Here is a 57,671-nt window from a genome sequence, read left to right as displayed (position 1 = left end):
ATTTACTTCATGACTTACTATCCGGTTTGCAATCAATTTTAAAGGAACATTTGCTGGGCGTTTACGTGTATGGTTCATTTGTTTGGGGTGATTTTGATGAAACAACCAGCGACATTGATGTTTTTGTGGCATTAAACCAGGAAATTACACCGGAAGAATTTGTAGCCCTAAATGGGTTACATGCCAATCTTGTTCAGCATTTTCCAGCTTGGAATGACCGAATTGAAGTAGCTTATGCATCTTATAGAATGTTACAACATTTTAAGACAGAGCAAGGTCAAATTGCTGTCATTAGCCCAGGAGAACCGTTTCACATCAAAAAAGCAGGAACAGATTGGCTTATTAATTACTATTTATTGCAAACAGATAGCCTCATTCTATACGGTCCATCAGCAAAGTCGATTATTGCTCCTGTATCAAACAGTGAGTTTATAGAGCATGTCAAAAAACAGGCCATTGAGTGGAAAGATTGGGTTATTCATACCAGAAATTCTTTAGGGTACCAATATTATGCCGTATTAACTCTATGCAGGGCTTTATATGTGCTCCACCATCAGCAACAATGCTCTAAGTTTAAAGCTGGAGCTTGGGCTAAAAGTCAATGCCCAAAATGGGAAGTTTTAATTCAACGAGCATTAACTAAAGCTGAACTAAATCATGCAAGCGATATCTTGACCGAAAAAACTTATAAAGAAGTCACCGCATTTGTGCATGAAATGATTCAGCGTATTCAAGAGAGAGAATAAATGATGGGAGTCAACCAAGAACAACGGCTTATCGAAGTCGTTCCTTATGATTTCAACTGGCCTATGCAATTTGAACAGGAAGCAGAGCAAATTAAAAAAGCATTAGGCAGTAATTGCATTGAAATTCATCATATCGGTTCTACATCAGTACCTGGTTTGGCTGCAAAACCAGTAATCGATATGATTCCAGTTGTTTTAGATATTAGCAAAGTAGACAGTGCTAATGCTGATATGCAGGCACTTGGCTATGAAGCAAAAGGAGAATACGGTATTCCTTTTCGCCGCTATTTCCAAAAGGGATATAATCTAAGAACACATCATGCTCATATTTTTGAGCGTGGAAACTCCGAAATCGAGCGGCATTTAAAATTTAGAGACTGGATGAGAGAATATGCAGAAGATAGAGAAGCGTACGCTCGTTTAAAACAAGCGTTGGCCCATCAACATCCCTATGACATTACTGCTTATTGCTTGGGTAAAGAAGACTTTATTGCAGCAATTGATAAAAAAGCGGGGTTTAATGGATTAAGAGTGGTGAGGGCATTAACACCTCGAGAATGGGATAAAGTGCGTCATTTTAGACAATTCTATTTTTTTGATAAAGCAGGACTTTCTGACCCTTACACGTGGACTTTTGAGCATGATGCTCATGTTCATTTTGTTTTATCTCAAGGAAGCGACATCATTGGTTATGCCCATCTGCAATTATGGCCTCACAAGAGAGCAGCTTTGCGTATCATTGTGATTGATGAGGAAAAAAGAAACCATCACTACGGTAGCCAATTCTTGACGTTATGTGAAAAGTGGCTCAAAAACCAAGGCTATCAAAGCTTGCATGTGGAGTCCTCACCGGATGCGCTAAGATTTTATAGAAATAATGGTTATATCGACACGCCATTTGATGATCCAGATGGCTATGAAGGGGATGCGAGAGATACTGCAGTAGGGAAAATACTATGATTTAAATCGGAAAAATAACGGGGGATTTCGCCCAAACCTTATTTCAGTATTTACTTGTTGGCTGTAAAACATAATTATCATCGTTAAGATGTAGGAAAGCAATTAAAGGAAAAAACATGTTAAAAAAAGTAGCGTTTACTATGTATCCTGCCGAAAATTTAGACCGTGCGATTGATTTTTATAAAGAAAATCTGGGTCTATCACCTAGCAAAATATCTGCAAATGGCCATTGGATAGAATACGACCTGCCACAAGGCGGATGCTTTACGATTACTACTCTTGCAGAAGATGTCAAACCAAGTGCGGTGTCCGGAGGAAGTATTGCTTTTGAAGTTGAAGATTTGGATTCCTTAACGCAACAATTAAAAAAGAATAGGGTAACATTCAAATCGGATACTTTTTCATCACCCGTATGTAGAATGGCAATTATCATCGATTCTGAAGGAAATGCTATTACGTTGCATGAACTCAATCAATAAATCTGTATACAAGGGATACTATGCTTGCTAAGTGTTCTGTTTTTATTGTTATAAGTCTTGGGAGGTAATCCCACTGGTGTACTTGATTTGCATTAAACTCTTACCTCTTGAGTTTTTACGTCTGTGAATCATCATTATAAAAATGATAGTAGTGAGTATAAAAACTAAAATAGATGGTGACGCTGCAATATTCGTCTTTTTGACAAGCAACAGAGAAATCAGAGGAGCCAATCCTGCTGATAAACTTGCTGCTATGGAGTAGAGTATTGATAAAACAGTACAGCGCAACTTAAGAGGGAACATTTCCGCTAGCATGACGGGAACAGTCGCATAATAGGCTCCTGCCGGAATAGCTATTAAGGCTTGACTTAAAACGAATTGATAAAAAACACTTTGAGATAACGAGTTGAAAAATGGTTGAGACAAAATCAGAAAACCCACGCTGGCAACAACGACAATTGTTTCTCTTTTCACTATATCAGAAAGCTTTCCAATAATAGGAAATATGCTAAGCAGCATTAGTAACGATATAATGTTGGAAGTAAGAATTTCATGGTCTTGGAAACTACCATATAAATGAGCCTGCATAGGCCCATAAATATAAATTTGGAAAGTAGTTGTAACGCCCAGGGAACTTAGGGCAAACACATAAAAAGATTGCATTTTATGGTTTTTAATATAATTGGCAGACTCTGTAAGCAGGGAATAAAATTTAGGTTTAGGTCTATCCGCATAGTACATGATGTATTCCATACTCTCAGGAATACATAACCGAATGTATAAACCAATGGATGACCCTAAGAGCGCAAGAACAAAAGGTATACGCCAAATTAGCCAATCGAGTTCAGGGCAATGCGTGGTGAAGTAAGTTACCATTAGTGCTATCAGTGAGGCTACCAACAATCCGGACATCGCACCAAAAGAAGCCCAACTCCCTGAGTAACCTTTTCTCGATGTTTCAGCATTTTCAATAAGATAAGCGGAAGAGTTTAGATATTCTGCACCACAGGAGAAGCTCTGAATAATCCTCAATACTAATAAGGCAATAACCGAAAATGTACCTATGGAGCTATGTGTAGGAATAAATCCAATTAGGGTTGTTGATACCCCCATCGAGAGGATTGAGGCTGCCAGGATAATTTTTCTACCATAGATATCAGATAGTAATCCCATGATCATAGCCCCAATGGGTCTTGCGAGATATCCGGCAAAAAATGTTAGAAAGACTAGAAACAAACCTTTAGTTGCATCACCAATCAGGTATTTAGCAATGTAGACAGAAAGTAGACCGCAAATGGCCATATCAAAAGATTCAATTAGATTGCCTAATGTTCCTGCCAGTATGATTCTAGTTTGATGCTTCATACAATTATCCTTTACTTAACAGCGCCGAGCGGGTAGTTAGCGATTCTTTGTCTTTTATCCGGTCTAAAAATAAAAATCCATTTAGGTGATCAATTTCATGCTGCAGGATTCGAGCCTCTAAACCTACAGCTTTTTTAGTAATGGGATTGCCCTCAACATCAAAACCTGAATATTCGATTTCCATAGCACGAGGTACTTCACCCATCAAATCACCACAATTTAAACAACCTTCATAGCCTGTTTGGATTTCCTCTGACAATACTTTAAGCGATGGATTGATTAGCACTGTATCAGAAATAGGGTATTCCGGCTTTCTGCTCTTAGTATAATTTGTACCAAAAACGATAACGCGCTTACTGACACCAATTTGAGGTGCAGCAACCCCTACAGCAGCTTTTTCTGCCATGATATTAATCAGTGTTTGCGCCAGGTCTTTAAGCCATGTACTTTTAAAATCTGATTCATCGATTGCTTCTGCAGTTTGCCTTAAAATGGGATTTTCTTTATCCAGTAGTGTGTTCATAGGTTACCTGATTGTTAATAATGAGTGTAAGTGTGGGCTTGGTCTTCGCGAGTTTGTCTGGAAAGACTAAGTTATCTTCCATTTGCTTTAATGCAAACTTACCCATGGCGATCAGTTTTTCACAATGAAGTGAACTTTTATTCTGGATATAGGGATTTATCCGTTTTAATCCAAATGAAAAGATAGCTTTATAAGAATCATATTGAGTAGGCATTGAAATGCCTGTGATGAACCCAGGTTCAATTTGCTTATACTTTTTAATTTCTTCTGCATAGTCCAAATGATTGAACTCGCTCCATAACTTTGGCTCATCTTGGGTAACGAAGCTTGGTTGATAGCAGCCATCAAATAACCAAAGCTGTTTCTCAATTAAATTTTGCTCTATGGAAGGTTTTGAAGAAAAGAAAAAGATCTGACCTGATCGGTTAATGAGAGCAATAGAAATATAGTCTGTTTCAAGTTGCCCAAGCACATTAGAGAATACTTGGCGCATTGTGAAGAAATGCTCAAAGAGAAACTCTTTGGCTTTAGGGTGAAGTTTTACTTCAACAGCTGTTACATCCATATCTACAAACTTCTTAAACTGCATGGCTTTTCTGTTTTCTTTTTTCTTCGTAGGAGGAAATAGACCCGATAGCCAAGTCAATGATTTTTAGTAAATTATTTTCCGATGTGTCAATTGCACGTACTTCTTTGATTAATCCTAACACAAAATCGGCATAATCGTCATTACTCCCATGAGAGACAGGATATAAATGATGGCTTTGTTTCAAGATGTAATGAAGCAGCGCTTCATCGATTTCGCTTTTCTTAGGCTCAGAATACTCTTCTTCACCAAAGAGCAACCAGCCTGGATTTATTTGAAGATGTTGTGCCAGTTGTTTTACTTTCTCATAATCCGGCAGAGCATCCCCCCTTATATAACGACGACAAATTTGTTCAGATGCGCCAGTGAACTCTGCTAAGGTTTTAATACAGATCCCATTAGGTGACCGAGAAGCAGTATGTCCTTTATCTTTAAGGGTATGGATTAATCGATTTGCGAACGATTGATAGGGTCCTTTACTCATATATTATCCTTGCAGCCATAACATCGTTAAAAAATTATCATATAAAACGATATCATTCAATATCATATTGTATATTAATTTAATTTTCCTTAAATTACATATTGATAATTAAATTAATATTGTATTAATATAAGTTTCGCCAAATGATATTGAATGTTAGTTTGTGCGAATTGGACCCCTGACAATGTTTTACAGGAGTATGTAGTATGTTTCATGATCAAAAGATCACCATTTATAAAGGTATTATTCAATACTTGCTAGACACTACCAATTATTCCCTGCAACGAATTGCGAATTTATCCAACAGTTCAGTTGCTCATCTGCAATCGATATATGAACACGAACGTTTACCTAAAGAAAGGAAGGTCGAATTGGATCTCCTGAAGCTCTTTATTATCGTAATCGATATGGAGTTCAAAGGTGAATGGAAGGCGCGTTTGCAGCTTAAATGATAAGGGATTGGGAGAAGAATAATGCAAGCAGTTAATGAAGTATTTACACAACAGATTTTATTTATCAATGATCTTGAAGTTATTATCGGCAAGGACCGATTGACGTTACGTCGCTGGTGGAGTGAAGGAAAATTTCCCAAGCCAGTGAAATTGCATGGCAGAACTTTGGCTTGGCATAAGGACGTTATTGATAGCTGGATTAATCAATATATCAGATAATTCTGTTTCATTGTCTGAAGTGGCCAATGGCTGCTTCAAACAAGTCGTATAAGCAACAAGATGCTATAAGCTGGGAAGGTTTCTACGCATTAAATCTCTTGCAAGAAGATAAATATATTACCTATTATTCATTTTAATAGTGAGGTTTACCTTGCCTAACCTTGCCTGGCCTTGCCTGGCCTTTGCCTGGCCTTGCCTGGCCTTTGCCTGGCCTTTGCCTGGCCTTTTTAATATAGCTAATTATTTTTAGTAATAAACCAAATAGAGGAAAGAGCTTCTCTTCTATCATTAATCATCCCCTTTTGTTTCAATCTGTGTAACTCATGTCTAAGCGTGCGCGGTGACAGTGGTTTATTTAAGTGTTCGTTTATTTGAGTTGAGCTCATAGGGGCTTTTTGTAACATAGAGATGATTTCTTCTTGAAGTGATGATAATGCTTCTTTGGAAATTGTAGAAACCGAATGCATTGAGTCTTTAAAAGAAAAAATAACAGAAAGTCCATCAAACTCTTCTCGAAATTCTGGCTCAGGAGTTCGATTATGTTTACAGTGCTCCGCCATACGTAAAGTTCCTGTTCCCCAGCTTTCAATCCAGCCGCGTTTGTAAAGTACTTGAGCGATTGTTTTGTTCCGTGGCACAGAGTTGTGGAAGGTTTTCAAATTCTCAATTTTTAATTGATGCGGTAGTTTTCCTGGGTTCCATATTTCTAAGCGATCGTCATAGATAGCTAATGAGGTAGTTGATGATCTATCTATATAGTCTCTATGGCAAAATGCATTAATTAATGCTTCACGAAGAGCAAGGCCGGGTACTGCAGGTTGATCAATGCGCTCCAATTTTCCAGGCTCAAAAAAACCAGCAATTGGGAGATGACGAGAGGCGAAATGATGAGCTGCAGTGATTAATTGAAAAATATTGCCATGAAGCCATTGGTTATCAATGAAATCACCTAGCTTATCTAGCCCTCTAAATCGCGCCATTTTTATTTCGCATTGAGGGAGAGTTTTTGAAGGATATTTAGCATAAAGTGCGATAGCTGCATTAGTTAGCAAACCATGATCTATCAGATCAAAATTAATTAAAATTTGTTCTGAACTATAGTTTAGTGCTTCAACACTAATGCGATGTTTATTTACCCCTTCTTCTATTGTGCGTTTGATTTCTTCATGATCAAGGTCATCAATTGTGAAGTCTTTTGCAAGAAATTCTTCCCAGCTATGGTTTAACTGTCCTCTATTGACAATAAGTTGCTCATAACGATGTTGAGACATTTGTTCAGTGGTTGATTGGTTTCTTTCAAAAGGCCTTCCGCCATAAACATAAGGCATATGAGTGCCGGTGGAGGTTCTTATAATAATTATTTGTTTGTTCTCATCTATATTTAAGTAGTGTATTTCAGGAGATGTTTTTGGCTCTATCTTAGATAGTTCTCGGGCTAACTCTTGCTTGGTTTTATCGGTGATTTGTTGCCCCACAATTTGTCCATTATCAGTGACGCCAATTAGAACAATACCTCCTGCTCCATTCAGGAATGCGCAAAGTGTTTCAAATGCAGGTTTGATTTGTGTTGTTGATTTTTTAAATTCTAAATGTTCTGATTCGCCTTGGCTGATGAGCTGTCTTATTTCGTCAATATTCATTGAATGACATCCTTTGCAAAATTCTGCATATGATAACTTTCCATTTCAGTAGAAACTATGTTTTGAATGTATTCACCCCACATTTCTAATGCTTCTTTACGTTGAGGAAGCATTTCATTTTTGTTATATGTTGCCATGATCTTAGGCATTTTATGCCCTAAGCATTTTTCAATAACAACCGGATCAACATGAAGAGTTTCACCTAGTTGTGTAGCGAATGTTCGGCGTAGATCGTGTGGAGTCCATTGTGGAATACCTATGCGTTCTTGGAGACGGATAACAGCTTTAGGTAATGCTTTATCTGAAAGAGGGCAATCTTCATTGTTTCCAGCAAGAACATATATAGAATTATTTTGTTTTTTAAGCTCAAACAAAAGCTGTTTGACTGGCTGGCTTAAATGTATTTTCATAGGTATTCGTGATTTGGAATGCTCTGCGGGAATAGTCCATAGTGATTGAATAAAATTAAATTCTGCCCATTGAGCAAGTCGTAACTCACCTGTTCTCACTCCAGTTAATAAAATAATTTTTATTGCATTTTTTATTTGCAATGAAAGCGAATGTAGATCGCTGTCTAAGAAAAGCCATAGTTTTTTAATTTCAGCTATCGTTAGGTGGCGTTCTCTAGGTTTTTCCATGCCGCCAATGTCTTTAGCTAGGATACTATCTGCAGGATTCTGTTGAATGCTTCCGCGGCGGACTCCATAGCCAAAGGCTTGTTTCAATGCTGCTAATACTTTGTTTGCATGAACAGGGGAGCCACGATTCACAATTGTATCCAATGCTTGAGTAATATCTTTTGTTTTTAACTTTTCAAGTTTTTTTTCACCTAAAAGAGGGATAATGTCTGCATCAATGATTTGTTTAATTTGCTTTGGTTGAGCCCGCTGCTTTTCGATATAACCAGTATACCAATCAAGTATCAGTTTTTTTACTGTACTATGATCTTGTTCGTTTTGTTCTTTTATTATTTCTTTAGGGTTGAGGCCTGCACGGCGTTTGTCTCTGAATTCCAAAAATTGCTTTCTTGCATCAGATAAACTCATTTCAGGGTAATGGCCCAGAATAATATAATCTTTTTTATTATCTATTTTATACCGGTAGATCCATGTTTTTGTTCCAGTGGGGTAGATCATGATACCGAATCCACCACCCTCAAATTTTTCTTCTCGCTTGTCCTTGGGTTTTAGTCGTTTAATAAACGTGTCCGTAAATTGATTCATCGATTCCACCTGATAATTGACTCAATGGGTACTTTGATGGGTACTTTTTTATGAGCTTACATGAATTCGGTTGATATTAAATGATATATAGGATAACTATTAAATCCTTATGTATCAATGCTTGTATCGATTTTTTGATGCTCTTTGATATTTTTTGATATTGATACGCACTAGCATGGGGTGCTAGTGGTCGAAGGTTCAAATCCTTCCGTCCCGACCATCAATTCCCCTTTGGAATCAGTAAGTTACATCTTCTTAGTTAAACTTATTTAAAATCAAAAATTCTGCTAGGTGTACTTCTGGGTGTACTTGTAAAGCTTATTTTTAAAAATCAAAAATTATTTTTCTACTGCTAGAATCTATAAATAGGTTATTTAACAAGGAATGTTAATGCCAGCTAAAAGAAATGTAGTATTTATTGATACGAATATATATCTTAAGTTTTATTCATTTTCGACTTCAGATTTAAAGACATTAGAAACCCTATCAACATATTTAGATAAAAAGCACTTGGAGATTGTAATAACTCAACAATTGAAAGATGAGTTTTATAGAAATAGAGAAAGTACTATTCAAAAATCGATTGATGACTTTATGAAAATAAATTTTAATCAGAAAATTCCCACTTTATTTTTAAATGAAATTAGTGCTTATAAAGAGCTTTTAAAAGCTAAGAAAGAATATGAAAATAAATACAATAATTTGCTCAGAAATATCAAAGATAGTGCTATAAACGAAAGCCTGAAGGCTGATGAAATTATTAGCAATATATTTGAGAGTTCTCATTTTATAAAAAATACTAATAAGATTTATGGCGCAGCGCTTGCGAGAATGAGAGCAAAGAATCCTCCAGGTAAACCCAATGAATTGGGTGATGCCATTCATTGGGAATCGTTTTTAGCTGATTTAAAAAAAGGGAATGATTTAATCATAATCTCAGATGATGGTGATTTTAGAGATGAGCTGGATAAATTAAGGGCAAAGCCTTTCCTAATTAAAGAATGGAAGAGTAAAAAAAACTCTAATTTAATTTATTTTCAGGATTTAAATATATTTTTTAAAAAATACTTACCTCATTTTGAACTTCAAGATCAGATTAAAGAAAAAATTCGAGAGTTACTTGATTGCCTAAATAATAGTGAATCTTTCCGTCAGACCCATATTATTATTGATGAACTAAGTCAGTATATTGATGATATTGATGAGAATGATATTAAATCTATTATTGAATGTTGTTTTAATAATAATCAAGTTTTATGGATAATTGATGACCCAGATATCAGAGATTTTATTTTAAAATTACAGCAGAATACTAATCTGGATGAGGTAACACATGAGAGAATTTCCAGATTAATCTCTGATGATAATGAATATTAGGAGATGCTCTATTGCGTTTTTATCCAAGATAAGTTTTAGTAATATTCAAACGCGAATGCCCGAGTTCACGGCTGATAATTTCCCTGGAGTTTCCAGGCAAAAAGCGAAACGGGCGGTCACGATAGGATTTTGTTGAGACGTTTGCGGGCGAATGTCTTGGATAGTCTCTTTTACAATCGCAATCGATAAAGGGAATAAACCAAAATCTGGGGTGTGTTGTTGGCCTAACCAGTACACTGTCTCGCCGATTTGCCATTCCATAGACACTCCTTGTCTTTAAAAGGAATTTTGCGGTACAGATAATGGTGGCTTAAACGCGAAAGAAAATCCAGTGCATGGATGTTTGAAAATTGTAGGGCCTCAAAAATCATTCTGTCATGGAGGTATCAGTCGAGAGGGCTTCAATGCAATCGTCCCCCTTATACAGTGCGGAATTCACTTTAGGCGTCACGGGATGGCAGACGAGCTCAACGGATTGGGCTGTTGGAGTAAGAGACTCACTTCCTCAGTGGAAAACGGGGCAGGGGAGAGCCATTTTGCTTGTCGGGTCTCGTCTAAAAACCAGGGCATGCGGTCATGAAGTTTCGCAACCAGCTCATTAGGAGAAGTGGTCAGTAAGCAGCAGGAAGGAATAATCAGGTCTGGCTCAGGCTCAAAGCGCTCCCAAATGGCAGCGACCGCTAAAAGGGCATTGTCTTTCTGATGAATGTAATAGGGTTGTTTGACGGTTTTATTGTCTTTAGGGTGATGCTGCCATTCAAAAAAACCATTCATAATTAAAAGGCAGCGCCGGTATTTAATCGCTTGTTTAAAGGCCGGCTTTTCGGCGGCTTGTTCAGCGCGTGCATTAATGAGCAGCATTGATTTTTTGCTTTTCGCATACCAGGGCACAATGCCCCAGCGCATTTGCACGGCCTTTAAGCCTTCTTCAGTGGGAATAAGGCAAAGGGCGGCCTCGGTTGGCGCGACATTGCGACTTTTAGGCAAAGGCTCCACAGTGGTGACTGCAAATTGCTGTTTTAGTTTTTCGATATCGGTGTCGACAGAAAATCGGCCGCACATGGTAATTCCTCCAAAGACTCTTTAATCCTAGTCAACGGCGTTTTCCTTGTCCATTGTCAGTATAAGCAATAGGTAAATCAGACCAGCGCGTGGTGTAACAAGGCGACATCAATTGCCGCTTCATCGACCAGGATTTTTGGAAGCCTTCAGCGGCTAAACGTAGGGTTCTTGCGCCATATTTTTGATTGATGCTATCCATTAAATGCATCAAGGTAGTCGAGTGCTGCAAATCACTTGGTTGGTTGAATAAATCGGCCTGGTAAAAGCGGTTGCTGGTTAAATCATTTAAGAGGACGCCTGATTTATGATAGAAAATACCTGGTTGATAAATTTTCTTTAAACAGTATTTCGCCCATTTGGTGATAACCCGCACATCATCGGTGGGGTTGACCAGGCGAAAGCCAATAGAGTTCGCATACTGCTTGGTATCTTCACGAAAAGGATTGGAGCGAATAAACACCGAAAGGTATTGGGTGGTTAACCCTTGTTTTCGCATCTTGGCCGATGCCGTGGCGCAGTGATGGCTAATGCCTTCTTGAATGACCTGATAGTCGGATTGCAGGCCGCCAAAGGAGCAGGAGGACATAATTGATTGCTTAGGTTCTGGCGATTCCAATTCCAAACACGATAGGCCATTCAATTCCAGCACGGTTCGCTGCATGACCACGCTAAATTTGTTGCGCATCAAATTGGCGTCAGATTCTGCTAAATCAAGTGCTGTTTGAATGCCTAGGCCATTGAGTTTTTTTGACCATTGGCGCCCAATCCCCCAAACATCCGACACTTCAAGCTGCTTGAGCCAGCGCGCCTCATGGCCCGTGATGTCAAAGACCGGGGTTTGCAGTTTTTTCTTGGCGATGAAATTAGCGGCTTTGGCCAGTGTTTTGGTTTTGCCGATTCCAATGGATGTTGGGATGTGCACGCCTTTTAGAATGGTCTTTTGTAATTTTTCGCAAAAGGAAAAGCGCATGCGTTCGGGCAAGGTGCTTAAATCCAGGAAGGCTTCATCGATGGAATAAATTTCAGTCTCCGGCCAGTGTTCTTCAATGAGGCGCATAACCCGATGGGAGATATCGCCATACAGCGTGTAGTTTGACGAAAACACGTTTACCTTGTGCTTTTTGCACAAGGCTTTGACCTCGAAAAAGGGTGCGCCCATTTTAATCCCTAAGGATTTGGACTCATTGGAGCGGGCAATGACACAGCCGTCATTGTTGCTGAGCACTACAATCGGCGTCGTGAGTAGGTCTGGCCTGAACAATCGTTCACAGCTTGCATAAAAATTGTTACAATCGATGAGTGCATACATGGCAAATCCTCAAGCAATGAGTCGTGATAGCCCTGTCCTTTTGAGTTGTTCTTCTCGTGTTGAATGGGTTGGTTTGAAAAGCGTACTTAATTCAAATATACTCGTCTCTTTCATAGAATGTCAAATAATTGACAGACCACATGAGCGGAGTTGCAATGAAAGGCGGCAAACTAGAGGGGGCGGGGCGACCCAAAGGCAGTAATCAATACGGTGAATCCACTCAAGCGATGCGCATTCCCTTATCGCGTATCGAAGAGGTCAAACATTTCATTAGTGCCTCAAGTCCCTTAACGCTGCCTTTATACAGCTGTAAAGTCAAAGCAGGATTTCCATCCCCTGCGGATGATTACATTGAAGCGCATTTGAATCTAAATGAGTTTTTAATTAAACATCCCTCCTCGACTTTCTTATTAACCGCCTCCGGCGACTCCATGAAGGATGCCGGTATACATAACGGCGATTTGCTGATTGTTGACAGTAGCCTTGAGGCGACACACGGAAAAATTGTCATTGCCGCCATTGATGGAGAGCTCACTGTGAAGCGCTTATCAAGGACCGGAGGGCAAGTGCAACTTTTGCCTGAAAACCCAGCCTTTTCAGCCATCGATATTACTGAAAATCAGGATTTAGTCATTTGGGGCGTGGTTACGCATGTGATTCATCAGGCGGTATAGGCCTAATAGTTCAGAGCTCTGCATCCTTGCAGAAGGTAGCGTCCTGGTACCGCTAAAAAGTCCGTTTAAAACGTCCAATGTCTTTGCTCATCTGTCTTAAAGATAGACAAAGTGAAATAGAAAAGCAGTAGGTTATTGGCGCAGTGGAGGGCGAGAAATTTCTTAAAACACTGAGCGTATTCGGGCTTAGTGATTTACTCAGTGCCTTTTTCAAGGCGAAAGTATAGCGATGGGGTTATGGATCCCATTGCAGCCCGCCATCAATCGACTTGCTTGTAATATGCATTTTAAATCAACCCTGATATAAAGACGATTTGTGGAATTTACCGAATATAAGGGCATCATCATTATTATTTGCATTGGGTTGCCAAGCAGCTATCTGCCGAAAAGCCACCAGAGCCACCAGAGCCAGTCTCTTTCAGTGTTAGAGTTTCCACCAGAGCCAGAGTTTCCGCCAGCCCCAGAATCGCCGCCAGTGCCAGAGTTTGTTCCTTGAGTAGCATTACCCCCTCGACAAGTCGAGGGACGGTATTTATCGGGAAGTGTTCCGGCACGACAATCCCAGATCATTTCCCCTCCGGACTGTACTGTTGGAGTCAGTATGATCGTACCATTGCCAGCTAAGGGAGTGTAAGCGATTGTTATCTGACCATTTTGAATATTAATGGAAGAAACAGAAGGAGTAGCCGCTGGAGGTGAATAGCCTGCTGCGTTATTATCAGCCGGAAGCACCCCATTTTTAACTTGAGTGGTTTCCGATACGGTCTGTTTTGCAGCACTGGCTAAACTCAAACCTTCCGTCACGCGTGCTCTTATCGTGTAATCTTGATAAGCTGGAATTGCAATGGTTGCTAGAATTCCGATGACTACGACAACAATTAATAATTCGATAATTGTGAATCCTAATGCTTTCATAGCATAGCAGCCTTTAAATTCCCATTATTTAGTATAGCTTCTATATTAGACTTAAATCCACTTTTCCAAGGCCGACTGTGACCGACAATGTTCATCGGATTCCAGGCTGAAAATGCCGCAAGAGATGAGGCAATTAGCTCGGACCTGCGTAATTAAGGTCAGTTTTATTTTTTTGTCAATGTTAAAACAATTAATAAGGGATTAAAGCTAGGGCGCATTCATTACAACTTCAAACACTGAAAGTGACTCATGGGATTACTCTCGCTAAAACTTAAAGACAAGCGTGAAAATATAAAAAATGCTCAAAAGAAAGTACTTAAGCTGTACACTCTCCATTTATAAAATATAGGCAAACTGAGTTCCGGTATTTGCTTAACCTGTGTGGTGGTTGTCGCTGAATAATCTGCTGTAAATTTTCACTGATGCCAGTTCCACAAATACCAGAGGCTATTCTGTTATCAATTAGGATACCCTATGGTCCCATCCATTATTTTGGGATTGTTTATACTTAGTAATTAAATCCTTCAACGTATCTTCTAAAGTCCATTTGTGCTGAAAAGACGTTAGCGTGAATAAGGTATTGAGGTTAGGGCAGCGTTGCTCAATATCCACATAGTCGACCCCATAAGCCTCATCATAAGGGATGTGAACAATTTCAGAGTTACTTTTTGAGTAACTTTTTGTTAATTCCGCCAGATTATTGATAGAGATTTCTCTATTATTTCCAATATTGATACTCTTACCAATACTCTCAGGGGTATTGATAAGTAAATCAAGAGCCGCTACCACATCCCTTACGTCACAAAAAGAACGGGTCTGATGGCCATCCCCAAAAACAGTGAGTGGTTCATTCTCACAGGCTTGTCTTATAAAACGTGGAACAACCATCCCGTATTGCCCTGTCTGCCGAGGGCCAATCGTATTAAATATTCGGGGTAAAATGACCGGTATATTTTTCTGATAAAAATAGGCGTACCCGATTATTTCCTCAGTTAGTTTACTTATGGAATAAGTCATATGGGAGTTTGTAAGAGGTTTTAAGTTTAGGGAGCTACTTTCGCATAAACCTTTAGAATCTCCATACACAGCAGATGAGGAAACAATGACCGTAATAGGTTTTTTTTGAGCCTTATCGATTGCCTGTAGCAAATGGTTGCAGGCAATAATATTATTATTTATTACAGCGATTGGATTATGTAAGACTTTAAACATTCCAACCGATGCGGCTAGATGGAAAATCACATCTGCCCAACTCACTGTATCTTGCAAGTTTGGCCAAGTCAATAAATCGGTTTTCTCAAATGTAAATGAATGATGCTGTTTGAATTCATTGATATTTTCAATTTTTCCAGTGTCTAAATTGTCAACGCATACAACCTTATGCCCTTTTCCAAGATAGTATTGGGCAAGATGAGAGCCAATAAAACCGCAGCCACCAGTGATTAGTATGTTCATTTAGTAATCCTTTTGTTTTAATTATCCTGCTTATGCCAATAGTGCTCTGGATTATAGGCAATTAAGCTGTTGAGAGCGAACTTGATTTTTTCCGCTTTTCTTCGCTTCATACAATGTTTTATCGGCTACTGAAATGATTTGCTCTACGTCTTCCTCTGGGCAGCTTGGGGACACACTCACGATACCAATACTCAGTGTAGTTGCATTCGACACTTCAGATTGAACTTTATTTTGTAATTTCTGGCATACTAGAATAGCGTCCTCCAGTGAGGTGTTCGACAGAATAGTAGCAAATTCGTCACCGCCAATTCGAAAAGAAGTATCATTTGCTCTTTGAGCAGATTTTTTGATGGCTGCAGCTAAATTCTTTAAAAACAAATCACCTGAAGGGTGCCCAAAGTTATCGTTAAGTCGTTTAAAGTCATCAACGTCGATTAACACCAAGTTAATTGGATGATGATTGCGTTTGGCTCTAGCAAACTCTTCACTTAGTCTTTGGTCAAAATATCGCCGATTATAAAGACCCGTCAGTGAATCGGTGATAGACAACCGTTTGATTTCAATGAGTGCCTTCTCTTTTTCTTGGGTTAAGCGAATGGTGCTTTGTAAAATTCTAGACTGGGATTTTGCTGTAATGAGTAACATGAGAACAAATAAAGAGAACATCGTCGCTAAAATACTGTGATTAAATTCTCCTAACCAATAGTTGTAAACGATGAGAGGTAAAAACATCGGTAATAAATACGCACAGTAGGCGGGAAGGTAAACGGATAATGATGCGAGCGCGCCTGCAGCCATTCCCCCGAGAACCAAGGTAATGATATTTTGATTCACTTTTAAAAAGTAAGGATAAAATAATAGATAAGAGCTACCCCATAATGCACCCATTAGGAATGTCAAGGCAATAAATAGGTGTAATGTCTGTTTTTTCTTTTTAATATAACGCTTTGATTTAATGCAATACTTACTATACAGCAAGCGTGCTATGCTTAAAAAGATGACAGCAAGTAACCAAGTCATCACCCAATAAAGTGGTGCTTGTCGGTAGAGTAGATAGAAGGATATCAATACCGATAATAAGCCGTTGAAAGGAATTGACCTAAGGGAGCTTTCCAGTAATAACAAAAAGCACTCGTCTTGTAGTTGAGAGCGGTTTGGTTTCATGTTCTCTGCAATAACCTTTTTAATTAATGTTACCGATAGATTATTTTCTATTAGCGTTAACTCCCATTATCAATTATAGCCTGTATACCACGTCGTTTCTTCGGCGGTGTTCTGGGTAAAGCATGGACGAACAGAGCCATTCACATCATTGTTCTTGTTCCAAAGGTTGACTCAAACAAGCTATCACATGATGTTGTAATAAAAATACACAAGTCGTTGCTGCCCATTGCAAAACTATATTGTTGTGATAGGTCTTTGTTAAACCGGGGGCAGAATTTTTTTTTAAGCTCTCAAAAAGTGCATGAAGCTCAGTGTAGTGACTGAGGGAATCACTAAATAAACACTCCTCAACATGGAAAAAATCTCTATACGCTTGATTATTTAAAATCATAGTCCCTTCTGTATCACAGAGAAAGGCAAATTACGGTAGTCTAGCCGTTTAATTGAATGGGATAGTATGTGAAATGATAATAAATGACAACTACAAATTTGAAATGGGAACTAATGTTGTCCGAAAATGAGGTCTACGTACACACTAGGCCCTAGGGGTCACCCTTTCTGATTCTAGCAATCAACGTCCTGATTTTGCTGATTATTGTTTTACTGATGGGGAAAGGTCATTTGCACACGCAGGAAAAAATTATAGCTTTACAGTCACTCGAAAAAGTGGAGAGGCTGAGTTTAAAACGAATCGGATTTGTCCCAGCACTATCGCATACTCTACGCTTAGCTTCCCCCAAACGGATACTAATGAAGCAAAAGACGTTGATGTTGTTTTAATTCCCATATCGGATGGCGGCTCGCTTAACCTGGCAAATAGTTGGCATAGCTACCCCGTTCTGAATGGTGAGGCCCTTAAAAAGGCGATTTGGGAAATCTACGAAGATAGTTTAATTCACAACACCGTAATTCACTGTAGCGCAGGCCGAGGGCGAACGGGATATTTTTTGATGAGCCTTATGCTTTTAATGAATTATGAAAAGGTGTTTGCCAGTGAGAATGTCGTCGATATCACCAGCGAAGTGATGAAAATATACAAAATGCTTCGAGAAATAAGCCCCCTTTACATGCTGCGCGACAACCAACTCGGCAATGCAGTTTGTACCAGCTACCTCGCTCATCAATATGGTATGGCGCTTCGTGCGAAAGCAGCAAGTGAAGCAATTACTCAAAGCGAGACCACCGAAGTACAGCCCCTAAGACGAAGTGCTTCGTTTGGCGATATGAAACAAAACGTTGCCATCCTCACCAAAATGGGAAGTGTATACACCGCTGTAGTTCCTGTTGTTGAGGAAAATAGCAGCCCTGCCTTAGAATTAAAATAAAGCCGTTGTAAACATTTCGCATGATGATCTCCCGCAAGGGGTTTGCGGGAGATCATCAATAGGTGGACTCAGCATCGTCCTAAGGGATATCAAAATAACGGTCGGTGCTTTTTTCTAATCCTGAAGTTTAGGGCATTGTCAATGACAGAATCTGATGGGTAATGTGCTAAACTTTTCGAAGTAAGGAGCGTCGCGCTCTTCAATTTACAAGCAAACAATGAATGAGATTCCTGAAGAACAACCCCTGCCGCTAAGCCAATAGTGGAGAGAATTGATTGAGTCTCTTTATTTAGTTAGAATCCCCCGTCATAACGTGTTACCGGGATAAAGAGATGGGAGCCTTCGAAATTGTTGCTGTCATTTACCTCTTGGGGATCTTAATCAATCTACGCATACACTGATTGTCCTGAAAGGTTTTCGACAATGGAAAGAAGACATCCAATTTGCTCTCTTTGCTAAAAGGCCAGGATTTAAAAGCTATCTGATTCGAAAAATTATTCTCTGGCCTTTGTACTTTATAACCGAAAAAAGTCCTCTTAGGCGTCTATCTGAATCCTTTTTTAGCCATTATGGCGATCCCGGCTACACGTATTTCGGTACTCTTGGCTTAGAAAATTTCTTAAATGACCTTTTAAAAGGAAAAAATCGTTATAAGCATTGTGATATCAAGCATTTATTCTGGCCCATTGATGGGGAAAGTTCTATTCGTACTGATTTCAGGAAAGATAAGAATGAAGAACTATTTATTAATATTTATTATATGCAGTGGAAGGGGAACTATCGATTAATAAGGCACCTTACGCCCTATCGTCCAGCAAAGCAATTAAGCCGTTTTGAGCTTGATCGTTGTTATCTCGTTAGCCAAGAGCAGTTTCAAAAAGAACTCTTCGAGGTCAACGCTCTGAAGGCTCAGGCATTGTTTGATGAATTGTTTTCAAAGACACAATAACGTAAATATTTTTATCCTTCTAAGATGGTTTTGTTGTGTCATGCTCTCATCAGAATACAACGCTGGTTCGCTCACGAATAAGATCGCACTCGAACTCAGCGATACCGAACTTTGAATAGATTTCAATAAAATTACGTTTAAGTTAGTACGCTTCAAGGAAATACTTGGCATCCTGACCAAAATAGTAGATTGTTTTTTTATTTAAAAATACACTGACATAGACAACACCTGCTTTAGCAAGCTCTCTGTGGAACTCAATAATCGACAGTTTTTTTTCTTCGAGATCCTCAATTGCACTTTTAACCTTGGCTACATCTAATGTCTCTCCAATAATGTATGGGGCACTATCTGATTTTTCAATTTCGGATACAGGTAGTCGATACAACATTGTCTCTTTAGAATAAAAATAGAGACTATTTTCTAAGACATCATAAGTTTGCCTAATGATTCCTAACGACATTAATGTATTCGTAAACTCTGTGAAATCACCTGGTGATTGGGCTCTGTCCAGACAAAGGGTCTTTATTTTTTTCTGTATCTCAGATGGGTTATTTTCCATTGCCAAACTCCTAGCAAACATTGTGGTGGTTACAATCATTAAAATGATGGCTGGCCATATCTTAATGCGCTTTATAAAAACAAGCATACTACCTCATTCTATTGGTTAAATTTTCCTCAAACCATGTTATGAGATCCTTTTGAAACTAAACCTGGCTGAGGCATGGGGAAATATAACACAATGTTTTTGAGGATTTTCTTATCTGAAATTTAAATTTTTGCGGCAGAACACCCGTTCTGAAACGCTAGGCCTATTCATAGGTTTAGAAGGCTGCGATCGATTTAGCAATAACCGGTCCCTGGTCCATTGAATCTCTAATTATTGAAACCCTGTTCGAGGCACTTTTGGGGAATAGCATTAAACCTATGACATGGTCCACTACTCCGAATCTCGTCAGCGTGATATTTTCTTCCTCGCCACCGTGAGTATGCTTATACTATGCTCAGCTATAAAATCATTTCCCTCCATATCCCATTGTTTTATGACGTCAAGCCCATTTCGTTCAAGAATGGTCTGTAATTCGAAGGCGGTATACATTTGAAGACTGAAGCGGTGGTTGCAACTTACCGGTTCATCGGAGCCGTTGGAAATTAGGTAGTGGTCATGCGAGGTAAGAAGTCCTTTTTCCCTATCCACCTCAGAATACTGTTTATGGCGGATATGTACTTCATTAACAAAGTGCTCTGTATCCATTACATACTCTCTTAACCTTTCGGCCGTGATGGCTTCCAGGTTGAAAATATCAAAAACATAAATGCCTTCCTCGTTAAGATTAGACTTTATATTGCGTAGAGCCTTTTCAAAATTTACTTTCGTTAGATGACCGATTGCATTGAAAATGGTAATCACTGCATCAAACTGTCCTGCGGCAAGCGTTCGCATATCACCGTCAATAAAAGGGATATCTTTATTGATTGCTTTGGCTTTCTCTCGTGCAAACTCAAGTAATTTGGGGCTGAAGTCACTGCCCACCACGTGATAGCCTCTTTCGGCTAGATAAAATACTTGCGAGCCAGTTCCGCAAGTCATATCAAGGACCGTTTTAACTCCCTGGTCTCTTAAAAGTTTCTCTATCAACGCATTTTTATAGTCTGTTTGCTCACTGACATTATGTGCATCGAAGTACTCAGGCATTTGCTGATATTCCAATGGTAATCCAAGCTCGTATTCGTTGTTCATTTTCCTTCATCTCCGGCAAATTGTTCGCTTTCCTCTCTTGATGAGTCTTGGGGATTCGATACCAGGTTAAACTCCATTGTCAATCGAACGTACAAACGATTGAATGATGGTGGCAAATTCCTTGGGTTTATCATAATGAAGCCCGTGCCCCGCCCCTTTTATTCTCTTAATCTTCATACTTTGATAATCAATGGACAGTGCTCTAATTGTTTCTGGAGAAATCAAACTGCGTTCCCCAATGACAAGCAACATAGGAATGTCAATCTCCTTAAGTAATTGCCTGAAACAAGGGATGGGAGGTCGCAACACTTGAAATGCATTGATGCGTGTTTGATACCGGGCTCTCGCCAGGCGAGTCAGCATAGTGAGCGAGCGATTAGGATGTTTCGTCTGTAAGTACGACAAATAGTCCCGCCATGGCGTCTTTAGCCATTGTCGATGCTGTTCTACAATATCGCTAGCATACACTTGATGCTGTAATTTGCTCTCTAAAAAAGCAGGCTCAGCTAGAACAAGCCCTCGAAGCCTCGTTTTTTTCTGAGACGCCAGCAAAGCGGCTGTCATGCCTCCCATTGAATGACCAATTACCACTGCAGGAGCGAGTCTTAATGCGTTAATTAGACCCTCTACATCTTGGGCATGATTCTCATATCGATATTCATCAGCAGGCGAAGAGGATTGCCCATGCCCTCTCGCGTCAGGCATGAGAACATCGCCGTCCAACATCAGATACGACGCTACGTCTGCCCAGCAGTTTCCGTTCGCAATTAATCCATGGAGAAGAATTAGGGGAATTGTCCAGCCGCCTGTTCTCGTATAATGCATACTAATACCATTAGTATTACAAAAGCCCCTGTTCCAATTGTACTCTGTGATTCTCTTAAGATTTATATTCAAAATAATTTATTAATCAACTTGCTTTAGCAATCAGGCCTATATACCCTTTAAAATAAAACTAATAACCCTTATTTTCTATGAAAGCAATTCAAATTAATATTCCCGCTGATATTCACTTTTCCCAACTGGCCTGTAAACGCCTACCCACGGGTAATTTACTCTTCAATTGGGAACCCATTGAAGCCCTTTGTAAAGCGAACAATATGGATATTGGCTTTTTTAAGGAAACAAATGAAGAAAATGTCGTTGGTTTGATTTGGGATTGGTATTTCCAATGCCGTAATGACGGCGTAATCGATTCAACCATGGAAGAAATGATCAATGAAGTAGCTACAGAAGAACAGAGAGGGCAAGCGTTTTCTTTTCCCACGGCCACATCTTAATCTAAGAAATAAATTATAGAGCTACCCGGCTTACCCTCTTCAATTCCCTGTTATATGCTGTTCAATTGAACAACCAGCAGCATAGGACTACTTCGCATTAGGCTTCATCGCAATCGAATTGGCCACCCCGTTGTAATCGCTAATCCCTCTTATTTGAGAAATGTCTTACAAATCACTGCGCGGATTACCTACTGCTTTTTGTCTTTTCTTTGACTATTCTATTGTACAAGAGTAAAGACAATGGACGTCATAAACGGAATTTGTCCCGGCATCAGGAAGATGCCCTCCACAAGGATGTGGATTACTACTCTTAAACGTCACCCTAATAAATGCTTAGTTTAACCCCTATAGAACCACTACTTCATCCTGGCGCTCGGCCTGTTCTTTGGCCGCGCGTTCCTGAGCTTCGCGCTCGACCTGTTCTTTGGCCGCGCGTTCCTCAGCTTGGCGCTCGGCCTGTTGTTTAGCCGCACGTTCCTGAGCTTCGCGCTCAGCCTGCGGCGCTTGCGTTGTTTTTTGAATAGGTCCTGCTTCTTCGCTGATTATTTTATAAAGATCAGTTAAAAAGCTTAAGATCTGGGGTTCGTTTATTGTCTTCTGCTTATATTTAGCGAGCTGCTCAAACAGGGTTTCAATCCATTTTTCTTCAGCAAAATAGCCAGGAACCAATTGTTCTTTTTCAAATGTCTGGTGAATAGCTTCCAATTGCTGTAAGGCGGTTTTGGCATTAAATCCTGCTTTCTGAAAACCCTCCAGATAATCTACGAATGTCTGTGACATCTGATCAATTTTTTGTTTGATCTGCAAAAGATCCTGAATGTTGTCTTTGTTGTGTTTGGGCAGATTATCCAGTAGATGATCCAGAAGGGTTCCATCAGTGAAGTAATAACTCACAAGTTTTCCGTCCTGAAAATCCTTTTTAATAGCGGTTAATTCTTTGAGAGCTTCACCTGGAGCATAGTCATTGCTGGAAATGGTTTCCAGAAAATGGTTATACCGAATTTGCAATTTATCAATAGTATTTTTAAATTCGTCCAGACCCACCATAAAGCGAGACACCTTGCTTCTCGTGGCTGAGGGGATGCTGCTCTCCGCTTTAACCATTTCACCTTCAACGGTATTTAGCAACGTGTTGACCTGCTTATGTTCGCTTTTCAGAATCCATGCGAGCGCTGAATCAGTTTTCTTATCCAGAAGTTGAACCAATTCCATGCGAATATCTCTGCCGGCAGTTTTAAAGCCGGTGAGTAGATCCTCACGATGCTTTTCTAATTCGGATATCAGCTCTTTATCAATCGGAGGGGATGAATGTTCAGGAGAGGTATAGGTACAGCTTTGCAGCAGGCCAACCAACGTTCCCCATTCCTCTTTATTCTGTCTGGCTTTCTCCAAAGCTAGCCGAATAACGCTATTGGCTTCATAGAAAGAAAATAAATTGGAAATCACTTTGGTCTGACCCGTTTTGGCATATTTTTTAAAAAGTGCCATCACTTCATCATTTAATGAGTTTGATCGATCATTCATTAAGGCTTCAGGCTTCTCAGGTTTAATCTGTTGCATTAACGGCAGCAATTTATCTTCATTGTCTTCATCCAGGGCACGAAGAATCAGCTTGTTTTCAAGAAGGCTATTGGCTGAAGCTCTTCTTTCATTACGAGCCGGTGCAACATCAGTAAAGTGACGAAGATTTTTCTGACTGGTTCGCAGATTGATAATGACATCCTCAATCTTGCGATGAGACTCTTCAAATGGGGCATAGTTCTCATTTTTAATCAGCGAATACAGACGTCCCAGCTTTTTATCGTATAAAGTGTCGAAAACCTTTCGCCAGTGGTATTTTTTCATCGCCTCATTAATTGGCGTATTATCGTTTGTATCCACGGGAGGATGCCTTGTTACCGGCGGATCAGGTAATTTTCTCTGCTCTGGTTTTATTGATTCATCTGCAGTATTGACTGGAAGTTGTTTTGCGATTGGGTTTAGTGATTTCCTCTGTTGCAGTGGAGGTGTTGATTTTCCTTGAAATTGCGCCTGGGCCATCATTTTTTGTTGGTCGGATGACAGTCTGTTCAGTACTGAGGGAGTGCGTTTATTAGCCCCGGAAGTGGCATCTCTTTCTTTCGCTTCAATGCTTTCTCTTTCCTGCCTTCGTTGTCTCACCAATTGTGGATTAAAAGGTCTGATTTTTTCTGTTCTATAAGGCGCATTGAATAAATCATCCAGTCGCTCAAAAAGAGATTCTTTTTCTCTTGCCTTGGGTTGGTAGGTTTCAAGAATAGAGTTCACGACAGTAAGACATCGATTGCTGCAGGCCTGGTCAAATAAGCCATCGATGTTTTTGACATTCTCACCAAAAGCGGAAAATTTAAAAGTATCTGGGCTATCTTTAAGACGTTTGAAATCAATTTCAGGAAACTTTTTATTAAATTCACCTAGCAGCTCAGAATTGCCTTTTTCATAAAGCTTTTCCAGATGTTTTATTAACTGATTTGAATCAAAGAAGCGGCTTTGAAAATGCTTATCCTCGAATACCTTGTGGAGCAACTGAATATCGTTTGTTTTAACCAAAGTATCTAAAACATCAGAGGCGATAATGTCTTTAAGCAACGCGCCATTTTCCAGTAATAAAATAAGCCCTTTGCTATTATGAGCGGCCAATGCTTTATAAACAGGTGTGGCATGGGTTGAATATCCACTATTCGCAAATTTCGACAAAGCGACAACAAGCTTTTCATCATGTCGTTCAACAGCTCTATTAAGCAGTTGCAGGCGATAGGAGTCATCTTTTAGTTTGTTTTGACGGATAATTTTGTTTAATAAAGTGAACTGGCCTTGTTCTTCCAGCTGTTTGTAGAGATCAACATTTTCAAGAAGGCTGGAGTGCTCCATAAACAGATGATTTAAACACTCATCATCACCTAATCGATTAACCTCAAGAAATAAATTATAGAAATAGTTTGGACTTGCTGTGAAGCACTGCGAAAGTGAACTTGCGAACTCGAATTCTTTATTCAAAATTGCCCATCGATAAGCATATTTTTCTGCAGGATATTTTTTATGTTTCACGACTTCAGTCAATCGAATCAGCTCATCTCCACTGGCTGACTGCATTGCCTTCATCTCTGGATTCAGAGCCGGGATAAGATGGCTTTGATCGAGAAGTCTGGAGTCTCTGAATAAAACAGCGACTTCTTTTAACACATGGGGAGTATCATGAAAGCTGGCATGATGAATTACCTGGGCTGCATGGCTTGCCAGGGTCTCCTCGTGACCTACAATTAACGTCTTTAATCGATCAAGGAGAAAGTTATACATTTTGTCTTGTCGATTTGGATAATCCGCAATCAGTTTTTCCAGAGTATCAATCTTGAGTGCGGCACCTGATTGCCGCAATTTTTCGGCAATCTCTACATTCCCTGACTCCACTGCCCAGGATAAAGCTTCATTTTTTGTAAACTGAGGGATCTTTCTGGTCGGCCAATTATCGAGAATTATCTCGTTATTGTTGGGGAAACGGGCTAATACTTTAAATGGAGTATAGGGCTTGCCAGCATCAAAAAGCGAAATGGGCAGTTTCTCACCTTTCTTAAACTTGCCATCCACTGCTTTTTTAAGAAAATGGACCCAGGGATCATTCCCGGATAAAGCGCCCACACAAGTTGCAAAAATAGCGGGTTCTTTTCTATTTAAGGCAGTAGCGAACAAGCTTTGAGGAATGGGAATATTTGCATCGGCCAGTAGTTTTAGATTGTCTGGGGTAATTTTTGATATTATTTTCTCATCAAAAATAGAGTCTTTGCTCGCCGATCCTAGTCTGCTTACTTGCTGTAGTAAAACCTTTAATGACTTGCTGCTATTATTTTCTGCGGCGACTTTTAATAAGTCCGCAATCATTTTTTCATTGATCAGATCAGGGAAATGAAGAAATAAATTTTCAAGTATTCCTGATTTATCTTTTCCAATATTCTTTTTTAAGGCTTCAATAATCGGATCTATATCGTAGGAGCTGGCATCAATTGAATGAGCCTTTAAAAACTGGGCAAGCACCTCTATATTTTTTTTATCTTTACCTTTAACCGCGTATTCGAGAAGGCTTGTTGCTTTAACAGTGGGATTGCTGCTGTGTACAAATTTTTGCTTAAATGCGTTCGGATCATTGGACTTGGTGGTGAAATAATTATCAAGCATTTGCTTAAACAGATCGGCAGAACCATATAATGGCATGTACCTGATAACTCTTTCTGCTTCAATGACGCTTAAACGTTTAAAGATATTCAAGGCCAGCTCAGAGCGGCTATGACCTTCTGCGCAGGTAGCGTGTTCGGCTTTTAGCGGCATGTGTTGAACTAAGTGCTGGATAGTGTCAGTGTCATTAGCTCTGATAGCGCAGGTCATGGAATCATAACCGTATCCTTTGGGATGGTTAATACTGCGTGTCAGGGAGGAAGAAGTAGCAAAATGCGCTCTTTGAATATCAGCCTTGGAGGGATAGACGGCTGCTCTTTTTTCATTGGGGTGAGCAAAGACTCTGACTGATATTCCCAGGTAATCACGATAAAGATTCGAGGGATTTACATCACCAAAACATTTCTCAATCTCTTCTATTGCCTTAGCTGCTGTGTCAAAGCTCTTGGTATTATTAATTTTTTTATTGGCATCTTCATCGTAATTAGGATCGTATACGACATAGCGATTATTTGAGAAAGAAATAGCAATCGCATGGTTATTTGACGCGACATAACAGGCACGGCCTTCGTTTTTGATGGAGCCCAGTATTTCTCCCCATTTGACTCGGGTATCCACTAAACCAATATTGTATTCATTGTTTACCGGCTTACCATCAAATTTGAGGATTGCGTTTAAGTCTCCCTGATAGGTTCCTTTATGATAAATCTGGCTGTTAAAAGCGATTTCAACATCTTTAATAAAATTATCAAAGTCGGGATCATCACCCATATTGTAATTTTTAGGAGGATTAGCCAGCTTGCGCTCCATCTCAAAAAATTCAGGCTCTCTGCCTTCAAGACAATACTTAACATAAATACTTGCCAGTCCTCCACAAACACCGCCCGTATTTAATTCAAGTTGAAACCCTTTTTTCTTTAATAATTCATTCACTGAATCGATGATTTTAGTTTGCGCAGGCATTTTTAACTTCTCCTGAAAATCGTAACAAATGGGAATATAAAAGGAATTGGAAGAGGGCTGCAGGATTTCGACAAAGCACAGAGAATGAAAAGCGCATTTTTATGCCTGCAAAACAAATAGAAAATGTACTAATAAATATAGCTCTAAATTATTAAACTGCCCATTAGCAATTAGGAACAGCATGAGCGCTCATTATATTAAGGAAATATTAAGACAAGATTAAGAAGAGCAGCTTACGCAAATCTTTTTTGACCATCCAGGAGGAAAATCGGCGTAGCGGGTATTATCCGGTTGTTCTTCATAGGGAAGTTTTAGAAGTTTAAACAAACGATCGATTTCAGAAAAATTGTGATGAGTGTAGGCCTCATCAATCGCTTGCTGGGCCAGATAATTTCGCAGAATGTATTTGGGATTTTTCAGCATCATTTTTTCTTTTCGCTCATTTTCAGAGGCAGTTTCCCTCGACAATCTTTGTTCGTACTGCTCTAACCATTCATTCACTTTTGTGATGAAGGAAAATAATGGTTTGCTTCCTGATCTGTCGGCAAGCCAGCGAAAAAAAATGGTATAGTCAATTGACTGCTCATGAAGGATTGAGAGCAGTTGATTGACGAGTAATCTGTCATTTTCGTCTTCTCGAAAAAGCCCCAGTTTGGCACGCATTTGAGCCAGATAATTTCGCTGGAAATGAGTTTCAAAAAGTGAAAGATAATCTTGCAATAAATGGACTGGGATTAATGGGGTCAGCGCTTGAGCTAATGCCTGCAAATTCCAGTAGGCAATAGCAGGTTGTTTATTATAGGCATAACGTCCCGACTCATCAGAACTATTGCAAATATGATTAAAATCAAAACTATCCAGAAAACCGAAAGGGCCATAGTCAATGGTTAATCCGATAATCGACATGTTATCTGTATTCATTACCCCATGACAAAAGCCAACCGCTTGCCACAGGGCCATTAATTCTGCGGTTTTTAATACGGCCTGGCGGAATAACTCCTCATAACCGGATTGATCGTACGGGCATTCCGGATAATGTCGTGCTAATACATAATCGGCTAACTGTTTAAGCGCATCCAGTTGGTTGGTATAGTAAAAATACTCAAAATGACCAAAGCGAATGAGTGATTCTGATACGCGAGTGAGAATGGCACCTGGTTCTTCAGTATAGCGATATACCGGCTCGTTGGTCGCAGTAATACAGAGTGCGCGGCTAGTGGGAATCCCCAGAGCATGCATTGCTTCCGAACAAAGATACTCCCGAATGGTGGATTGCAATACCGCTCGGCCATCGCCCATACGTGAATAGGGCGTTTTTCCAGATCCTTTTAGTTGCAAATCCCAGCGTCGGTGTTGCCTATCCAGTATTTCGCCCAAAAGGTGGGCTCGGCCATCACCGAGCTGAGATACATAATAACCGAACTGGTGGCCAGAGTAGACGCTGGCGATTGACTCGCTGCCTGGAAGCATTTTATTGCCGGAAAAATAAAGAGGGAGCTCCTCGACTGCAATAGTACCCAGACCCAGCTGATTCGCCAGTGAATTATTAAAATGTACCAGTTCAGGGCGTGCTACCGGTGTTGGTTGCAATCGGCTATAAAATAGGGGAGCCAGTCTGGTAAAGCTATTGTCAAAGCGAATAGGCATTAATTTACAATCAGATTCTTATCGTGAAAATTATAGATTTAAAGGCTGAGGAAATAAAGGGGATTTTCGGAGAGAGAGGGATTCGAACCCTCGATACGTTGCCGTATACACACTTTCCAGGCGTGCGCCTTCAACCACTCGGCCACCTCTCCAAGCGCGCAAGGATAGCGGTTTCTTAATAAAAGATCAAGCCTCAAAGAAATTGTGATAATTTCTGATCGCCCATCTCTGACCTGACAGATCAAGGCTTTTTCTTTGTCGCCTTTGACGGTTTAGATCCCTTTGTTTTCACGGTATTAGTACTTGTCGGGTTTATGGCTTTTCCCTCGACAAAGTCTGGATTTGTATAATCGGGAATATTGTTAATAGATAGCCCGCCTGATATATTTTTAAGGTTTTCATCTGATATTTTTCTGTCTTTTTTATTGGAAATCGCTGATTTAGTTGCCATATTCTAATAACCCCAGTGGCATAAAGTATCTTTAATATAGTATTTGTTTAAAAATTTATCAAATGATGGAGTCCCTTATTGGCTAGTTTATGCATTAACCTTATTCTCAATCTATAACGTAACTCCCATGTCAGCCCGAGCTCAGCGAGGGATCTTTTAAATGACGTTGGCAGTTACTCCATAACTTGTTTTTAGGTCTAAACTTATATCATTGGATGATAAAGGGAAATTTCATATGATTCGCTTATTCTCAATTCTGACTGGGCTGATGATTTATAGCTATTCATTTGCATTTACCTGTTTTGCAACCGTGGTTAAAGACAATTGCTGGACGAATTATGATGTTAATGTCGCCATCATGGACGCAACCAGTCATCAGCAGATATTGGCTGTAACCGTTCCCAAAGGACAAGAATGGATAAGACAGGAATTTACCTGTCAACCTGGACAAGCATTTATGTATCAGGCTACATTTACTCCGACTATCTGGGAAGGGGAGGAAGGAAAAGTGTATAAAGCATTACGGTTTTGGTTTCTTCCAGCGGCTCCAACGCCTGATCAAACCGCATGGGATGTATCGATTTGCTATTCAAAGGACTTCGCTGAAGTTCCACTTCCACCCCAGGCTACAGGGGCTTGTACCTGTAACATGAAAGCACCACCCCCTATAGCTCCTATGAAACAACAACCGGCGTCTTAAAATAAGAAAAAAAATATGGCAGGAACCAGTTTATTAACCTTGCTTGATGATATCGCCACAGCTCTCGACGATATCGCATTAATGACTAAGACCGCGACTAAAAAAACGGCCGGCGTATTGGGAGATGATCTTGCTCTGAATGCAGAGCAGGTCATTGGTCTTCATGCGCACCGGGAGCTGCCTGTGGTATGGGCTGTCGCGAAAGGGTCGATAATCAATAAATTGATATTAATCCCTTTAGCACTTCTCATTAGCTTTGTGATGCCGCCATTGGTGCTCATTTTATTAATGCTGGGTGGATTGTATTTAAGCTTCGAGGGCTTTGAAAAAATCCTGGAAAAGTTCCATAAACATGAAAAGCCAAAGCCAGTCAATGAAATACTGGAAATCGATAAAGAGCAGTTTGAGAAAGATAAAATACGAAGTGCTGTGCGTACTGACTTTGTGCTTTCCGCTGAAATTATCGTAATCACACTGGGTGCAGTGGCTCATTCCTCACTGATGAATCAGGTGATGGTATTAAGCTTGATTTCAATGATTATGACCATTGGAGTGTATGGTTTAGTCGCCCTTATTGTGAAGCTTGACGATTTGGGGTTTCTTTTACGGGAAAAAAAGAAACCAATTAAGCAAATTGGTCTCTTTCTGATTGGTTCAGCCCCGATGCTAATGAAGTTTTTAGCAATTGCCGGCACCATTGCCATGTTTTTAGTAGGAGGAAGTATTATTAGTCATGGAATACCGGCTGTTCATTTTTATACCCGGAATTTATCGTTTCCTGTCAATTTAGGAGCTGATTTTTTAATCGGGGTTATCAGCGGCGGAATAGTTGCTGCTCTGTATACTCTCTTCAAAAAAATGAGGTTAGGTAGTTAAGTTTTATCCTTATCAGGTTTATCATAGCGTGTTTTAGTGACACTGCTATTAAGTAAAGTTCAAATTTATACTAAACGGTCCTCCCCGCGAAGGCGGGGATCCATTTCTGAACTCGCTATAATGCCAACTGAGGAATTGATTCCCGCATTCGCGGGAATGACAAAATTCTTTAACTTAATGGCAGTGTTTAAGCGGGAGTCTCTATTGAACTCGATTGGTTGGACAGAAAGACAGAGTCTTTTTCGACTCATTCCTTTGATTATCAGTATTTCATTCGCAATGGATGTTTTCGTGCCGGCGATTCCTTCCATGAGCCGTTTTTTTCATACTGACAATACAATCATGCAGGCAAGCCTGTATGTGTTTATGTTTACCGTGGCTTTAGGGCAATTGATTACCGGGCCTCTGGCGGATAGAGTGGGGCGAAGGAATATAGCGCTTGGCAGTGCGGTGCTCTTTTTTATTGGCTCTCTTCTTTCAACCTGGACCAGTTCTGTTCATGCGTTAATCTTCACCAGAATCATTCAGGCTGCCGGCGCCTGTGGTACTTATCTGGTATGTTTTATAATCGTCAGAGATAATTTTTCAACACAGGCATGTGCCCGATTATTCAGTGTCTTATCAGGAACCAATTCAATTATTGCCAGTAGTGCACCGGTTATTGGCGGTGTATTACTTGATCTGACCCACAATTGGCACAGTGGTTTTTATTTTCTGACCCTGCTCGGATTGCTGATGACTGTCATTGCTTATCGCGGCATTCCAGATTATCAATTCCCAAAACCCAAAACATCCTCAGCCAATTGGTGGCAGGCAATGAGGCCAATGATAAAGAATGCTGATTTTCGTCAATACACGCTGGTCGCCTCTTCCTGTTTACTGGGATTGTATCTGTTTTGCGCTTTATCCCCGGGAATATTAATCACGCAACTTCATTTAAACGGCACAGAATATGGTCTGTGGTTTGGTTTAAATGCAATGACCATGTTTTTTACCAATATGCTTGCAGTGCGACTCACCTATTCTTACCCTTTGGAAACGATTGTTCGTTGCGGCCTTATTATCATGATTGCCTCCTGTTTAATGATGACTGCGCTCAATTTTGATCAGTGCAGTGTATTACGATTTATGCTGCCTATGATTTGCCTGACTATAGGCATTGGAATGAGTATGGGTTGTGCCACTGCTCTCGCGTTGAAGGATTTTGAAACACAGGCAGGTACAGCAACTGCCCTGGTAGGCGCTTGCCAGTTTGGCCTCTCTGGGTTAATGGGAGTTATCACCGCTCAGGTAACACCGGGACCTTTAAGTTTAACGATTCCTGTCTTTTGCTTCAGCACATTGGGGCTTATCCAATTATCGAGATTTGGATGGAGGCTAGGGCGTGTTTTTTAAGGTTTAAGATTGTGCCAAGGCAGGGAGATCCCTCCTACACCTTCCAATTAGCCTTGAGTTTTTCTTGACTCCAGAAGATCAATTGTGTAAATAGCCCCCTCGCCCGCGGAAGAAATTTGAGCAAAATACTTAGGTTTCTCGCGGGAGAGGGTTGGGGACACTGCCATTAAGTTAAGGAAATTCTGCAATTGCATGTAGGTTGTGCCCTTGGCACAACATTGAGTTCTGGAGTGGTTCAACCCTTTGCGTGGGTAAAGGGCCCAACCTATAAGGATTCCTTAACTTAATGGCAGTGAGGGTTGGGGAGAGGGTAAAAAACCGGTTTCAGCTGGAATTAAATCCACATACATTACAAGAAAATTAATATAGATAGGTACTATTCAAAGCTGTTCTAACAATGATTCGCGTTATTCCCTCTCCCCAACCCTCTCCCGCGCTTACCACCTGGATTTTAATCACTTTTCTTGCGCGGGCGAGGGGGCGCTACATCATACATTCTTAATGTCAAGGAAAAATTAAGGCTAATTGGAAGCGCTTCGCTCGGGATGACGTGGGGAGGTCGGGATGACGGGGAGTTACAAAAAATTTAATATTTCTGGTAAAATATTGCCCATGATGTCTCTTTCAACCGCCAATCGTGTTCCAGTATTTTCAACAGTTAATAAGCAAGGCTAATCGATTTCCCTTATCCGAAATAAAATTCAAACGTCTGACGTCACTGGTTTTACCTCTGGCTACCCAGTTTAAAAGCCAGGCCTTTCCTCAAGCCAATTGGTCATTGACAAGGGTATCGAATCAGAGTGGGGTGCAACAGCGCCATCTGGTATTGCCGCGTTTTAATCGGGTAAATGAACGTTCCTATCTGCAGGATGATGGTTTGAGTGGAAGCGGAATCGAAGTAGAGAAGCTTGAAGTTCTTTATCAATGTAAAAATTTGAATTCTGAGCTGGCTCTGGACAGGCTTTTGATTGGGCTTCACCCTAATCAGGTAGTGTCGGTAATGGCACTGCCAAGACCCGGCAACAGTATGAAGCTTTGCAGGGCGCTTTCAGGGAATGAATCATTCGTTTCTATAAAAGATTTGCATAATCCAGACCTGGTAAATCAGCATTCTTATCAATTCGCGCCTCGCGCAGGCGCTGATCCAAGAGCGCGGGCCTCTTTGCAGGTTCGTTGTGATAATGAAGCGGATATCAGGCGTTTGCAATGTTTTATGGCGGGTATACAAACCCTCGGTGGTTTTAGTCAGCAAATTACAGCACTTTGGGAAGATATTCAAAAACAAATGGAGTCACAAAACCCCTGGGTTGTGCAAGAGAATATTCCGGTGGGTGCTGAGCGGATGTTGTTTAATGGTTATCCTAATGGAATAGCCGATTTACAGCGGCAAACAGCCATTTCAAGCTTCCATCCTGATGATGTGCTGAATTATCCGAACACAATTCCTGCTATTCACCTGGCAATTCTGGCTCAGAATGAAGAGAAAGTAGAACAGCTATTGAAAAATGATCCAATGCTGGTCTATCAGCGCTGCCCCGAAGGCCGCTTGCCGATTGAACTTGCCGAGTTCTGCCTTAACGCGCCAATAGCCGCCGAAATTTTCAATAGTTGGCAAGCACTTCCAAAATCAAGACAATGGGCTTCGCAGCGGTTTATTGAGGCAGCGAATCATATGGTTTCTGCTGAGCAAAAGAATATTCTGACATTTGATGAGGAGTTCAAACAAAGCAAAGTTCGTCAATATTTTGAGAAAAGCCTGCCCAGTTTTGCAGATCCTTTGGCTATTTATCAGAGCAATCTATCAGAGGATAAAAATAAACTGCATGAAATGTTCGAGCGAGAAACATCCGATTGGATAGCGATGGAATCGGCCTGCCTGTCAGGGAGTTTAGAGTTGGCAAAAGCTATTTTTGCGCAAAGATTGCCTCTTGGCCTGACCTTATTTAAGGGGATTCTGGTAGGCTATTCGCCGATGATCGAAACTGCCTTACAGGATAGTCTGTCAGTTACCGACTATGAGATGCAGGCTAAGCTTCCAGAACGACTAAGACATTTATTGCGGATGCAAAATGAAATGGTGAAAGTCCTTAGCGATAATGGCAAACGATATGAACAATGCCGGCTTATTTTTGATAGCGAACTGGAGTTATGGACAAATATTCGCGATGCGGTTAGGCAAAGGGATGCCCTGCGCCTTAAAGTTATCAGCAAAAATCATTTCAATGAGAGATCAGGGAGAAGTTTTAAAGCACGCATATTATTTGAAGATAGCGATTGGGATAAAATTGAAGATTATCTGAAGGATGAGGCGCTGCTTTTTGAACATTTCGATATTTATCTTGCTCTGTATCAAAAGCAAACATCAAAAGCCCTTGCGCTTATCCGTGCTCAATTGCAGGCCATTCGCGTCCAGATTGAGCGTATTTCCAGTACAAAACCTCCTAAACCTGAACGCGGATTGCTGCATCATCAGGCGATACAAGGTGTCATTCAGAATTTTGACTCATTTGTTGAAGAAAAGCGGGCATTTGATCATTATAAGTTAATGATTAAAGAGATTGTGAGTCGTCAGGCAACTCACCACAAAGAGTACTTAATATCCGCACAGCTGCGAGTGAGCCCGCTTCCCGAACAGCTGATTTTTTATATAAATAGCCTGGTAACTGATGCAAACTCCCTGGAGAGCCTTGAAGCCCGCGTGGAAAAATACTTAAGTCTTGATTCGACAAAGGGCCGAGATTTGCTTCGGTCGCTCTGGCTGCCGATTGCGAAACGAAAGAGGCTGGATCTTGATGCATTGGCTGAGGCGACAGCAAACTATAAAAAGGAATGTAAAACTACGGATGAGAAAATTTTTCAGTTATTCAGTGCCTGTCTCATCTGGCAGACAGGCTCGCAGGTTTATCTGCAAAGTCTGAATGTAGAACGTTCAATGCAGTTTCCTACATCTATCCTGGCAATGTGTGTAAGGGATAGTAGAGGCTACAATGCCGGCCAGTCACTGCGTCATTGCTCTGCAAGAGATGATTTCCGCCTTGATTCGCTTATTAAAAGCAATTTACTTAGTTATGAAGCTCAGGACTCCTGGGGGTATACGCCTTTATTATTGGCTGTTGCCGCCAACCAGCTTGCAACAGTTAAATCATTTTTTGAACGAGGAATTGGAGGGGATATCGTTGTTCCTTTAAGAAGAACTGATTGTTTATATTATAGTTTGCTTGATAATTCTCCCTCACGGGAAATGACTGCTTTATTGCTCCACTATTATTTAAAACCCGAATTTATCTTTTCCTGGAAGGAGGGGATGGAGGATAAGTTGCCGATACTGCTCATGTATCATCATCATTTGAGTCATGATGCTTTCGGTCAGAGTCTGATTGATTATATTGCCTCAGGTTATCACTATGATTTGGCTTTGCTTGATGTGATATTGAAACATCGGGATAGTTTTGTGCAGGAAGGCCCCTATGATTCCGAAATGCCTTTGGAAGTACAAAGGCGATTTGAAAAACATAATGAGGCAATTGCTTTAAAAATAAAGAGGCTCGCTCAGCGGCAGGCGAGCCTTCAAACCTATAGTTTTTTTCAAAAGAGTCTACCTTCACTGGGTTTTAAAGTTAAAGAGGAGGCTACTGCCAAGTCATTTTATTCCTTATTAAAAACAACCGCTGAATTAAACGCAGAAGAACAGAATGCACTGGCAGGAGTCTTTGCACGTCAATTTGAGCTACCCGGAGATCTTCAGTCTTTCCAGAAATTGCTGGTGTTTTTTAAAGAAAAAGTATTAAGCCAGCCTGCTTATATATTTGATGTATTTTACGATAGCCATAACCTGCCGGTCGCCTTTTGCTGCTTTAAAATAAAACAGGTTGACAATCCTGTTTATGGTCGTTTTAATGTGATTTATGCGTCTATTGCAGCCTGTGAAACACAGGCTGCCCGCTATAATCTGCTGACTTCATCTTTCAAGATTGTATTAGCCGCAAAAAAAATCAGTGATGCTCAAAATATTCCTTTAAAGTTTTACGGGCGTTTTGGCCGTCCGGGAATTGCTTATCTGCTTATTCCGAAAGAAGCGCAGGTTTCCACCAAATATCATCAGCCCGGGAACTTGGTGCAATTTATAGCAGGTTTATTTGATAATGCCATTGAGAAGGATGGATCCTCTTTACCTCCAGTGCAATCCAAAGCCGTTCCTGCGGGCAGAAACGCCAGGCTTGAGGAATACAATTATTTACTTAATGAGTGTCTCAAGGCTCGAGCCAATGCGTCCTTGCCTTTGATTTTCGAGGTTGATGATGTGGTTTATCACAGTTGGCTCAAGAGATTATCTCAAACCTGTGCTGTGACGGAGCGCTATATCGAAGAGCTTGCCAGAGATGAAAGACTTGAGCCGCATCCTGTAGTGAGCACAGACTGTGAAATCGCTTTTCCAGGCAGAAGTTGTTAAAATGCAGGAGTCACAATCGATGAGGACGGTATGAACCTCAAAAAAATCTATCGTGAACATCCCTGTTTTAGCCATGCTCAAGCGTTTACTGAGCTTTGTGAGCCGCTCAAAAACCTGGGAATCACTCATTTTTCCCATGTTAGTGTAAGCAGAGAAGGGCGTTTTTCTTTCATATCGCAAAATCCTGATTTTGTTTCTCATTATCTTGAAAATACCTATTTTGATTTCGACGTCCATCGAATCGTCCCGTCGCGCGACGAACAATACTTTATCAGAGATTTGCAATGCCTGACCGGGCGAACCAAAGCCCTGCAGGAGGCATTTAACCAACACGGCTTTGGCCATTCTTTTACTATACTTCGCTCGGGAAATGGGGTTGTGGATGCCTATAATTTTGCTACCCGTTTGGGAAATAACGTCATTAATGGCCAGTATCTCGAAAAGCTTGATTTTTTGAAGCAGTTTCTGCTTTATTTTCACGATAAAATCGACACGCACTCTGATTTAAAAAAAGCCTATGGATTATCGCTGTCCTTACAAAAACAAAATGCAGGATTTCAGGAGGAAAGGCCTGTTTGCAAAGATGCTCTGATTTTGCCTTTTCTTGAACGAGTTCCTGTCCCAGGTACGGGTTCTTACCTCACCTTTCGTGAATATGAATGCATGTGCTGGCTTGCCAGAGGAAAAACGCAACAGGAAATTGCCGACATTTTAATGCTCAGTTTACGTACTGTGAAAGCACATGTTGGACAGGTCAGGAAAAAGATGGGCTGCGAAAATCAGTTTCAGTTAGGGCTGCTGTTATCCAGACTGGAATCGTTAATCACAATAACCCTAGATAACGCCAGTAAGGAATAGAGGCATAGATAACTGCTATTTTGGCGATGGCCAATAAGGCGTTGGTAATCAATACTGGTTTCAATTCAAAATTTTGCTGCTGATTAAGCAGTTTTTTAAAACAAAGAAAATAGCTGGATTGATAAGGGAATATCCATGATTCAGTCGCCATCAGAATCACAAAGGCAGTGATCCATTGATTGACGTTTCCACTTGCCAAAACCGGAGCTAACAAAGTAAATGCAATTCCCGGGGCAATCATAGTGCCGAAAATGATACACAAGAGCCAGCTCAGTGCGAAAAGTAAGAATATGAAAATAAATATATTCTGAGAAGCAGGGCTTAACCAGTTATGCACTTGGGCAATCCATAAGGGAAGCGTCATTCCATTGATGAATTTCATAATGCCAATCATGGTTGCCAGGTAGCATATAAATTTCCAGTTAATATGATTGCTAAAGTCTTTCACTCTTAAAAGGCCAAAGCAAAGAGGGATAGATGCGGTTAACAAGGCAATAAACAATGGGTGTACTGGCAGTATACTTCTTAATGCCAGACTTGCGATTAGCACCGCTATTGAAAGCAGGGAGGCATACTCTTTTGCAGATATTGGTCCAAGCTTGTAACAGGTTTTCAATAGGCTGAAACGTTTAATCTCTTGAACTTCTGGCGCCTTATAGGCGAGGGAATGGATTAGAAAAAAAGCAGCGACCAGTAATATCCCCGGAAAGGCTGCAAACGAGAGCCAGACCAGCCAGGCGTTGGAAAGGCTGTCCGAGGAGGACATTGCACTGAATAAAAGATAGTTACTTGATTTACCTGTTAAAAATACCGTTGACAATAAAACACAGCCGCTAAAAGCGGCATTGGCCATGGCATTCGCTGCCTTGCCTTGAGGTTTATAACCGCTAACGGAGACAATATTATCCAGAACCGGCGCCATAATCGCCACTCGAGTACTTTGGACTGAGAGAATTGGAGTCATCAGCAGTCCAATAAAAAACAACAGTTTTTCAAGGCAGGCTGGTCTGTGAGCAAATCTTAACAATAACAGAACAATCATTCTTTGAAAAATCTGTGACTTCTGAATGACGCAGGCGACGATAAAAAAAGACAAAACAATGTATACATTCCCGCTAGTAAATCCCGACATAATAAGGAGCTGGGATTTCTCGGGAATAAGTAAACTCGAAGCGAAGGTGATTGCTGAAAGCGTATACTCTGAAATTAAGCCTATGCCGGTCAGGAAAAGAGCCGCAATAGAAATAGTAAGAAAAAGCTGTTCTTCCATGCCAGAATAAGCAGGCATAATCTGAGTCGATTTGAATGAAGCTAAGGAACTGAGAAGGCTTGCAGCAAGACCCATTGAGAGAAGTATTTTTACTAATAACCCGGCTGACAAGTGTTGTCGTTTTGAATCAAAAAGCTGCATATCAAATTCCCGCTAAAACTTATTCTTCTTATTAATCTCCCTGATTGTGGTTTCATCCTGCGCCTTTGAGTTTAGTTAATAAAAATAAAGACGGATATTGTACTAAAGTGCAATCTGGCCATTATGGCGAACAAAGAACGTTTGATTTTATAAGACAAAGCTTAAGTTTTTATTAAATGGCTTAAATTGGTTTTAAGAGAAAGACCGCTGCCTTGCTCCTGGATAGTATATAATTTAAACAGAACGGTCTTGTGAGCAAGCGTTTGAGTGCATTGTCATTTTACATGGAGGTATATGATGAATGTTAATTTAGGAAGCGCAGACGCTGCGGTGGGTATCGCTTTTAGCGTCATCACCGATTTTCTTCGTGAGCTGACAAGACTTGGCCGATTCCCGGATCAGCTGGAATTCGATCGCGAGATTGGCGGGCAAGCGTCTCATATCATTGTGCTGCTCGACCCATTTGAATTTGTAATGATCAAAGAGGGGCCAGATTCTCCACGCAGTATTCTCCGTATTTTAGGTACTATTGAAATACGCCCGGTCGATGACCCTGGCGCTCAGCCGCTTGTTGTTCCGCTTGAGGCGGCTGTAAGGCTAACCCTTTTCCTGACTAATGCCGAACCCGTTGCCGAAGTCGGATTTCGCTATGAGGGCATTGATGGAACGCCTTCGCCTGCTGAAATTACCAGTGAAATTGATAACTTCATGAACAGTGCGGCAATCCAGGACATCATTAATAATACCAGACTCCCCATTGCCGATAGCCTGGTACAGGGGTTAAACGAGACAAGGTTTGCCGATCCCGCGACTCGCCCGGAGGAATCGGAGTGGAGTGTGGAACTTAGCCTGACACCTTCGGGATCGGATACGGTTGATGCCTTTGTCATCTCTGTTAGTCCACCATCAACTAGCGCGGCATTAGTAATCAGTGAAAGCTTTGTCGCAGCGCGTACCGAACTTGCAATCGCATACAATAGAAACTTTCTGGATATGATTTTGGAGCGGGGGGCTGAGGCCAGAATAGGGCAGACAGTTGATGGGGCAAAGGTTACCTCCTTGTCCATGTCGATGGCAGATAACGGGATTCAAATCACAGGCCATGTGGTGAGAGCAATTGATACACCTCTTATCGATGTGGCTCCCGATGTCGATATCGATTTCAATGGGGTGGCTATTCCACGCCTTATTCGTGGAACTACAGGTATGACAATGGATACCTCCGGAATTGATGTTGATGTGGATGACAGTGATGAAATTTTCTACGGGGCCTTGAAATGGATCCTTACCATTGGCGCATCGGCGTTACTTTTTACCGGGGTGGGAAGTCTGACTGCTCTGGGTATTTTGCTGTGGGCGAGTCTGGTGCAAATAGTCTGGAATGGCGCTGCGGAGCTTGATAACGCTCCCCATATTCTTCGAGATAATCTGGGAGCCGGATTGGGTGCCCAACTGAGTCTGCTTGCCGAGTCCCTTGATAACACCACCCCTGCTGGCGAACTAAGCGTTGATGGTACACCTGATTCACTCCAGGTCGTGGATGGGAATATGGTCTTCTTTGCCCAGGTTATTATTGTTTCAATGATGGCCAGAATGCGCTCCGCTGAATATTCTCAGCATTTACGGCGCTTTGTTATTTTCGAACTGGATGACAGACGGAAATTTCGTGCTCAGGAGTTAGCCCGATTGATGAAGGCCGGCAAAATTTCGGTATCCGGTTTCCATCATGTGAATGGAAAATATGTCAGATCAGATCATGACAATTCAGCAGCAAATAACTTACTCAGACTATTTAAGTCCAATGAAACGCAAGAGGTGGTTGTAAAAAATAAATAAAAAACCAGGACGCAGGACTATAAATGTTCTGCGTATCTAGTTGATTGAAACTCAATCCTGTTAAAGCGAGATATCGGGAACGAATTGCAAAAGAGTACGCATGGATTATCGATAACTACTATACTTGCGAAGATAAAGCTCTTTCTCATTCTCAATTTGACTCGTACATCCAACTTGCTTTTTATGTTTTGAATGTAAAATTCAATTAACAGGTGATTCTGTTACTGCAATGAGTATTGATCAATTTAGCATTTTGAATGCCTTTATATGTAGTCTACAAAACCATATAAAAATTCAGACTCATCCATTAGAAATTTTTTATCTACCTCTGATTCATTCAAATAGCTTGTTTGCATAATAGCTTGTTCAGGACTCCGCTTTTTTTCATTAATTAGATAAAGAATTGCTTTAGCATGACTCTCTGTGAAGGGCTCTCCAGCCTCGCAAGGTTGCCATTTCCGTAAATGTTCTTTAGAAACCATCCCTTCTGAGTCCTGCATGGTGCTTATCATTGCCTGATTTAACTTAAAAGGGCTGGCAAAAAAAGTGATTAGATCTGCGGATGGTTCCGGATGTAAATAGGGGCTTTGGTTCGTGTCTGATCCAGGTTTCTGGTGATATTGTTTGATATACTCTTGTTTTTTGAGTTCTAAATCATTGATCAGAGAGGCCATGTGTTCTGAAAATGACATGATTGACCGCAGGTAAAACATACCAGAGGAGTGTGTTATACAAGTCTCCTCATCTACCACAGGAGGAACAACCTCCCCATCAAGCCGAAGTTTCACTTGAAGCCTGTAGATTTCTTCGGCAGGCACCTCATCAGAAAACCTGAGAAAATAATCACCAGGATCAGTTTTGTGAAGAGTACATGCGTATTTTTTTTGCATTGCCTGCAGTATGGTATTAATTTGCTCCTGAATTAGATTCTCATCAATAAGCGATGATTTGCTCGCCCTTGCTGCGGATAGTCTGGATTCCAGATATTTCTTATGGGCATTTGGATCATCTATATCAATTATTGGGTATCTATAAAATTGCGAAGTGGAGAGGGGTAACGGTATGTTGATTTTCTCTAGCCTATCCGCAATAGCTCTGTAATATTCATAGTATTCCTGAAGGAGATTATTCCCTTCCATCCTCGTATGCAGATTGTAGAAAAATGCCAGATTAATATAAATACCCTGTTGATTTACATCAATAAATGGCAGAGACTCCCAAGGTATCACTGCAGGCACTTCAATAGAGTTAAGCATGTTCTGAATTGCTTGAGCTCTGAGAATCTGCTCTTCGGATGCATTCATTACAGACATATAATAGGCAGGGGATTGTAAAATGTTTTTGGATAAAATTTTCAGGGCCTCAGCAGCACTCACTTCAATTTGATAGAAAAAGTGATCTTTTTCTATTAGAAGTAAATAATTCTGATGCTTAAAAAATCGCTTAATGAAGGTCTGCACAAACTGATCATCATCAGAATAGCTGAAGATCCTCAAACATGTGCTTCCAGGTATCAAACGGTTATGCGTTTGGAGCCAACCGAAGTCCTGCGTTAATTTTGCAAGCTTACTTATCGTTTCAAATTGCTCTCGATGAAAGGCAAGCAAATCTGAAGCTGTTATGTTAAAACTAAGTCGAGTGCCTGCACTATCCAGAATCGGATTGAGGTTGGCAAAATACTCCTGGTAAGATTGCGCAATGTAGCAAGAATAAAAAACATAACTAGTGGTTTTTGCGCCCATCGACTCGATATACCCGGTGGGAAGATCTATTTGTGAAAGATTGTAGTGGTCATTGGCATTCTTAAATTCACTAGTCTCCATGACTTCTTCACGGGATAGGGCTATTAGACCCGGACGGTGTGTTGGATCATATGAAAATAACCCAACATGAACCCCTTGCCGCGCGAGAAAACCCTGTATCTCCAACGCATCCATTATGCTTGTGTGTGACCTGGTATTTAATAACACACCGGTAATATCTTCCATTTGGGCAGCCAGAAGTGCTTCATTGTTTATTAAAACGCCAAACTCCGTAACTGATCTTTTTTCCAGATTTTCCTTCACTTTACCGGAGGTTGTTTTATAAGTGGTATGGCTAGATTTTATCCTTTCCCGCTGCTCTAAGATTTTATTTCTTAACTCTGGAACATTTTTCTTCACTTTAGCTGTGTATTGTTTCAACGAATGGTTTAATTCATACAGTTTTGCATAATCAATTTCTCCGTCTGGAGTTAACATGTCTTGATTAAGGGTGTAGGTATAACTCCCAATCCTTTTTAGATAGTAGAGATCAGTGCTCATATCTGACTTACCAGCGAAATGACATTTTACGCGATGTGAAAACACAACGCCCCCTATATATTTCCAGGCTTTATTACAATCAGAAGGGACTTGGCCTATAAGAGCAATTGGCACATCATTGAGAACAAAAGTGGCAGATAGGAGGCGGGTTTTGGGGCCGTCAGTGGTAATGGATAACCAATCATCTCGCATAAACCGCGATGGCGTGACCTGACGTATAAATACGCCCTTGTTATCATTATTATAATCACCGATCACTTCATCAGGATTCATGAATCGGGGGGATTGTTCTTGGGTGAGAATAATATGAGCGGAATACTTTTTCTTTAATTCTCCTGGCAAGCTATTAAAAAAAGCTTTATTCATTTGGATGAATGGTATTTTTGAATAATTAAAGAGTACAAAAAATAAAGTTTCTAACCTGTGCTCAACGGCTCCATTCATTTCGGTGAAACCGATTAGACTCATTTTTTGCCAATGCTTATCCAGCTTTAGCTGTACCAAAAATTGGTTCCATTTTTTTTCATCGCTGTCAGTTAATTCAGACAGCTTTAATTCGAGTGTGTTCAAACTATAAATCTCTGTTTAATGCTTGCGAAGATAAAAGTTCTTCAGGGATGCTGCTGGTAATTATTTATAATTAGCGAGCTTTAATACCAATTCAATTTGACTCGAGCATCTCAATTTGTTTTTCATGTTTTGGATGTAAAATTCAATCGTACGAACCGATAGTCCCAGCATTCCGGCAATTTCCTTCACTCGCATCCCATTCAGCAAAGCAAATGAACATTCAAGTTCCCGCTTTGATAATCGAGGTTGTTGAGCATTGGACGATGACACAATCTTTGACTTATCGGCTGTCTTGATAATTAACTTATCCCGGCTGGCTTGTTCAAGCAAGCCTTTTGCCTGCTCTTTAAACTGCAAACCATATTGATGCAAACGATCAAGATTGTTTAAGTAAAATTTGTTAATAATCGACTTATTATTCGTGTGAGTCGCAAAACAAAAATATTCAATAGAATCGTCCTGTCTTACAGCAATTGAAATCCCATTGGAGGTATCAAAATTAATTGCAGCATCGAGAAGCATCTCCGGGCAATCTTCTGTTAGCCAGATAAAATAATTGACAGGCTCTGTGAGATAGGTATCTGGCACCGTCAATTTGTTAAGATAATCTTTTTTAAAAAAATGCTCTGTCCATGCTCTGTCGCTGGAAAAACGAATGACTGTTCCATCAAAATACATACGGTAATAATTAAATGCGGTAATCTCATGTTGTATCAGATGAGGAATCGTGAGTGCATGAACTTCTTCACAGGCACTTAATGCGATGGGAGTTTGCAAAATGACTGACAGGTTATTGGACCATGCAGCATTATAAACAATTTAGTTCATTGTGATCAAATTGGGTTCATTTGCCAGTGTTGCCGTAGTTCTAGGTGCTGGTTTTATTTAAAACCATAGTAAACTCCAGGATGAAGTTGATAGAACAGATTTTGGTGAAGCAAAAGAAAAAATTGATAAACTGTCTCTCAAAGCAGAGGGAAAGATATTGCAGCTCTTGAATCATCCTGGACAGAATATTCAATCCTATTTGCAAAAAATGCATGGTCATATTGAAAAAGTGAGTGAATTGGCTCCTTCATGAGGAGGTCGATGCGCTACACCCAGGATCATCTGATAGATGCAGGTAAAGACGACTTTACCTGCCTTATTGAATGCGGGCTACATGCATAAGTTTGAAACAGTCAGTCCTTCTATATGCTCCTGAGTTAACAGTTGGGTCGAGCCATCTTGAAACTTCGATTTGCACTGAACCATTTCTTCAGAAGTTAAGGTGCTGGTTTTATCTTTATTTTGAGCTGTTGTTTGAAAATTGCTTATGGCATGAATTTCCGAGGGGCTATTAAAATAACCAATAATTCGATATTCGCAACTATCCCATGCCAGAGAAAGCATGAACAATATTTAGTCTGCAATATTCGGAGGTAAATTATTTCTGTTTCTTTTTCTTACTCTTATTTTTTGTGTTGTTGCTGCTCTTGCTATTGAGGTTTATTTCTGGCGCAACAGAAGGAGCTTTGTAGCTACTCGCTACTCCTTTGTATAAGGCTTTACCATCGGTCAATCCTGTGAAACCCCCTGATAAATTTTCCAGTTCACTATCTGAAACTTTGTCGAGGTGTTTTGAGTCGTGTTTTTTTGACATTATCGTCTTCTAAAGATAAATACTGTCTCTTTAGAATAGATTTTGCTAAAACATTAATCAAGACTATTTGTGTAATTATTGCTCAGTCGCTCTTGCATAGTTATTTCAATTATAAACTGAAAGCGCGCGAAGAATTATTCACTTCACCTGCCTCGCAGCCAGCCACTTCTTTAAGTTGATTTGCTTTCAACAGAACGAGTGCATTACCAAGCTGTTGAAACTCCAGAAATAACTCAGAACTCAAAAACTGATTTAACCAGGAATATAAAGAATTTAAATCAGAGAAATCCTTTTTTTCAAAAACCTGCCTTAATCGCAGTGCTCTTAATATCACTTCCTTGAAATCACTGAGACTGGGCTCGGGCTTGTCTCGCATGGATTGAATTGCAAATTGTAATAAAAAAAGACGCTGCCTGGATGTTGTAATAATAATTTTGCCAGCTAGCTTAATCTTTTCTTTTTCACTTAATGAATCCAGTAATTTTTGATTTAATAGAAAAGTATCTGGACTGCGGCAAAAGTACTCGCCGGGGTGAGTTAATTTTTGTAGATTTTCAAGAGTCAGCACATCATATCCTGTTATAAATTCACAGAGTCCATTATTCATTTGGCAGAATTATATTCTTAGTGGACCTGAAAGTGTATCGGCGTCGGAATCCTGCTGTTTTGTTGTCGGACTTTGAATGGCTTTGTGGTCTATAATTAGACGATAACCATTTGTTAATTAGTTCTATGAAATTTTATATATGTGCAATAAGGCCCTATAAAAATTCACTCAATCCAAGTGATTTCGTTTCGTCTTTAATCAACCTCATTCCCTCTGTTACGACTCAAGCTAAAGAAGAGCTGGGGGAAGATGTTATTACTGTGATCGCAACTTATGAATACGCGATAGGGGGCAAAAAGGGAATTACTAAACAGGAAAAAACGAACTATTTAGCTAAATTACAGGAAGCAGTAAAAGCAGTACCTAATCTACTTGTGATTCCAGGAACAATCGCAACCCTTACTGATATAAGCAGCAATGATTTTGAAAAAATTACAAAAAAAGAGCAGAAACTGGCCATTAAATATGATGAAACCAGAAGAAAGTATGAAGCCTTTAAATTTCCTACAGAAGAGGGTTGTTTCTTTAAAGAAAGATATAAGTTTCTGAAAAATCAGAATCAACCAGGTGACAAAAAATATCTGGGAAATATTGCTCATGCTTTTGTCGGGAACCAAGAAATTAAACATAAAAAAAATAGGCCTATCTTCGAAACTCGCTTTCATCCAGAAAGAATTTATAACCTTGGTAGAGAAGAATACTTCTATGATATTAACCTGGCTGGTAATAACATGGAAATGGGTATGCTGATTTGTGCTGAACAAAACGATGATAATCTTCGAGAATTGATGAAAGAACGAGCTCCTTTTTTAGAGGTAGTCCTGTCAAATGGAACCGGGTTTATTCCTGACAACATGTTTGGTGCGCTTAATTTACATGTTGATGTGGATACTTCTTGCAGCGGTTGTTGTATTGGTAAAGCTCATCGCTTAGCAAAAAATATTGAAACTGTAGAAGTTCATAACCTGTTTGTAAGTACTAAGGATGCCGTCATTGATGACCATCAATTTCCCGCTTCAATCTGGACCACTGTCGCTTCTATGGAACCAGAAATCATCGTTTATGATGAAAAAAAGCCTGGAATAGTAAATCCTGATTTTCGCGAAGATATTGATAGTATCCTGGCCAGGTTTACTGACAAGCATTCTTTTCTACTTAATAATTCCAGGATTGATAAAGGATGGAGAAGATGTATTAATGGCTTTAAAGTACTTGGAGCCACAGGAGCAACTGCCATTCGTTCTGGAACATATCAAGAAAATTCAACCCGCTAAGATTGGCAAGATAATTCAATCATTTCATGGAAATGATCTTGTCAAGCTAATAGATAGCTATATTGCAGAAAACAGTAGAAACAACATTGTCAAACCAATCATTATGATAAATATCGCAAAGGCTTTGCCGCCATCTGATTGCTATCATTTTGCCATTAAATATCATCAACATTTACCTAAACAATCTCAATGGCTAGTCACCATACTAAAACGCTTGCATCCGAACGATAGATCTGAATTTTTAAAACAGAGTGGGTATGAAATAAAGGATACAGGCTCTCTAATACAAATATGTAAAGAGATCCCGCAACATGCTCGCTTATCAATGCTTCTTGATCATAAAGATCTCGTGGAAAAAGACATTAGTTCTTTTAAGATTTTATTGGATGAAAATCAACTTGACGAATTGGTTTCAGAGCTAGGTAGTACTGTAAGGTCCGGAATCATTTCTGGATTTAGATAATCAAGCACCCTTCCGGGCGTGGGGGCTATGGGCGTGGAGTTTGACCCTGTTGCGGCTTGTCCGGGGTCCATGGGATTGTAGAGAAAAAAAGAGATTTCGTTGATGAGACGGGCTTGTATTCGCAGCTGGAATTGTGCCGGCTCGGGAAGGATAGATTCGTCAGTCACTGCGTTCCTTCCTCACCCCTTCGGGGCGCGCTAAAGCGCGTCCAAAATGCTGCGCCGCGCTTTGCGCTCTTCGCTTCGCATTTTGTCGAACCTCGTTCGGTTCAAACCCTTCCGGGCCAAAGATGAAACTCCACTTCCTACGTGCCAAGGCTTGTGTATCCGGGGCGTCCATGGGATGGTCGAGTAAAAAGAGATTACTTGATAAGGCAGGGTGTTTGTGTTCGCAGCTAGAATTGTGCCGGCTCCGGGAAGGATAGATTCGTCAGTCACTGCGTTCCTTCCTCACCCCTTCGGGGCGCGCTAAAGCGCGTCCAAAATGCTGCGCCGCGCTTTGCGCTCTTCGCTTCGCATTTTGTCGAACCTCGTGCGGTTCAAACCCTTCCGGGCCAAAGACATTTGGGTTTTTTTATTGTATTTCGGAGTGATTATTATTGTTTTGATTTTTACTGGGAAATGGCGCGCCCGGAAGGATTCGAACCTCCGACCCCCTGGTTCGTAGCCAGATACTCTATCCAACTGAGCTACGGGCGCGTTGTTCTTGGCGGAGAGAGAGGGATTCGAACCCTCGATGGGATTTTGTCCCATACTCCCTTAGCAGGGGAGCGCCTTCGACCACTCGGCCATCTCTCCGGTCAATGGTTGCGAAGTATAGCAGGAATTCTGTGGAGGTCAACACTTAATGTGAAAGAAATAAAGTTATCTGAAATTCAATAACATAATTTCCAAAAATTTTAATAGCTGGTATCTTTGATATATACTGAACTATTCAAAATGCTGAATATTCACAAGCCTTATATGTGACGGGATAATCTCTATTTATGTCAACAAACATGGTTGGCAGATATCAGGAGGACGAATGAAACACAAGTCTAATTTAAGCGGCCGCGATGTATATGTCGTGGACGGACTGAGGACGCCTTTCTTGAAAGCAAAAGATGTGGGTCCTTTTACTGGTTCGGATTTAGCGGTAGCTGCAGGCTTACCACTCTTAAACCGGCAGCCTTTTTTACCCTCTGATCTGGATGAAGTCATTATTGGTTCTGCAATGCCTGGGCCAGATGAAGCCAATATTGCCCGCGTTGTGGCTTTACGCCTGGGTTGCGGTGATAAGGTTCCTGCCTTTACCGTGATGAGAAACTGCGCTTCCGGGATGCAGGCTCTCGACAATGCCGCCATGCAAATTGCTTCTGGGCGCAGCAACCTGGTGCTTGCAGGGGGTACGGATGCGATGAGTCATGCTCCGCTGCTTTTTAACCAAAAAATGGCATCCTGGCTTGGAAAATGGTTTGCCGCTAAAAGCGTTGGTCAGCGATTCGCTCTGGCTACGCAATTTCGGCCTGCTTTTCTTGCGCCGGTAATCGCTTTGCTTAGAGGCCTGACTGATCCTATTGTTGGGTTAAATATGGGGCAAACCGCTGAGAAAGTAGCCTATCGTTTTGGTCTGACCCGTGAACAAATGGATACATTTGCAGCGAACAGCCATAAACGCCTGGCTCAGGCTTATGCCGAAAATCGCATGGAAGAAGTGGTGCCGATTATCGACAGCAAGGGAAGAATTTATACTCAGGATGATGGAATTCGACCAGATTCTACGGTAGAAAAATTAGGCCAGCTTAAGCCCTTTTTTGATAAGAAATACGGGATGGTAACTGCTGGTAACAGTTCCCAGATTACCGATGGCGCCTGCCTCTTGATTCTGGCTAGTGCCGACGCAGTTAAAAAATATCAATTACCTGTTTTGGGTAAAATCGTGGATTCGCAATGGTCGGCTCTTGATCCTTCTCAAATGGGGCTTGGACCTGTCCATGCAGCAACTCCTATTATGGAAAGACAGAATGTGAAACCGTCAGAGCTTGATTGCTGGGAAATTAATGAGGCGTTTGCCGCCCAGGTTCTTGGATGTCTGGCTGCCTGGGACGATAAGGAATACTGCCAGAATCAGCTAGGCTTGACGGAACCAATGGGGGCGCCTTCACTTGATCGGTTAAATCAGGATGGCGGGGCAATCGCTGCTGGTCATCCTATTGGGGCTAGTGGAGCAAGAATAGTACTGCATGTTTTGCAATCCCTGAAACATACAAATGGTAAAAAAGGAATGGCGGCAATCTGTATTGGAGGTGGACAGGGAGGCGCAATGTATTTGGAACGGGTTACAGAGGTGAAAGGATAATGACTAATTACAATCATTGGGAAATCGATACTGATACAGATCGTATACTGTGGCTTGGAATCAACAGAAACGATGCGGCGGTCAACTCTATTAATCAGGAAGTATTGGATGAGCTGAATATCATTCTTCAGGACGTTGCTAAACAAGCCGACCTTGCAGGTCTGGTCATTTATTCGGCAAAGAGTAAAGGATTTATTGCAGGGGCTGATATCAATGCGTTTTCTCAATTTAAAACCCCGGAAGAAGCGGTTAACTTTCTAAGAAATGGACAAACAGTCTTCTCCCGGCTTGAATCGCTAAAAATACCTACGGTGGCCATGATCGATGGATTTTGCATGGGTGGCGGATTAGAGCTGGCACTGGCCTGTGATTATCGTATTGCAAGCGATGACGAGGGCACTCGGCTTGGGTTGCCAGAGGTCATGCTTGGAATTCATCCTGGCTGGGGAGGAACGGTTCGTTTGCCGCGGCTGGTAGGTGGTTTCGATGCCTTATCCAGAGTTATTCTAACCGGTGCGCCTGTTTCTGCAAAAACAGCAAAACAAATTGGTTTCGTCGATGATGTCGTTCCTGAAAGACAATTGAGAAGAGCAGCCATCTATTTTATCAGAAATAAACCAGCCAAACATAAACCCCGGTTTTTACAATCGATTACCAACATGGGATGGGTGAGAGCAATTATAGCCCCTGTTCTTCGCTATCAGGTTTCCAAGCGTGTAAGAAAGCAACATTATCCAGCACCCTATGCCATTATTGATTTGTGGGAAAAAGAAGGGGGCGCCGGGGAGAGGGCTTATCTGAAAGAGGCTGACTCTGTGGAAAAACTGATTACTCAGAGTAATACAGCCAGTAATTTGATTCGGGCCTTTCTTTTACGCGAACGCATGAAGGCTTTTGCCAAACACAGCGACTTTAAGGCCAGGCATGTGCATGTAATTGGAGCTGGTGTCATGGGCGGGGACATTGCTGCCTGGTGTGCTCTAAAAGGATTAAAGGTTACTCTGCAGGATCAGAATTATAGCAAAATCGCACCTGCAATAGGCCGTGCCCATACACTGTATAAGAAAAAACTGAAAAAACCCCGATTAATTCAGGCGGCGATGGATCGGCTGATTGCTGATCCGGAAGGCTTTGGTGTAGCTCGAGCTGATGTGATTATTGAGGCTGTTTTCGAGAATCTTGAAGTAAAGCAGCAGATCATGAAAAAGCTGGAAGAAGAAGCCAGAGCGGATGCTATCATTGCAACCAACACTTCCAGTATTCCTTTGGATGAAATTAGTCAGGTTATGAAACATCCCGAGCGACTCGTGGGTATTCATTATTTCAATCCTGTTGCGAGAATGGAACTGGTGGAAGTTGTTAGCAGCAATAAGACGCTGAAAGAGGTTCGCGATAAATCCTGTGCCTTTGTAAATCAAATCGGACGTCTTCCATTACCCGTGAAATCAAGTCCAGGTTTTCTGGTTAATCGCGTCCTCATGCCTTATTTGATGGAATGCGTTCAATTACTGGAAGAGGGTTATTCGGGAGAAGCTATCGATGAGGCTGCCGAAGCATTCGGGATGTTTATGGGGCCAGTTGAGCTTGCTGATACAGTAGGAATGGATGTATGTCTGGCCGTGGCTGAGAATCTGACCAGGCATTATGGCGGAACTGTTCCTCAGAAATTGCGTGATATGGTCAAAAATGGGAAGTTGGGCCGCAAGACAGGTGAGGGCTTTTATGTTTATAAAAATGGTAAGCCTGTCAAAAAGAAAGTGCAGACCAAAACTGAAAAAGATATCGCTAATCGCTTAATTTTGAGAATGGTTAATGAGTCAGCTGCCTGTTTGCGTGAAGGAGTAGTTGCTGACAGTGATCTACTTGATGGCGCAATGATCTTTGCTGCTGGATTTGCTCCATTCCGTGGAGGTCCTATGAATTATGCGAAAGATTTTGGCCGCGATAAGCTAAGTCAGCTTTTCAGTACTTTGCAAACTCAATACGGCGAGCGATTCAAAGTCGATGGCAGTTTGTAAATTCCAAACTTAATGGCAGGAGTAATCCTGCCATTACCGAGAATAAATACTATGCGTTTAGCTGTTTTTCTATTATTCATAACCAAGGCATTTTTTGTCCAGGCTGAAACTTTTGTATTACCTGCAGAAGGTGATGTGGTCGGAAAAATCGAGTACGTGAATCCCCAGGTTGGAGAAACCCTGAGTGAAGTAGGTATTCGTCATGATGTTGGATATTATGAAATGCTGAATGCCAACCCAGGTGTTGATCCAACTCGACCCTTGCCGCCTCAAACCCGACTGATTATCCCGAGCCAATACATTCTGCCTTCAGGTCCACGCAGTGGATTGGTAATTAATTTGTCAGAGTATCGTTTATATTATTTCCCGCCCAATGATAATGTAGTTATAACCATGCCTGTGGGTATTGGACGTGAAGGCTGGAACACTCCTGTAGGTCAAACCCGGGTTACCAGCAAGGAGCATGATCCAATATGGCGGCCTACAGCGAACGTCAGGGCAGAAGCTGCAAAACATGGGACACCAATACCTAATGAATTCCCTCCTGGAGCTGGCAATCCCCTGGGACGTCACGTTTTTCGTTTGGGGTGGCCAACGTATCTTATCCACGGCACTAATCGACGGGATGGCGTTGGATCCAGGGTAAGTGCGGGGTGTATCCGAATGCTTCCTGAAGACATCGAAGTACTTTTTGATATGGTTACAGTAGGAACATCAGTACGGGTAATTAATGAACCCGTCAAAATAGGCCGGCTTAATAATGCTCTCTATATAGAAGTGCACACTCCGCTTGAGCAAAGTATTAATCTGCCCAAACAATTGGGCGCAGCGCTTGGTAAATATGCCTTACCCTCATGGAATAAAAGCCAGGTGCAAGAGGAGGGCTTACGGCCATCTGGTATCCCAAGGAAGATCGCTGGTTAGTTCGGCAAGCACTGCCACTAAGTTAAGGAATTATTGTAGGTTGGGCCCTTGGCCCAACAAAGGGGTTAAACTACTCCAGAGCTCAATGTTGGGCCAAGGGCCCAACCTACATGCATAACAGAGCTTGCTTAACTTAATGGCAGTTAGTTTGGCAAGTCGCAGAAACAGGCCTGCTATAAATGTTTCATTTACAATTGGGGAAAATGCTGTGCAGCATAGGGTAAATATTTATTACAACGGGTATAAAGATAATTTGACAGCCAGATAATTAAAAAAGCCCCCAGAATATCCAGTGGATAGTGCCATCCCAGCAGTACGCAGCTTAAAATCAAAAGTGTATTAATAATTAGCAGTAAGCTAAAGGCGATGGGCCAACCGCACATCAATTCCAGGCAATACCAGGCCCAGAATGTGTGAAAAGAAGGAAATGCAACCATTCCGCCCTGAATGGTATCTGGTGGTATGTGCTGATGCAGCTGATTAAATTTAATACCAGTTGCCAGTTGCTCAATGGCAAATTCATCTGTTTGATACATAGCAGCCGGTGCAATCGTGGGGAAAAAATAATAGATTGCAAATCCAATCAATGAGCTAATCAAAAGCAAGCTAAAAAAACGTCTGATTTTTTCAAACTGCCCGGCAGCAATAACCAGGAGGGGTAAAAAACCCAGTTGATAGGGTAAGGTATCGTAGCAAAGACCCAGTATATTTTTAAACCAGGGGTGATGATTCGTCCAGGAAACAATTTCAGGGAGAGAGATACCTAATTGATTTTCAAAGGCAATAATAAAGCGATCAATGGGCGGAAAAGGGGTAAATTGCACCGCGTTAGTGGTAAACGCAATGAGCGACATAATGATATAAAATAGCAGGATTTCCTGAAGTATTTTTACCAGATGATGATTTTTATTTAACAGCAACCTGCAACCCGCAAGCATTAATAATAAGGAAATTCCTATGCCTGCAGATCCTTCAGGGAAATAATTATTACCTGGAAATTGGTAGAAAAAGCAGTTAATAGCAAATGCAATTGAAGCAAAGGAAAATAGTAAGAGCAGTTGTAGTAACAAACAGCTGTGATTGAATTTTGAAGTTGGCATTACTTATTCAGTTACGAGTTCGGCTTCTTTCTCTTTTTGCTTAATAGCCTGATGAATTTCTTCACGATGTACTTTAATACTGCGCGGTGCTTCAACTCCAAATTTAATGTTGCCATGCTCCGGGGTTTTGAACGCAACAATCTGAACGATTTCCCCATTAATAGATACGGCCAAAGGCTCTTCAAATGAAAGGGTTATTATTTCCATGTAAAATCTCTTTTTTTTTAGTATGTTATATATCAATACCACCCTAAAAGCAATGCTATGGTCTGCTTCCCGGGACTGCCAGGTATTTGAGCAACTCTTCAAGCCATGTTATTGCCACAGGTGCCCATAATACTGCTATAGTGAGCTAGGAGTATATAGATTAATTGAGCAAACGCTTGTGATTTCCGCGCTTAAATAACTGAGCATTGCCCGAAGTTTGAAAATGGGTTAAACTTACTCGCTTTTTATAACCTTGCCTCATCCAGTAAGAGAGGCTTTTTCCATAAGGATACACTATGCGACATTATGAAATCGTATTCCTTGTTCATCCTGATCAAAGTGAACAAGTTCCTGCAATGGTCGAGCGTTATGAAGGTATCGTTACCAATAATAACGGTATTATTCACCGCAAAGAAGACTGGGGCCGCAGACAATTGGCATACCCTATTGCTGAAGTGCACAAAGCGCATTACATTTTAATGAACATTGAATGTAATCAGGCGGCGCTTAATGAACTTCTGAACGCATTCAAGTTTAATGATGCAATTATTCGTCACATGGTTATTAAACGTGATGAAGCAATCACTACTGAATCAGTTCAGATGAAAAAAGAAAAAGACACTCGTGCAGCCTAAGGAATTAAACTATGTCAACTACATCCTATTTCCGCAGAAAAAAAATGTGCCGTTTCAGCTCTGAAGGCTCAAACGAAATTGATTATAAAGATATTAATCTGTTAAAAAATTATATCACTGAAACTGGAAAGATTGTGCCTAGCCGAATTACAGGTACTCAAACCAGATTCCAAAGACAATTGGCGCAGGCAATCAAGCGAGCACGCTTCTTAGGCTTGTTACCTTATTGCGATAGCCATAAATAAGATTTAATTGGGTATGAGCACATTACTGTACAAACAGGGAAATCTTCTGCTAAAGAATAAACTCTTTGCCTATTCTTTGGCTGCAGTACTTCCGTTTGTGCCGTTTGCTTCATGGCTATCTCTGGTGATTGTTGCACTGATTACATTACGTCAGGGAGCCAGAAGCGGCGTGGGCTTGTTATTAACCAGCCTGGTTGGGTCCATGCTGGCAGCTAATGCCAGTTATTCAGTACCATACATTGCGGTTAGCATTCTGCTAACCAATATAATTTGCTTTTTGGCTGCAATGGTATTGAGGGCATCTGCAAGCTGGCAATGGGTTGCTTCGGCAACGCTGGGTGTAACTCTGTTGGTAATAGCTCTGACTTGCAGCATCATACCTGATTACATTATTAACGAATATAACTACATACTGCTGATTTTCAGTAAATTGAATTCAAGTGATTTACTCGAAAATCTGCCGAAGGAGAATTCAGGCGATATATCATTTTTCGCCAGTTATTTTTTTGGTATTAAAGAAGCTTGTATCGCGATTTCTGCACTTGCTCCTTTATTGTTTGCCCGTTATATCCAGTCGATTCTTTTTTATCCTGGTGGATTCAAAAAAGAATTGATGGCTTTTAGAGCCAGTCGTCCGATTGTCGGGCTTTTTGGAATAGCAATGGTGGGTGCATACCTGAATAACCTGGCGGCGATAAGTTGCTTACCTGTTTTGAGCGTTTATTTAATGATTGCGGGGCTTTGCCTGATGTTCAGTCTGACGCCTAAAAAAGGTCGTGCCATTAGCCTGGCTCTGTTACTTATACCGCTTGTTATGAGACCTGATTTAATGTTACGGGTTTATATATTGTTTGGTTCTCTCGATAGTATGTTTAATTTTAGATTGCGTCTGGCTTCTAAAGCCAGCAATTCAAAAGGGGTTTAGTAATGGAAGTTATTTTATTAGAAAAAGTAAGAAATCTGGGTAATCTCGGCGACAAAGTAAAAGTTAAGCCAGGTTATGGAAGAAATTTTCTGATTCCACAAAGCAAAGCAGTTTTTGCTACAGCAAAAAACGTTGAGCTTTTTGAACAAAGAAGAGCGGATCTTGAGAAGAAAGCTCAGCAATCATTAAGCAATGCTGAGCAACGCGCGGCCAAGCTGAATGATATCACTGTTGTTATCAATGCAATGGCAAGCGATGAAGGTAAACTGTATGGTTCTGTAGGCGCCAGTGAGATTAAAGATGCTCTGAAAGCGCAGTCAGTTGAAGTGAGCAAAAGAGAAATCGTAATGCCTGAAGGTCCTATCCACTCAATTGGTGACTTTGTGGTAGAAGTTCACGTTCATAGTGATGTGATTGCCAAACTGCAAGTTCAGGTCGCTTCTTCAAAATAAGACATCAGAAAAGACACCGCTTTTATTTAGAATCCCGACTGCTTGCAGCCGGGATTTTTTTTTCTGCTGGCCAAATCAATTAGTGGTTCTAATCAGTTCTTGCAATGCGGTTCCAGGTTGGATCCCAGGCGAGAGCGCGTATTATTTTTCTGGCTTTCAATTGTTCAATGAGTATATCCAGAGCAGGCTTGTCTGCAGCAACAATAATCATATTCATTGATTTCCTGACGGGCAATACCAATGTTGACATGTCGAACTGCTGTTTTAGCCACTTGAAAACGGGATATTGTTCCCTGCGATTGGCCAGGTTAACGCTAAGATAGCCATTGGCTGAAAGAGCGCTCTGACAGTCATTAAAAAACTGCGGATTATAGCAATTGGGAGGAAAGCGGTGCGCATCAAACAAGTCGATAAGAATGTGCTTGAACTGCGTCTTGCTATTTGTAACAAACGTACTGGCGTCCTGGTTAATGATATTGAGATTGTTGAGCCTTTCCGTCATAAAATAAGTTCTCGCCACCTGAATAATTTCTTCATTGATTTCAATGGCTGTCAAACTAAAAGGAGTAAGAACAGGGGACAGTGCATGCGCAGCCCCGGCTCCTCCTAATCCTAATAAGCAGCTCGGCCCGGGAAATAGTCTGGCAGGAAGAATTAGCGTACTAACATAATTCAGCCCAGGCCTTTCTGGCTTATAAAGATTAATTAAACTTTGAATCGCCGGACTACCCAGCGAGAGCCAGCGAAAAATAAAATTGTCGTAGACAGAAATGCCGCTTTCACTTTGATACAGACAGCGGCCAGCAAAGGTTTTCCACATCGTTTGTCAAGCTTGTTGAAAAGGATAAATAGAACCAAGGTCCAAAATCTGCGTCAACTCATCGAGGGCGAGAAGGACTTCATCCACCAGTAAAGGATCCAGGAAATCCTGAGCGTGCAGGCGATCGCGATAATGTCTTTTGACCCACTGCTCAAGACCTGTGAGCAGCGATTCATTTATCAGCACGCCCTGGTGCATCTCTGCAAGCTCTTCTTCCTGGAGCAAAATCCTTAATCGCAGACAGGCGGGGCCGCCGCCATTCCGCATACTCTGCTTTAAGTCCATGAAATAGCAATGATTGATGGGGTTATTGGGTGATGACAGAATGTGATTGATTGTTTCATGAACCTGCTGGTTGTATTGACATTCACTGGGTGCCACAAGAGTCATCGAGCCATCCTCAAGCGTTAGCAGCTGAGAATTAAAAAGGTAACTGGATACGGCGTCATCAA

At 40.9% G+C, this 57,671-nt stretch carries 53 protein-coding genes, 3 tRNA genes and 1 pseudogene (2 of these 57 cut by a window edge); 25 read left to right on the top strand and 32 right to left on the bottom strand.

Features of this window, described 5'->3' with window-relative positions; translation table 11 throughout:
• From LXA66_RS04115 to LXA66_RS04105, 3 genes are all read left to right on the top strand, one after another.
• Positions 1–746, top strand: the 3' portion of a protein-coding gene (locus LXA66_RS04115) for a nucleotidyltransferase domain-containing protein (RefSeq protein ID WP_233012039.1). The gene continues 37 nt to the left of window position 1, outside the view; only the last 746 of its 783 coding nucleotides appear in the window; the start codon falls outside the window, past its left edge; its stop codon occupies positions 744–746.
• 3 nt (positions 747–749) lie between these two features.
• Positions 750–1,706 carry a GNAT family N-acetyltransferase gene (locus LXA66_RS04110; RefSeq protein WP_370637164.1) on the top strand — a complete coding sequence of 319 codons (957 nt, stop codon included), beginning with the start codon at positions 750–752 and terminating at the stop codon, positions 1,704–1,706.
• A 116-nt stretch (positions 1,707–1,822) separates the two neighbouring features.
• Positions 1,823–2,185, top strand: a complete 363-nt coding sequence (locus LXA66_RS04105; RefSeq protein ID WP_233012037.1) for a VOC family protein — start codon at positions 1,823–1,825, stop codon at positions 2,183–2,185.
• 48 nt (positions 2,186–2,233) lie between these two features.
• Here the strand turns inward: LXA66_RS04105 and LXA66_RS04100 are convergent, their stop codons facing one another.
• Genes LXA66_RS04100 through LXA66_RS04085 form a run of 4 tightly spaced genes read right to left on the bottom strand, consistent with a single transcriptional unit; the run spans position 2,234 to position 5,143 of the window.
• Positions 2,234–3,550, bottom strand: coding sequence for an MFS transporter (locus LXA66_RS04100; RefSeq protein ID WP_233012036.1), 1,317 nt, complete (start codon positions 3,548–3,550; stop codon positions 2,234–2,236).
• Positions 3,551–3,554: 4 nt separating this feature from the next.
• Positions 3,555–4,073, bottom strand: coding sequence for a peptide deformylase (gene def, locus LXA66_RS04095; RefSeq protein WP_233012035.1), 519 nt, complete (start codon positions 4,071–4,073; stop codon positions 3,555–3,557).
• On the bottom strand, positions 4,054–4,662 hold the full coding sequence (locus LXA66_RS04090) for a flagellar biosynthesis protein FlgJ (protein ID WP_233012034.1): 609 nt from the start codon (positions 4,660–4,662) through the stop codon (positions 4,054–4,056). Before LXA66_RS04090 ends, def begins: the two co-directional genes overlap by 20 nt.
• Positions 4,652–5,143: a helix-turn-helix domain-containing protein gene (locus LXA66_RS04085; RefSeq protein ID WP_233012033.1), complete on the bottom strand. Its 492-nt coding sequence runs from the start codon at positions 5,141–5,143 to the stop codon at positions 4,652–4,654. Before LXA66_RS04085 ends, LXA66_RS04090 begins: the two co-directional genes overlap by 11 nt.
• A gap of 206 nt (positions 5,144–5,349) precedes the next feature.
• On the opposite strand from LXA66_RS04085, the gene LXA66_RS04080 reads away from it, so the two are divergent.
• Together LXA66_RS04080 and LXA66_RS04075 are read left to right on the top strand one after the other, a co-directional pair.
• Positions 5,350–5,595, top strand: coding sequence for a hypothetical protein (locus LXA66_RS04080; protein ID WP_233012032.1), 246 nt, complete (start codon positions 5,350–5,352; stop codon positions 5,593–5,595).
• A gap of 21 nt (positions 5,596–5,616) precedes the next feature.
• Entirely contained in the window at positions 5,617–5,814 is a 198-nt protein-coding gene (locus LXA66_RS04075) for an AlpA family transcriptional regulator (protein WP_233012031.1), read from the top strand.
• A 236-nt stretch (positions 5,815–6,050) separates the two neighbouring features.
• Here the strand turns inward: LXA66_RS04075 and LXA66_RS04070 are convergent, their stop codons facing one another.
• Entirely contained in the window at positions 6,051–7,454 is a 1,404-nt protein-coding gene (locus tag LXA66_RS04070) for an ATP-binding protein (protein WP_233012030.1), read from the bottom strand.
• Positions 7,451–8,677, bottom strand: coding sequence for a site-specific integrase (locus LXA66_RS04065; RefSeq protein WP_233012029.1), 1,227 nt, complete (start codon positions 8,675–8,677; stop codon positions 7,451–7,453). The genes LXA66_RS04070 and LXA66_RS04065 overlap by 4 nt, the downstream gene beginning before the upstream one ends.
• 390 nt (positions 8,678–9,067) lie before the next feature.
• Between LXA66_RS04065 and LXA66_RS04060 the strand changes: the two genes are divergently transcribed.
• Complete coding sequence (locus tag LXA66_RS04060; protein ID WP_233012028.1) at positions 9,068–10,054, top strand: PIN domain-containing protein; 987 nt, start codon at positions 9,068–9,070, stop codon at positions 10,052–10,054.
• A gap of 45 nt (positions 10,055–10,099) precedes the next feature.
• Here the strand turns inward: LXA66_RS04060 and LXA66_RS04055 are convergent, their stop codons facing one another.
• From LXA66_RS04055 to LXA66_RS04045, 3 genes are all read right to left on the bottom strand, one after another.
• The gene (locus LXA66_RS04055) at positions 10,100–10,315 is read right to left on the bottom strand and encodes a hypothetical protein (protein ID WP_233012027.1); all 216 of its coding nucleotides are present in this window, start codon (positions 10,313–10,315) and stop codon (positions 10,100–10,102) included.
• A gap of 186 nt (positions 10,316–10,501) precedes the next feature.
• A complete protein-coding gene (locus tag LXA66_RS04050) occupies positions 10,502–11,116 on the bottom strand; it encodes an SOS response-associated peptidase (protein WP_233012026.1) in 615 nt (204 codons plus the stop codon).
• Between the two features lie 31 nt (positions 11,117–11,147).
• Positions 11,148–12,425 (bottom strand): Y-family DNA polymerase, encoded by a 1,278-nt coding sequence (locus LXA66_RS04045; protein ID WP_058524218.1) that lies wholly within the window; start codon positions 12,423–12,425, stop codon positions 11,148–11,150.
• Between the two features lie 155 nt (positions 12,426–12,580).
• Here LXA66_RS04045 and LXA66_RS04040 point away from each other — a divergent pair, with 155 nt between their 5' ends.
• Positions 12,581–13,099, top strand: coding sequence for a LexA family transcriptional regulator (locus LXA66_RS04040; RefSeq protein ID WP_233012025.1), 519 nt, complete (start codon positions 12,581–12,583; stop codon positions 13,097–13,099).
• A 510-nt stretch (positions 13,100–13,609) separates the two neighbouring features.
• Here the strand turns inward: LXA66_RS04040 and LXA66_RS04035 are convergent.
• The 4 genes and pseudogenes from LXA66_RS04035 to LXA66_RS04020 form a co-directional block, all read right to left on the bottom strand.
• Positions 13,610–14,014: pseudogene (locus LXA66_RS04035) on the bottom strand (pilin); the annotation flags it as partial.
• 462 nt (positions 14,015–14,476) lie between these two features.
• Positions 14,477–15,469 carry an NAD-dependent epimerase/dehydratase family protein gene (locus tag LXA66_RS04030; protein WP_233012024.1) on the bottom strand — a complete coding sequence of 331 codons (993 nt, stop codon included), beginning with the start codon at positions 15,467–15,469 and terminating at the stop codon, positions 14,477–14,479.
• 51 nt (positions 15,470–15,520) lie between these two features.
• The gene (locus LXA66_RS04025; RefSeq protein ID WP_233012023.1) at positions 15,521–16,633 is read right to left on the bottom strand and encodes a GGDEF domain-containing protein; all 1,113 of its coding nucleotides are present in this window, start codon (positions 16,631–16,633) and stop codon (positions 15,521–15,523) included.
• A gap of 145 nt (positions 16,634–16,778) precedes the next feature.
• Positions 16,779–17,024, bottom strand: coding sequence for a hypothetical protein (locus tag LXA66_RS04020; RefSeq protein WP_233012022.1), 246 nt, complete (start codon positions 17,022–17,024; stop codon positions 16,779–16,781).
• Between the two features lie 304 nt (positions 17,025–17,328).
• On the opposite strand from LXA66_RS04020, the gene LXA66_RS04015 reads away from it, so the two are divergent.
• Positions 17,329–17,958 (top strand): protein-tyrosine phosphatase family protein, encoded by a 630-nt coding sequence (locus LXA66_RS04015; protein ID WP_370637163.1) that lies wholly within the window; start codon positions 17,329–17,331, stop codon positions 17,956–17,958.
• 508 nt (positions 17,959–18,466) lie between these two features.
• Positions 18,467–18,907 (top strand): hypothetical protein, encoded by a 441-nt coding sequence (locus LXA66_RS04010; protein WP_233012020.1) that lies wholly within the window; start codon positions 18,467–18,469, stop codon positions 18,905–18,907.
• A 142-nt stretch (positions 18,908–19,049) separates the two neighbouring features.
• Here LXA66_RS04010 and LXA66_RS04005 read toward each other — a convergent pair whose 3' ends face one another.
• The 3 genes from LXA66_RS04005 to LXA66_RS03995 all read right to left on the bottom strand — a co-directional run bounded on the left by LXA66_RS04005 (position 19,050) and on the right by LXA66_RS03995 (position 21,470).
• On the bottom strand, positions 19,050–19,553 hold the full coding sequence (locus LXA66_RS04005) for a DUF1398 family protein (protein WP_233012019.1): 504 nt from the start codon (positions 19,551–19,553) through the stop codon (positions 19,050–19,052).
• Positions 19,554–19,859: 306 nt separating this feature from the next.
• Positions 19,860–20,645: a class I SAM-dependent methyltransferase gene (locus LXA66_RS04000; RefSeq protein ID WP_233012018.1), complete on the bottom strand. Its 786-nt coding sequence runs from the start codon at positions 20,643–20,645 to the stop codon at positions 19,860–19,862.
• Between the two features lie 66 nt (positions 20,646–20,711).
• Entirely contained in the window at positions 20,712–21,470 is a 759-nt protein-coding gene (locus tag LXA66_RS03995) for an alpha/beta fold hydrolase (protein ID WP_233012017.1), read from the bottom strand.
• A gap of 149 nt (positions 21,471–21,619) precedes the next feature.
• Between LXA66_RS03995 and LXA66_RS03990 the strand changes: the two genes are divergently transcribed.
• Complete coding sequence (locus LXA66_RS03990) at positions 21,620–21,925, top strand: hypothetical protein (RefSeq protein ID WP_112220632.1); 306 nt, start codon at positions 21,620–21,622, stop codon at positions 21,923–21,925.
• Positions 21,926–22,270: 345 nt separating this feature from the next.
• On the opposite strand, the gene LXA66_RS03985 is transcribed toward LXA66_RS03990, so the two are convergent.
• From LXA66_RS03985 to LXA66_RS03970, 4 genes are all read right to left on the bottom strand, one after another.
• Entirely contained in the window at positions 22,271–27,073 is a 4,803-nt protein-coding gene (locus LXA66_RS03985; protein ID WP_233012016.1) for a hypothetical protein, read from the bottom strand.
• Between the two features lie 219 nt (positions 27,074–27,292).
• Positions 27,293–28,720 carry a YdiU family protein gene (locus LXA66_RS03980; protein ID WP_233012015.1) on the bottom strand — a complete coding sequence of 476 codons (1,428 nt, stop codon included), beginning with the start codon at positions 28,718–28,720 and terminating at the stop codon, positions 27,293–27,295.
• A gap of 67 nt (positions 28,721–28,787) precedes the next feature.
• Positions 28,788–28,872, bottom strand: a tRNA-Ser gene (locus LXA66_RS03975).
• A gap of 89 nt (positions 28,873–28,961) precedes the next feature.
• Positions 28,962–29,171 carry a hypothetical protein gene (locus LXA66_RS03970; protein WP_233012014.1) on the bottom strand — a complete coding sequence of 70 codons (210 nt, stop codon included), beginning with the start codon at positions 29,169–29,171 and terminating at the stop codon, positions 28,962–28,964.
• 235 nt (positions 29,172–29,406) lie between these two features.
• On the opposite strand from LXA66_RS03970, the gene LXA66_RS03965 reads away from it, so the two are divergent.
• From LXA66_RS03965 to LXA66_RS03945, 5 genes are all read left to right on the top strand, one after another.
• Positions 29,407–29,871, top strand: coding sequence for a hypothetical protein (locus LXA66_RS03965; RefSeq protein ID WP_233012013.1), 465 nt, complete (start codon positions 29,407–29,409; stop codon positions 29,869–29,871).
• A gap of 15 nt (positions 29,872–29,886) precedes the next feature.
• A complete protein-coding gene (locus LXA66_RS03960; RefSeq protein ID WP_233012012.1) occupies positions 29,887–30,747 on the top strand; it encodes a DUF808 domain-containing protein in 861 nt (286 codons plus the stop codon).
• 177 nt (positions 30,748–30,924) lie between these two features.
• Positions 30,925–32,142, top strand: a complete 1,218-nt coding sequence (locus tag LXA66_RS03955; RefSeq protein WP_255665228.1) for a multidrug effflux MFS transporter — start codon at positions 30,925–30,927, stop codon at positions 32,140–32,142.
• Positions 32,143–32,779: 637 nt separating this feature from the next.
• Complete coding sequence (locus LXA66_RS03950; protein ID WP_233012010.1) at positions 32,780–36,592, top strand: hypothetical protein; 3,813 nt, start codon at positions 32,780–32,782, stop codon at positions 36,590–36,592.
• Between the two features lie 30 nt (positions 36,593–36,622).
• On the top strand, positions 36,623–37,450 hold the full coding sequence (locus LXA66_RS03945) for a LuxR family transcriptional regulator (protein WP_233012009.1): 828 nt from the start codon (positions 36,623–36,625) through the stop codon (positions 37,448–37,450).
• On the opposite strand, the gene LXA66_RS03940 is transcribed toward LXA66_RS03945, so the two are convergent.
• Positions 37,416–38,861, bottom strand: coding sequence for an SLC13 family permease (locus LXA66_RS03940; protein ID WP_233012008.1), 1,446 nt, complete (start codon positions 38,859–38,861; stop codon positions 37,416–37,418). The two genes, LXA66_RS03945 and LXA66_RS03940, sit on opposite strands and share 35 nt — an antisense overlap.
• Before the next feature lie 294 nt (positions 38,862–39,155).
• On the opposite strand from LXA66_RS03940, the gene LXA66_RS03935 reads away from it, so the two are divergent.
• Positions 39,156–40,697: a hypothetical protein gene (locus tag LXA66_RS03935; protein WP_233012007.1), complete on the top strand. Its 1,542-nt coding sequence runs from the start codon at positions 39,156–39,158 to the stop codon at positions 40,695–40,697.
• A gap of 263 nt (positions 40,698–40,960) precedes the next feature.
• Here the strand turns inward: LXA66_RS03935 and LXA66_RS03930 are convergent, their stop codons facing one another.
• From LXA66_RS03930 to LXA66_RS03910, 5 genes are all read right to left on the bottom strand, one after another.
• Positions 40,961–43,570 (bottom strand): hypothetical protein, encoded by a 2,610-nt coding sequence (locus LXA66_RS03930; RefSeq protein WP_233012006.1) that lies wholly within the window; start codon positions 43,568–43,570, stop codon positions 40,961–40,963.
• Positions 43,571–43,630: 60 nt separating this feature from the next.
• Positions 43,631–44,347, bottom strand: a complete 717-nt coding sequence (locus LXA66_RS03925; RefSeq protein WP_233012005.1) for a helix-turn-helix transcriptional regulator — start codon at positions 44,345–44,347, stop codon at positions 43,631–43,633.
• 381 nt (positions 44,348–44,728) lie between these two features.
• A complete protein-coding gene (locus LXA66_RS03920) occupies positions 44,729–44,962 on the bottom strand; it encodes a hypothetical protein (protein WP_233012004.1) in 234 nt (77 codons plus the stop codon).
• Between the two features lie 34 nt (positions 44,963–44,996).
• Positions 44,997–45,212, bottom strand: coding sequence for a hypothetical protein (locus LXA66_RS03915; RefSeq protein ID WP_233012003.1), 216 nt, complete (start codon positions 45,210–45,212; stop codon positions 44,997–44,999).
• Between the two features lie 109 nt (positions 45,213–45,321).
• On the bottom strand, positions 45,322–45,780 hold the full coding sequence (locus LXA66_RS03910) for a hypothetical protein (protein WP_233012002.1): 459 nt from the start codon (positions 45,778–45,780) through the stop codon (positions 45,322–45,324).
• A 164-nt stretch (positions 45,781–45,944) separates the two neighbouring features.
• Here LXA66_RS03910 and LXA66_RS03905 point away from each other — a divergent pair, with 164 nt between their 5' ends.
• Both LXA66_RS03905 and LXA66_RS03900 read left to right on the top strand, forming a co-directional pair.
• A complete protein-coding gene (locus LXA66_RS03905) occupies positions 45,945–47,093 on the top strand; it encodes a hypothetical protein (RefSeq protein WP_233012001.1) in 1,149 nt (382 codons plus the stop codon).
• Positions 47,017–47,556 (top strand): hypothetical protein, encoded by a 540-nt coding sequence (locus LXA66_RS03900; RefSeq protein ID WP_233012000.1) that lies wholly within the window; start codon positions 47,017–47,019, stop codon positions 47,554–47,556. Before LXA66_RS03905 ends, LXA66_RS03900 begins: the two co-directional genes overlap by 77 nt.
• 621 nt (positions 47,557–48,177) lie before the next feature.
• Here the strand turns inward: LXA66_RS03900 and LXA66_RS03895 are convergent.
• Positions 48,178–48,254: transfer RNA gene (locus LXA66_RS03895), tRNA-Arg, on the bottom strand.
• 8 nt (positions 48,255–48,262) lie between these two features.
• A tRNA-Ser gene (locus LXA66_RS03890) sits at positions 48,263–48,353 on the bottom strand.
• Between the two features lie 226 nt (positions 48,354–48,579).
• Between LXA66_RS03890 and LXA66_RS03885 the strand changes: the two genes are divergently transcribed.
• Genes LXA66_RS03885 through LXA66_RS03875 form a run of 3 tightly spaced genes read left to right on the top strand, consistent with a single transcriptional unit; the run spans position 48,580 to position 52,835 of the window.
• Positions 48,580–49,893, top strand: a complete 1,314-nt coding sequence (locus tag LXA66_RS03885) for an acetyl-CoA C-acetyltransferase (RefSeq protein ID WP_233011999.1) — start codon at positions 48,580–48,582, stop codon at positions 49,891–49,893.
• On the top strand, positions 49,893–51,911 hold the full coding sequence (locus LXA66_RS03880; RefSeq protein WP_233011998.1) for a 3-hydroxyacyl-CoA dehydrogenase NAD-binding domain-containing protein: 2,019 nt from the start codon (positions 49,893–49,895) through the stop codon (positions 51,909–51,911). The genes LXA66_RS03885 and LXA66_RS03880 overlap by 1 nt, the downstream gene beginning before the upstream one ends.
• Before the next feature lie 51 nt (positions 51,912–51,962).
• The gene (locus LXA66_RS03875; RefSeq protein WP_233011997.1) at positions 51,963–52,835 is read left to right on the top strand and encodes a L,D-transpeptidase family protein; all 873 of its coding nucleotides are present in this window, start codon (positions 51,963–51,965) and stop codon (positions 52,833–52,835) included.
• Positions 52,836–53,023: 188 nt separating this feature from the next.
• On the opposite strand, the gene LXA66_RS03870 is transcribed toward LXA66_RS03875, so the two are convergent.
• Together LXA66_RS03870 and LXA66_RS03865 are read right to left on the bottom strand one after the other, a co-directional pair.
• On the bottom strand, positions 53,024–53,935 hold the full coding sequence (locus LXA66_RS03870; RefSeq protein WP_233011996.1) for a phosphatase PAP2 family protein: 912 nt from the start codon (positions 53,933–53,935) through the stop codon (positions 53,024–53,026).
• Between the two features lie 3 nt (positions 53,936–53,938).
• Positions 53,939–54,142, bottom strand: coding sequence for a carbon storage regulator (locus LXA66_RS03865; protein ID WP_112218635.1), 204 nt, complete (start codon positions 54,140–54,142; stop codon positions 53,939–53,941).
• A gap of 296 nt (positions 54,143–54,438) precedes the next feature.
• Here LXA66_RS03865 and rpsF point away from each other — a divergent pair, with 296 nt between their 5' ends.
• The 4 genes from rpsF to rplI are packed head-to-tail and all read left to right on the top strand — an operon-like array spanning position 54,439 to position 56,399.
• Positions 54,439–54,777, top strand: a complete 339-nt coding sequence (gene rpsF, locus LXA66_RS03860) for a 30S ribosomal protein S6 (RefSeq protein ID WP_058508108.1) — start codon at positions 54,439–54,441, stop codon at positions 54,775–54,777.
• An 11-nt stretch (positions 54,778–54,788) separates the two neighbouring features.
• Positions 54,789–55,022 (top strand): 30S ribosomal protein S18, encoded by a 234-nt coding sequence (rpsR, locus tag LXA66_RS03855; protein WP_058508109.1) that lies wholly within the window; start codon positions 54,789–54,791, stop codon positions 55,020–55,022.
• Positions 55,023–55,035: 13 nt separating this feature from the next.
• Positions 55,036–55,947 (top strand): hypothetical protein, encoded by a 912-nt coding sequence (locus tag LXA66_RS03850; protein ID WP_233011995.1) that lies wholly within the window; start codon positions 55,036–55,038, stop codon positions 55,945–55,947.
• Positions 55,948–55,949: 2 nt separating this feature from the next.
• A complete protein-coding gene (gene rplI / locus LXA66_RS03845) occupies positions 55,950–56,399 on the top strand; it encodes a 50S ribosomal protein L9 (protein WP_233011994.1) in 450 nt (149 codons plus the stop codon).
• A gap of 88 nt (positions 56,400–56,487) precedes the next feature.
• Here the strand turns inward: rplI and LXA66_RS03840 are convergent, their stop codons facing one another.
• Both LXA66_RS03840 and astB read right to left on the bottom strand, forming a co-directional pair.
• Complete coding sequence (locus tag LXA66_RS03840) at positions 56,488–57,219, bottom strand: spermidine synthase (RefSeq protein WP_233011993.1); 732 nt, start codon at positions 57,217–57,219, stop codon at positions 56,488–56,490.
• Positions 57,220–57,225: 6 nt separating this feature from the next.
• Positions 57,226–57,671, bottom strand: partial view of an N-succinylarginine dihydrolase gene (astB, locus tag LXA66_RS03835; protein ID WP_233011992.1) — the final stretch only. Its footprint extends 898 nt past the window's final position; 446 of the gene's 1,344 nt are visible here — the last part of the coding sequence; its start codon lies beyond the right edge, outside the window; the stop codon is at positions 57,226–57,228.

This window comes from Legionella sp. 16cNR16C, from assembly GCF_021297775.1.
Taxonomy (GTDB): Bacteria; Pseudomonadota; Gammaproteobacteria; order Legionellales; family Legionellaceae; genus Legionella_C; species Legionella_C quinlivanii_A.
Note: the sequence above shows the minus strand (reverse complement) of the source record. Positions and strands in the feature narration are given on the sequence as shown.

What these genes read in the sequence shown, in the direction of transcription:
- LXA66_RS04060 (WP_233012028.1), top strand. Translation starts at nt 9,068, where the DNA reads ATGCCAGCTAAAAGAAATGTAGTATTTATTGATACGAATATATATCTT.
- LXA66_RS03945 (WP_233012009.1), top strand. Translation starts at nt 36,623, where the DNA reads ATGAACCTCAAAAAAATCTATCGTGAACATCCCTGTTTTAGCCATGCT.
- LXA66_RS04020 (WP_233012022.1), bottom strand. Translation starts at nt 17,024, where the DNA reads ATGATTTTAAATAATCAAGCGTATAGAGATTTTTTCCATGTTGAGGAG.
- rplI (WP_233011994.1), top strand. Translation starts at nt 55,950, where the DNA reads ATGGAAGTTATTTTATTAGAAAAAGTAAGAAATCTGGGTAATCTCGGC.
- LXA66_RS03940 (WP_233012008.1), bottom strand. Translation starts at nt 38,861, where the DNA reads ATGCAGCTTTTTGATTCAAAACGACAACACTTGTCAGCCGGGTTATTA.
- LXA66_RS03955 (WP_255665228.1), top strand. Translation starts at nt 30,925, where the DNA reads ATGGCAGTGTTTAAGCGGGAGTCTCTATTGAACTCGATTGGTTGGACA.
- LXA66_RS03915 (WP_233012003.1), bottom strand. Translation starts at nt 45,212, where the DNA reads ATGTCAAAAAAACACGACTCAAAACACCTCGACAAAGTTTCAGATAGT.
- rpsR (WP_058508109.1), top strand. Translation starts at nt 54,789, where the DNA reads ATGTCAACTACATCCTATTTCCGCAGAAAAAAAATGTGCCGTTTCAGC.
- def (WP_233012035.1), bottom strand. Translation starts at nt 4,073, where the DNA reads ATGAACACACTACTGGATAAAGAAAATCCCATTTTAAGGCAAACTGCA.
- LXA66_RS04000 (WP_233012018.1), bottom strand. Translation starts at nt 20,645, where the DNA reads ATGAACAACGAATACGAGCTTGGATTACCATTGGAATATCAGCAAATG.
- LXA66_RS03870 (WP_233011996.1), bottom strand. Translation starts at nt 53,935, where the DNA reads ATGCCAACTTCAAAATTCAATCACAGCTGTTTGTTACTACAACTGCTC.
- LXA66_RS03995 (WP_233012017.1), bottom strand. Translation starts at nt 21,470, where the DNA reads ATGCATTATACGAGAACAGGCGGCTGGACAATTCCCCTAATTCTTCTC.
- LXA66_RS04080 (WP_233012032.1), top strand. Translation starts at nt 5,350, where the DNA reads ATGTTTCATGATCAAAAGATCACCATTTATAAAGGTATTATTCAATAC.
- LXA66_RS03960 (WP_233012012.1), top strand. Translation starts at nt 29,887, where the DNA reads ATGGCAGGAACCAGTTTATTAACCTTGCTTGATGATATCGCCACAGCT.
- LXA66_RS04070 (WP_233012030.1), bottom strand. Translation starts at nt 7,454, where the DNA reads ATGAATATTGACGAAATAAGACAGCTCATCAGCCAAGGCGAATCAGAA.
- LXA66_RS03965 (WP_233012013.1), top strand. Translation starts at nt 29,407, where the DNA reads ATGATTCGCTTATTCTCAATTCTGACTGGGCTGATGATTTATAGCTAT.
- LXA66_RS04005 (WP_233012019.1), bottom strand. Translation starts at nt 19,553, where the DNA reads ATGCTTGTTTTTATAAAGCGCATTAAGATATGGCCAGCCATCATTTTA.
- LXA66_RS04050 (WP_233012026.1), bottom strand. Translation starts at nt 11,116, where the DNA reads ATGTGCGGCCGATTTTCTGTCGACACCGATATCGAAAAACTAAAACAG.
- LXA66_RS03980 (WP_233012015.1), bottom strand. Translation starts at nt 28,720, where the DNA reads ATGCCTATTCGCTTTGACAATAGCTTTACCAGACTGGCTCCCCTATTT.
- LXA66_RS04100 (WP_233012036.1), bottom strand. Translation starts at nt 3,550, where the DNA reads ATGAAGCATCAAACTAGAATCATACTGGCAGGAACATTAGGCAATCTA.
- LXA66_RS03985 (WP_233012016.1), bottom strand. Translation starts at nt 27,073, where the DNA reads ATGCCTGCGCAAACTAAAATCATCGATTCAGTGAATGAATTATTAAAG.
- LXA66_RS03850 (WP_233011995.1), top strand. Translation starts at nt 55,036, where the DNA reads ATGAGCACATTACTGTACAAACAGGGAAATCTTCTGCTAAAGAATAAA.
- LXA66_RS04040 (WP_233012025.1), top strand. Translation starts at nt 12,581, where the DNA reads ATGAAAGGCGGCAAACTAGAGGGGGCGGGGCGACCCAAAGGCAGTAAT.
- LXA66_RS03990 (WP_112220632.1), top strand. Translation starts at nt 21,620, where the DNA reads ATGAAAGCAATTCAAATTAATATTCCCGCTGATATTCACTTTTCCCAA.
- LXA66_RS03935 (WP_233012007.1), top strand. Translation starts at nt 39,156, where the DNA reads ATGATGAATGTTAATTTAGGAAGCGCAGACGCTGCGGTGGGTATCGCT.
- LXA66_RS03920 (WP_233012004.1), bottom strand. Translation starts at nt 44,962, where the DNA reads ATGCTTTCTCTGGCATGGGATAGTTGCGAATATCGAATTATTGGTTAT.
- LXA66_RS04105 (WP_233012037.1), top strand. Translation starts at nt 1,823, where the DNA reads ATGTTAAAAAAAGTAGCGTTTACTATGTATCCTGCCGAAAATTTAGAC.
- LXA66_RS04065 (WP_233012029.1), bottom strand. Translation starts at nt 8,677, where the DNA reads ATGAATCAATTTACGGACACGTTTATTAAACGACTAAAACCCAAGGAC.
- LXA66_RS03885 (WP_233011999.1), top strand. Translation starts at nt 48,580, where the DNA reads ATGAAACACAAGTCTAATTTAAGCGGCCGCGATGTATATGTCGTGGAC.
- LXA66_RS03880 (WP_233011998.1), top strand. Translation starts at nt 49,893, where the DNA reads ATGACTAATTACAATCATTGGGAAATCGATACTGATACAGATCGTATA.
- LXA66_RS03875 (WP_233011997.1), top strand. Translation starts at nt 51,963, where the DNA reads ATGCGTTTAGCTGTTTTTCTATTATTCATAACCAAGGCATTTTTTGTC.
- LXA66_RS03840 (WP_233011993.1), bottom strand. Translation starts at nt 57,219, where the DNA reads ATGTGGAAAACCTTTGCTGGCCGCTGTCTGTATCAAAGTGAAAGCGGC.
- LXA66_RS04055 (WP_233012027.1), bottom strand. Translation starts at nt 10,315, where the DNA reads ATGGAATGGCAAATCGGCGAGACAGTGTACTGGTTAGGCCAACAACAC.
- LXA66_RS03970 (WP_233012014.1), bottom strand. Translation starts at nt 29,171, where the DNA reads ATGGCAACTAAATCAGCGATTTCCAATAAAAAAGACAGAAAAATATCA.
- LXA66_RS04085 (WP_233012033.1), bottom strand. Translation starts at nt 5,143, where the DNA reads ATGAGTAAAGGACCCTATCAATCGTTCGCAAATCGATTAATCCATACC.
- LXA66_RS03900 (WP_233012000.1), top strand. Translation starts at nt 47,017, where the DNA reads ATGGCTTTAAAGTACTTGGAGCCACAGGAGCAACTGCCATTCGTTCTG.
- LXA66_RS04075 (WP_233012031.1), top strand. Translation starts at nt 5,617, where the DNA reads ATGCAAGCAGTTAATGAAGTATTTACACAACAGATTTTATTTATCAAT.
- LXA66_RS04110 (WP_370637164.1), top strand. Translation starts at nt 750, where the DNA reads ATGGGAGTCAACCAAGAACAACGGCTTATCGAAGTCGTTCCTTATGAT.
- LXA66_RS04025 (WP_233012023.1), bottom strand. Translation starts at nt 16,633, where the DNA reads ATGAAACCAAACCGCTCTCAACTACAAGACGAGTGCTTTTTGTTATTA.
- LXA66_RS04045 (WP_058524218.1), bottom strand. Translation starts at nt 12,425, where the DNA reads ATGTATGCACTCATCGATTGTAACAATTTTTATGCAAGCTGTGAACGA.
- LXA66_RS04030 (WP_233012024.1), bottom strand. Translation starts at nt 15,469, where the DNA reads ATGAACATACTAATCACTGGTGGCTGCGGTTTTATTGGCTCTCATCTT.
- LXA66_RS03865 (WP_112218635.1), bottom strand. Translation starts at nt 54,142, where the DNA reads ATGGAAATAATAACCCTTTCATTTGAAGAGCCTTTGGCCGTATCTATT.
- LXA66_RS04090 (WP_233012034.1), bottom strand. Translation starts at nt 4,662, where the DNA reads ATGCAGTTTAAGAAGTTTGTAGATATGGATGTAACAGCTGTTGAAGTA.
- LXA66_RS03905 (WP_233012001.1), top strand. Translation starts at nt 45,945, where the DNA reads ATGAAATTTTATATATGTGCAATAAGGCCCTATAAAAATTCACTCAAT.
- rpsF (WP_058508108.1), top strand. Translation starts at nt 54,439, where the DNA reads ATGCGACATTATGAAATCGTATTCCTTGTTCATCCTGATCAAAGTGAA.